The sequence below is a fragment of the Streptomyces sp. NPDC001634 genome, assembly GCF_040298185.1.
Lineage (GTDB): Bacteria > Actinomycetota > Actinomycetes > Streptomycetales > Streptomycetaceae > Streptomyces.
Genome location: NZ_JBEOZU010000024.1, coordinates 57,672 through 113,164, shown reverse-complemented (window position 1 = coordinate 113,164; position 55,493 = coordinate 57,672). Strand labels below are relative to the sequence as shown.

At 69.3% G+C, this 55,493-nt stretch carries 50 protein-coding genes, 1 tRNA gene and 6 pseudogenes (2 of these 57 cut by a window edge); 25 read left to right on the top strand and 32 right to left on the bottom strand.

All coding sequences use genetic code 11. From position 1 onward, the window contains the following. From ABT186_RS18435 to ABT186_RS18415, 5 genes and pseudogenes are all read right to left on the bottom strand, one after another. Positions 1-929: the 5' portion of an STAS domain-containing protein gene (locus tag ABT186_RS18435; RefSeq protein WP_351925828.1), read on the bottom strand. Its footprint begins 46 nt before the window's first position; the window shows 929 of its 975 coding nt (coding positions 1-929); its start codon is at positions 927-929; its stop codon lies beyond the left edge, outside the window. A 260-nt stretch (positions 930-1,189) separates the two neighbouring features. Next, positions 1,190-1,348 (bottom strand): annotated as a pseudogene (locus tag ABT186_RS18430) (carboxyvinyltransferase); the annotation flags it as partial. 241 nt (positions 1,349-1,589) lie between these two features. Continuing rightward, complete coding sequence (locus ABT186_RS18425; RefSeq protein ID WP_451377474.1) at positions 1,590-1,826, bottom strand: DUF7848 domain-containing protein; 237 nt, start codon at positions 1,824-1,826, stop codon at positions 1,590-1,592. Then, positions 1,823-2,239: a hypothetical protein gene (locus ABT186_RS18420; protein WP_225076985.1), complete on the bottom strand. Its 417-nt coding sequence runs from the start codon at positions 2,237-2,239 to the stop codon at positions 1,823-1,825. The genes ABT186_RS18425 and ABT186_RS18420 overlap by 4 nt, the downstream gene beginning before the upstream one ends. Next, entirely contained in the window at positions 2,226-2,654 is a 429-nt protein-coding gene (locus ABT186_RS18415) for a hypothetical protein (protein ID WP_351925826.1), read from the bottom strand. Before ABT186_RS18415 ends, ABT186_RS18420 begins: the two co-directional genes overlap by 14 nt. A gap of 119 nt (positions 2,655-2,773) precedes the next feature. On the opposite strand from ABT186_RS18415, the gene ABT186_RS18410 reads away from it, so the two are divergent. From ABT186_RS18410 to ABT186_RS18400, 3 genes are read left to right on the top strand one after another with little or no spacing between them, the layout of a single operon-like run. Continuing rightward, complete coding sequence (locus ABT186_RS18410) at positions 2,774-3,817, top strand: helix-turn-helix domain-containing protein (RefSeq protein ID WP_351925824.1); 1,044 nt, start codon at positions 2,774-2,776, stop codon at positions 3,815-3,817. Next, the gene (locus ABT186_RS18405) at positions 3,814-4,503 is read left to right on the top strand and encodes a YdcF family protein (RefSeq protein ID WP_351925822.1); all 690 of its coding nucleotides are present in this window, start codon (positions 3,814-3,816) and stop codon (positions 4,501-4,503) included. Before ABT186_RS18410 ends, ABT186_RS18405 begins: the two co-directional genes overlap by 4 nt. A 28-nt stretch (positions 4,504-4,531) precedes the next feature. Further along, complete coding sequence (locus tag ABT186_RS18400) at positions 4,532-5,257, top strand: WbqC family protein (RefSeq protein WP_351925820.1); 726 nt, start codon at positions 4,532-4,534, stop codon at positions 5,255-5,257. A 74-nt stretch (positions 5,258-5,331) separates the two neighbouring features. Here the strand turns inward: ABT186_RS18400 and ABT186_RS18395 are convergent, their stop codons facing one another. The 4 genes from ABT186_RS18395 to ABT186_RS18380 all read right to left on the bottom strand — a co-directional run bounded on the left by ABT186_RS18395 (position 5,332) and on the right by ABT186_RS18380 (position 10,221). Then, entirely contained in the window at positions 5,332-7,041 is a 1,710-nt protein-coding gene (locus ABT186_RS18395; RefSeq protein ID WP_351925818.1) for a relaxase/mobilization nuclease domain-containing protein, read from the bottom strand. Beyond that, entirely contained in the window at positions 7,041-7,682 is a 642-nt protein-coding gene (gene mobC, locus ABT186_RS18390) for a plasmid mobilization relaxosome protein MobC (RefSeq protein ID WP_351925816.1), read from the bottom strand. Before mobC ends, ABT186_RS18395 begins: the two co-directional genes overlap by 1 nt. 141 nt (positions 7,683-7,823) lie before the next feature. Next, positions 7,824-8,732 (bottom strand): DUF2637 domain-containing protein, encoded by a 909-nt coding sequence (locus ABT186_RS18385; protein WP_351925814.1) that lies wholly within the window; start codon positions 8,730-8,732, stop codon positions 7,824-7,826. A 205-nt stretch (positions 8,733-8,937) separates the two neighbouring features. After that, positions 8,938-10,221, bottom strand: a complete 1,284-nt coding sequence (locus tag ABT186_RS18380) for a DUF3631 domain-containing protein (RefSeq protein ID WP_351925812.1) — start codon at positions 10,219-10,221, stop codon at positions 8,938-8,940. 300 nt (positions 10,222-10,521) lie between these two features. On the opposite strand from ABT186_RS18380, the gene ABT186_RS18375 reads away from it, so the two are divergent. The 3 genes from ABT186_RS18375 (at position 10,522) to ABT186_RS18365 (ending at position 13,094) form a co-directional block, all read left to right on the top strand. Continuing rightward, positions 10,522-11,040: a helix-turn-helix domain-containing protein gene (locus ABT186_RS18375; protein WP_351925810.1), complete on the top strand. Its 519-nt coding sequence runs from the start codon at positions 10,522-10,524 to the stop codon at positions 11,038-11,040. Positions 11,041-11,168: 128 nt separating this feature from the next. Then, positions 11,169-11,543: a helix-turn-helix domain-containing protein gene (locus ABT186_RS18370; protein WP_351925809.1), complete on the top strand. Its 375-nt coding sequence runs from the start codon at positions 11,169-11,171 to the stop codon at positions 11,541-11,543. A gap of 27 nt (positions 11,544-11,570) precedes the next feature. After that, a complete protein-coding gene (locus ABT186_RS18365) occupies positions 11,571-13,094 on the top strand; it encodes a LacI family DNA-binding transcriptional regulator (RefSeq protein WP_351925807.1) in 1,524 nt (507 codons plus the stop codon). 131 nt (positions 13,095-13,225) lie between these two features. On the opposite strand, the pseudogene ABT186_RS18360 reads toward ABT186_RS18365, so the two are convergent. The 5 genes and pseudogenes from ABT186_RS18360 to ABT186_RS18340 form a co-directional block, all read right to left on the bottom strand. Continuing rightward, positions 13,226-13,682, bottom strand: a pseudogene (locus ABT186_RS18360) (Asp23/Gls24 family envelope stress response protein). A 600-nt stretch (positions 13,683-14,282) separates the two neighbouring features. After that, positions 14,283-14,555, bottom strand: coding sequence for a hypothetical protein (locus ABT186_RS18355; protein WP_351925805.1), 273 nt, complete (start codon positions 14,553-14,555; stop codon positions 14,283-14,285). Positions 14,556-14,638: 83 nt separating this feature from the next. Beyond that, positions 14,639-14,899 carry a hypothetical protein gene (locus ABT186_RS18350; RefSeq protein WP_351925803.1) on the bottom strand — a complete coding sequence of 87 codons (261 nt, stop codon included), beginning with the start codon at positions 14,897-14,899 and terminating at the stop codon, positions 14,639-14,641. Between the two features lie 105 nt (positions 14,900-15,004). Then, positions 15,005-15,229: a hypothetical protein gene (locus ABT186_RS18345; RefSeq protein WP_351925801.1), complete on the bottom strand. Its 225-nt coding sequence runs from the start codon at positions 15,227-15,229 to the stop codon at positions 15,005-15,007. Positions 15,230-15,233: 4 nt separating this feature from the next. After that, positions 15,234-15,794: a DUF5994 family protein gene (locus tag ABT186_RS18340; RefSeq protein ID WP_351925799.1), complete on the bottom strand. Its 561-nt coding sequence runs from the start codon at positions 15,792-15,794 to the stop codon at positions 15,234-15,236. A gap of 348 nt (positions 15,795-16,142) precedes the next feature. Between ABT186_RS18340 and ABT186_RS18335 the strand changes: the two genes are divergently transcribed. Beyond that, positions 16,143-17,114, top strand: a complete 972-nt coding sequence (locus tag ABT186_RS18335; protein ID WP_351925797.1) for a magnesium transporter CorA family protein — start codon at positions 16,143-16,145, stop codon at positions 17,112-17,114. A 148-nt stretch (positions 17,115-17,262) separates the two neighbouring features. Here ABT186_RS18335 and ABT186_RS18330 read toward each other — a convergent pair. The 3 genes from ABT186_RS18330 to ABT186_RS18320 all read right to left on the bottom strand — a co-directional run bounded on the left by ABT186_RS18330 (position 17,263) and on the right by ABT186_RS18320 (position 19,212). Next, positions 17,263-17,336: transfer RNA gene (locus ABT186_RS18330), tRNA-Pro, on the bottom strand. A gap of 33 nt (positions 17,337-17,369) precedes the next feature. After that, a complete protein-coding gene (locus ABT186_RS18325) occupies positions 17,370-18,155 on the bottom strand; it encodes a Pr6Pr family membrane protein (RefSeq protein ID WP_351225662.1) in 786 nt (261 codons plus the stop codon). A gap of 130 nt (positions 18,156-18,285) precedes the next feature. Beyond that, on the bottom strand, positions 18,286-19,212 hold the full coding sequence (locus tag ABT186_RS18320; protein WP_351225664.1) for a metallophosphoesterase: 927 nt from the start codon (positions 19,210-19,212) through the stop codon (positions 18,286-18,288). Positions 19,213-19,364: 152 nt separating this feature from the next. Here ABT186_RS18320 and ABT186_RS18315 point away from each other — a divergent pair, with 152 nt between their 5' ends. After that, a complete protein-coding gene (locus ABT186_RS18315; RefSeq protein WP_351225666.1) occupies positions 19,365-19,832 on the top strand; it encodes a GatB/YqeY domain-containing protein in 468 nt (155 codons plus the stop codon). A gap of 96 nt (positions 19,833-19,928) precedes the next feature. On the opposite strand, the gene ABT186_RS18310 is transcribed toward ABT186_RS18315, so the two are convergent. Beyond that, positions 19,929-22,202, bottom strand: coding sequence for a transglycosylase domain-containing protein (locus ABT186_RS18310; protein WP_351225668.1), 2,274 nt, complete (start codon positions 22,200-22,202; stop codon positions 19,929-19,931). Positions 22,203-22,611: 409 nt separating this feature from the next. Between ABT186_RS18310 and wblA the strand changes: the two genes are divergently transcribed. Continuing rightward, the gene (wblA, locus tag ABT186_RS18305; RefSeq protein WP_194238732.1) at positions 22,612-22,950 is read left to right on the top strand and encodes a transcriptional regulator WblA; all 339 of its coding nucleotides are present in this window, start codon (positions 22,612-22,614) and stop codon (positions 22,948-22,950) included. A gap of 253 nt (positions 22,951-23,203) precedes the next feature. Here wblA and bagB read toward each other — a convergent pair whose 3' ends face one another. Together bagB and bagA are read right to left on the bottom strand one after the other, a co-directional pair. Next, the gene (gene bagB / locus ABT186_RS18300) at positions 23,204-24,628 is read right to left on the bottom strand and encodes an ATPase BagB (protein WP_502973244.1); all 1,425 of its coding nucleotides are present in this window, start codon (positions 24,626-24,628) and stop codon (positions 23,204-23,206) included. Continuing rightward, a complete protein-coding gene (gene bagA / locus ABT186_RS18295) occupies positions 24,625-25,602 on the bottom strand; it encodes an ATPase BagA (RefSeq protein ID WP_351225670.1) in 978 nt (325 codons plus the stop codon). Before bagA ends, bagB begins: the two co-directional genes overlap by 4 nt. A 173-nt stretch (positions 25,603-25,775) precedes the next feature. Here bagA and sp36 point away from each other — a divergent pair, with 173 nt between their 5' ends. From sp36 to ABT186_RS18275, 4 genes are all read left to right on the top strand, one after another. After that, on the top strand, positions 25,776-25,937 hold the full coding sequence (sp36, locus tag ABT186_RS18290; protein ID WP_003975360.1) for a Sp36 family protein: 162 nt from the start codon (positions 25,776-25,778) through the stop codon (positions 25,935-25,937). Further along, positions 25,934-26,401, top strand: coding sequence for a RidA family protein (locus ABT186_RS18285; RefSeq protein ID WP_351925795.1), 468 nt, complete (start codon positions 25,934-25,936; stop codon positions 26,399-26,401). Before sp36 ends, ABT186_RS18285 begins: the two co-directional genes overlap by 4 nt. A gap of 160 nt (positions 26,402-26,561) precedes the next feature. Further along, positions 26,562-27,431, top strand: a complete 870-nt coding sequence (locus ABT186_RS18280; RefSeq protein ID WP_351225674.1) for an NUDIX hydrolase — start codon at positions 26,562-26,564, stop codon at positions 27,429-27,431. Between the two features lie 40 nt (positions 27,432-27,471). Continuing rightward, entirely contained in the window at positions 27,472-28,302 is an 831-nt protein-coding gene (locus ABT186_RS18275; protein ID WP_351925793.1) for an MBL fold metallo-hydrolase, read from the top strand. 9 nt (positions 28,303-28,311) lie between these two features. Here ABT186_RS18275 and ABT186_RS18270 read toward each other — a convergent pair. After that, a pseudogene (locus ABT186_RS18270) lies at positions 28,312-28,980 on the bottom strand (nucleotidyltransferase domain-containing protein); the annotation flags it as partial. 220 nt (positions 28,981-29,200) lie between these two features. Beyond that, positions 29,201-29,875 (bottom strand): Crp/Fnr family transcriptional regulator, encoded by a 675-nt coding sequence (locus tag ABT186_RS18265; RefSeq protein WP_030573597.1) that lies wholly within the window; start codon positions 29,873-29,875, stop codon positions 29,201-29,203. A 275-nt stretch (positions 29,876-30,150) separates the two neighbouring features. Between ABT186_RS18265 and nth the strand changes: the two genes are divergently transcribed. The 3 genes from nth (at position 30,151) to ABT186_RS18250 (ending at position 33,604) form a co-directional block, all read left to right on the top strand. After that, positions 30,151-31,434 carry an endonuclease III gene (gene nth / locus ABT186_RS18260; RefSeq protein WP_351925791.1) on the top strand — a complete coding sequence of 428 codons (1,284 nt, stop codon included), beginning with the start codon at positions 30,151-30,153 and terminating at the stop codon, positions 31,432-31,434. Between the two features lie 136 nt (positions 31,435-31,570). Next, positions 31,571-32,284 (top strand): NUDIX hydrolase, encoded by a 714-nt coding sequence (locus tag ABT186_RS18255; protein ID WP_351225681.1) that lies wholly within the window; start codon positions 31,571-31,573, stop codon positions 32,282-32,284. 120 nt (positions 32,285-32,404) lie between these two features. Further along, positions 32,405-33,604, top strand: a complete 1,200-nt coding sequence (locus ABT186_RS18250) for a MarP family serine protease (RefSeq protein ID WP_351925789.1) — start codon at positions 32,405-32,407, stop codon at positions 33,602-33,604. A gap of 15 nt (positions 33,605-33,619) precedes the next feature. Here the strand turns inward: ABT186_RS18250 and ABT186_RS18245 are convergent, their stop codons facing one another. The 6 genes from ABT186_RS18245 to ABT186_RS18220 form a co-directional block, all read right to left on the bottom strand. After that, complete coding sequence (locus ABT186_RS18245; RefSeq protein ID WP_351225685.1) at positions 33,620-33,799, bottom strand: hypothetical protein; 180 nt, start codon at positions 33,797-33,799, stop codon at positions 33,620-33,622. 189 nt (positions 33,800-33,988) lie between these two features. Then, the gene (locus ABT186_RS18240) at positions 33,989-34,927 is read right to left on the bottom strand and encodes an alpha/beta fold hydrolase (protein WP_351225687.1); all 939 of its coding nucleotides are present in this window, start codon (positions 34,925-34,927) and stop codon (positions 33,989-33,991) included. Beyond that, entirely contained in the window at positions 34,924-35,403 is a 480-nt protein-coding gene (locus ABT186_RS18235; RefSeq protein WP_351225689.1) for a phage holin family protein, read from the bottom strand. Before ABT186_RS18235 ends, ABT186_RS18240 begins: the two co-directional genes overlap by 4 nt. Positions 35,404-35,526: 123 nt before the next feature. Next, entirely contained in the window at positions 35,527-36,975 is a 1,449-nt protein-coding gene (gene nhaA / locus ABT186_RS18230; protein WP_351925787.1) for a Na+/H+ antiporter NhaA, read from the bottom strand. A gap of 185 nt (positions 36,976-37,160) precedes the next feature. Beyond that, positions 37,161-39,116, bottom strand: a complete 1,956-nt coding sequence (gene acs, locus ABT186_RS18225) for an acetate--CoA ligase (protein WP_351925785.1) — start codon at positions 39,114-39,116, stop codon at positions 37,161-37,163. A 252-nt stretch (positions 39,117-39,368) separates the two neighbouring features. Beyond that, complete coding sequence (locus ABT186_RS18220) at positions 39,369-41,789, bottom strand: bifunctional SulP family inorganic anion transporter/carbonic anhydrase (RefSeq protein WP_351925783.1); 2,421 nt, start codon at positions 41,787-41,789, stop codon at positions 39,369-39,371. Positions 41,790-42,137: 348 nt separating this feature from the next. Between ABT186_RS18220 and ABT186_RS18215 the strand changes: the two genes are divergently transcribed. Next, positions 42,138-43,394 (top strand): polysaccharide deacetylase family protein, encoded by a 1,257-nt coding sequence (locus ABT186_RS18215; protein WP_351925781.1) that lies wholly within the window; start codon positions 42,138-42,140, stop codon positions 43,392-43,394. Positions 43,395-43,412: 18 nt separating this feature from the next. Here the strand turns inward: ABT186_RS18215 and ABT186_RS18210 are convergent, their stop codons facing one another. Continuing rightward, positions 43,413-44,393 carry an ATP-binding protein gene (locus ABT186_RS18210; protein ID WP_351225699.1) on the bottom strand — a complete coding sequence of 327 codons (981 nt, stop codon included), beginning with the start codon at positions 44,391-44,393 and terminating at the stop codon, positions 43,413-43,415. A 100-nt stretch (positions 44,394-44,493) separates the two neighbouring features. Here ABT186_RS18210 and ABT186_RS18205 point away from each other — a divergent pair, with 100 nt between their 5' ends. Continuing rightward, positions 44,494-45,318 carry a Fic family protein gene (locus ABT186_RS18205; protein ID WP_351225701.1) on the top strand — a complete coding sequence of 275 codons (825 nt, stop codon included), beginning with the start codon at positions 44,494-44,496 and terminating at the stop codon, positions 45,316-45,318. A gap of 464 nt (positions 45,319-45,782) precedes the next feature. On the opposite strand, the gene ABT186_RS18200 is transcribed toward ABT186_RS18205, so the two are convergent. Further along, positions 45,783-46,607: an HAD family hydrolase gene (locus tag ABT186_RS18200; RefSeq protein WP_351225703.1), complete on the bottom strand. Its 825-nt coding sequence runs from the start codon at positions 46,605-46,607 to the stop codon at positions 45,783-45,785. A 592-nt stretch (positions 46,608-47,199) separates the two neighbouring features. On the opposite strand from ABT186_RS18200, the gene ssd reads away from it, so the two are divergent. From ssd to ABT186_RS18185, 3 genes and pseudogenes are all read left to right on the top strand, one after another. Then, complete coding sequence (ssd, locus tag ABT186_RS18195; protein WP_351225705.1) at positions 47,200-48,294, top strand: septum site-determining protein Ssd; 1,095 nt, start codon at positions 47,200-47,202, stop codon at positions 48,292-48,294. Next, a pseudogene (locus ABT186_RS18190) lies at positions 48,291-49,241 on the top strand (TadA family conjugal transfer-associated ATPase); the annotation flags it as partial. The gene ssd and the pseudogene ABT186_RS18190, both read left to right, overlap by 4 nt. A gap of 383 nt (positions 49,242-49,624) precedes the next feature. Then, positions 49,625-50,452 (top strand): annotated as a pseudogene (locus tag ABT186_RS18185) (IS5 family transposase). Between the two features lie 270 nt (positions 50,453-50,722). Here ABT186_RS18185 and ABT186_RS18180 read toward each other — a convergent pair. Then, positions 50,723-51,010: pseudogene (locus ABT186_RS18180) on the bottom strand (sulfite exporter TauE/SafE family protein); the annotation flags it as partial. A 625-nt stretch (positions 51,011-51,635) separates the two neighbouring features. Between ABT186_RS18180 and ABT186_RS18175 the strand changes: the two are divergent. From ABT186_RS18175 to ABT186_RS18160, 4 genes are read left to right on the top strand one after another with little or no spacing between them, the layout of a single operon-like run. Continuing rightward, complete coding sequence (locus tag ABT186_RS18175) at positions 51,636-52,610, top strand: zinc-dependent alcohol dehydrogenase family protein (RefSeq protein ID WP_351925779.1); 975 nt, start codon at positions 51,636-51,638, stop codon at positions 52,608-52,610. Positions 52,611-52,642: 32 nt separating this feature from the next. Further along, positions 52,643-53,347 carry an NADPH-dependent F420 reductase gene (locus ABT186_RS18170; protein ID WP_351925862.1) on the top strand — a complete coding sequence of 235 codons (705 nt, stop codon included), beginning with the start codon at positions 52,643-52,645 and terminating at the stop codon, positions 53,345-53,347. A 45-nt stretch (positions 53,348-53,392) separates the two neighbouring features. After that, entirely contained in the window at positions 53,393-54,397 is a 1,005-nt protein-coding gene (locus ABT186_RS18165) for a zinc-binding dehydrogenase (protein WP_351925777.1), read from the top strand. Between the two features lie 57 nt (positions 54,398-54,454). Beyond that, the gene (locus ABT186_RS18160; protein WP_351925775.1) at positions 54,455-54,781 is read left to right on the top strand and encodes an MmcQ/YjbR family DNA-binding protein; all 327 of its coding nucleotides are present in this window, start codon (positions 54,455-54,457) and stop codon (positions 54,779-54,781) included. 387 nt (positions 54,782-55,168) lie between these two features. Here ABT186_RS18160 and ABT186_RS18155 read toward each other — a convergent pair whose 3' ends face one another. Next, positions 55,169-55,493: the 3' portion of a TetR/AcrR family transcriptional regulator gene (locus tag ABT186_RS18155; RefSeq protein ID WP_351925773.1), read on the bottom strand. The gene runs 311 nt beyond the window's last position; the window shows 325 of its 636 coding nt (coding positions 312-636); its start codon lies beyond the right edge, outside the window; the stop codon is at positions 55,169-55,171.

Sequence of the window (55,493 nt, the reverse complement as noted above, 5' to 3'; positions counted from 1 at the left end):
CAGGGGGCGACGGCGCCGGGCAGCCCGACGACCTCACCCATGTTCTGCCAACCCCAGGACGAGAAGGCGGCTTGTCCTGCCTGGTCGGCAGGATGCAGCAGGGTGACCCCGAGGCAGGAGTGCAGGTCTGTGAGCAGACGCTGCTGCAGGCGGCGGGCGATATCGCGGTGCTGAGCGTGCGGATGGGCCACCACCTGGGTGAGGACGACGAACCGTGCGCGGGAGGTGAGCCGATGGATGATCCCCTGGAGCGTTCCGTCGAACCCCCGCCGGCCGGAACCGTCAGCACCCACCGGAAAACCGAAGGCGCAACCGACCAGCACCGTCGTCTCTGCGACCAGCAGGGCGAAGCCGGGGCGGTGGGCAGTGACCGCCAGGCGGTGCAGGAAGTCTCCACGGTCGTGGTACGCCTCGCCGGGGGTGCCCGCGACGGACTCCGCAGCCAGGTCCGCGATGTCCTCGCGCATGTCTTCGGCCTGCCAGCGGGTCAGCCGGCGAAGCCGGATCCCGTCCTTGAGGACCGGCTGATCCAGCCGACGAGCGGGGTCCCCGGGCGCCCGCGGCGCGGTACTCAGAAGGTTGCCGGATGCGGTGGGCGGCACGGGACTCACCTGGCCGGTAAGGAGCAGCGAAGTGGATCCGGTGACATCGAGGAGCCGGGTGATCTGCGCGCACGGGTGCTGCAGCCTCAGGCAGGCGTGGACCCGGCCGGCGCGCCGTGATGCCGACCGGAGGACGTCCAGGCCCCCCGCGTCGCAGGAGCCGACCGTGGTCAGGTCGATGTCGATCACGGTGACACCGTCCAGCAGACACTGCTCCAACGCGGCCCGCAGCAGCGGCGTCGTGGCCGGCCCGATGTCACCAGCAAGCGTGACGAACGTCCGCTCCCCTCGGTTCCGCCTATGAATGTCCAGCCGGGAAAGGGTCATCACGCCTCCCCTTGGTGGGGGCGCGGACCCGCGCGGGTGCTCAGCGCGGCCCCAGCCATGATGAGCTCGCGCGGAGTTGCTTCGACCGCGGCGGACATGATGCCGACCCGTCTCCGCGCCGACGATTGGGGCGGCCCGGACTCGTCTCTCGCCGAGGACGACCCGGCGTGGCGGCCGGAGTGCGTGATGCCCTCGGTACTTCAACCGTACGTCGGCCGCAACCGGAAGCGGCTGCGCCGAGGGCGCGCCAGGACACTCCCGCTGACGCCGCGGGCGGTGAGGCCGGCGATGAGCAGGGCGGACCCTGTGCGGATGTCGGTGGCCTCCACCCCTGCGCCGGCCAGCTGCTGTGGGCCGGTGAAGCGGCACTTGGTGGGGGAGAATTCGTGGAACTCGGCACCCAGGCGAGTCAGGTGGGGGCAAGAGGTTGCTCCCAAAGCGGAGGCATACAGCAGATCAGGCCCGGTGCTGATCTCTCAGCACCGGGCCTGACCTGGTGTTACGGCTGTCGGGGTGGCGGGATTCCGGCAGGGACGGGGGCTCAGGGGCCGTTCGGGGCGGCGGCGACTGCGAAGCCGATCACGAATCCGCATGAGGCGGAGATCAGCATGATCAGAAGCGGCCCCGTGTAGCGGGCCAGTCGGCTCACTGCGCGGCCCATCACTGCTTCCACCAGGCGCGCCACGGCCGGGAGATGATCTCTCGGTACGTGTGGTGCGTGGGGTTGCGGCCGCCGTGCTCGAACACCCAGTCCTGCGGTTCGGCGAAGTCGGAGCTGGTCGGCGAGCTCTCGCCACAGACTGCGCACTGCATCGCATAGGTGGTGGGCTCGGCATCCGGTTCCCTGTCCGGCTGGAGCATCCATTCCTTGTGGCAGACGACCGCTCGGCTGCTCACCGGCCAGCCCCTTCCAGAGCGGTACTGACGTATGGGTGCTGGAGGGCGGCGTGCAGGGCGCCGGCGTCGGTGAGGGTGTCGTCGTCGGGCAGCTCGTACCAGCCACCGAACCAGTCGTCGATCAGCTCCAGGCTGGGGGCGACGAGCCACGAGTTGGTGGAGAGGTGTCGTACCGGCAGGTCGTCCCAGCTTTCGGCGGTGCCGGTCTCGATGGCGTAGTAGAGACGCCCGTTGGGGCTGTCGTACAACACTGGACCGATCGCCGCACCAGTGACGCGCAGGTGGGCCAGGGCCAGGAGACCGATCTCCGCGGTGGTTCGCACAAGGTCCCAGCCTTCGCCGACCCGGAGCAGACGCAGGCCGGGCGCGTCGTTGACCACGGGTGCGCTTCGCAGCGCCTCACGAACGGACATCACGCACTCCTTTGCACTGGTGGTCGGAGCCAGCGTCGGGAGAAGGAACGGGGGCTTGTGCCGGCCCGACGGTGCGCACCACGATCAGACGGGCGCTCGTTGCCGTTATCTGTCGCTTCCGCTCGGCCACAACGCGCTGCGGACCCAGATGGCTGAGGGCGGGAACCACGGCGCCATAGCTGCCGGGCAGTTCGAGCGCGTCCAGGAGACCGACGAAGGCGGGGGAGTGGACGGCCACCGCTGGGTCGCGGTCTGTGAATACGCCGCCCAGGGTCAGCTCATGCTGCCGGCAGTACTCGGTGAGGCAGTCGATGAGCGCTGCGTGGCGGGTCAGGCCACCGGTGACGTGGCGCAGGTAGCCGAAGACCTGGGGGAAGGCCACGGAGCGGCGTTCGGTGATGAGTTCGTCGTCCATGCCCACAGCGTCGGCCTCCGTGAACGGCCTCGAAATGACCTGCTGTTGCACTTACGTTGCACTTCCCGCCCCACCTCGTCACCGAGAGTGCTTACATACGTGACGGAGGGAGGTTACTCGTGGTCAGCGTGCAGCAATGGACCGGCCGGGAAGCGAGCGCCCTGCGCGCAGCGCTGCGCATGAGCACGCGCGCCTTCGCCGAGCACCTCGGTGTCGCGCTGCGCACGGTCGCCAAGTGGGAGAGCCTCGGCACCGAAACCCAGCCCCGGCCGGACACCCAGGCAATCCTCGACACCGCGCTCGCCCGTGCGGACTCCGCTGCTCAGGCCCGCTTCGAGGCGCTGGTGTCTCCCGGACGGAAGAGCACGCGGCCGGCAGACCACGAAACGTGGACCGAGGACATCGACCGCGCTGTCGTCTGTGTCAGCCGCCAGAACTTCCCTTTCGCCTCGTCCCTGTTGAACCGCTGGCTGAGCCGCTACGACCCGCACGACCTCGACGACAAGGGGCTCTACCTCTACGGACGTTCCCTCGTCCTCCTCGGCGACCTCCAGCGCGATCAAGGCGCCATCCTGGGGCCGCTCTCCGCCCGGCACTCTTACCTGACCGCCCGTGGCATGTTCACCGAGCTGAACATCCCGCGTCGCGTCGCGCAGATCGAGCTGTCCCTCGCCGTCGTACAGGAAATGTCCGGCCAGCTCGATGCCTCTGCCCGCCAGTACGAACTCCTCTCGTTAGACGAGCGATTGAGCCCCCGCGACCGAGCCAGAGCTGGACTCTGGGTGGGTACGGCGCTGAGCAAGGAGGGCAACAACGAGTACGCCACCCGCGTGATGACTGCTGCCACCCGCGCCTTCGAGGATCTGGGTGAGCCGGAGGACTGGTCGGTCGCCCACCAGAAGCTGGCCCTGGCCCACCGCGGCGCCGGCGACCTGAAGCAGGCCCTGCACTGCATCGACATCGCACGCAGCACCGGGACGGTCGACTCCCCGATGCAGCGGGTGCGGTTGGACACCGCCCACGGGCACATCCTTCTGTCGGACGCGGCGACCCGGAATGATGGGCTGTCCGTCCTCGACCAAGCGGCACAGGTGGCTCGCCAGTATGGGCTGAGCCACCAGTTCCGCAGCATCGAGGGCATCCGAAAGGGTCAGCAGGGATGAGCCAGGGAGTGCCAGTGCCGGAGCACGAGCAGCGCCAGATCACCGACGAGCAGTTCCACGACGCGACACTGATCTGGAACTACCACCAGATGGGCCACGAGCAGCGGCCCTGCTCGGCGGCGATCGGTCTCGGCAGCCACGACCTCGGTGTGGCCACCGCGGCCGCCGATCTGTACCGTGCTGGTCTCTTCTCCGTCCTGGTTTTCAGCGGCGGCAACAGCCCCACCACCCGTGCCCGCTTCCCTCGCGGCGAGGCCGTCCACTATCGCGAGCACGCCCTGGGCCTGGGCGTGCCGGACGAGGCGATCCTGGTCGAGTCGAAGGCGGCCAACACCGGCCAGAACATCACCTTCTCCCGCGAGCTGCTCGCCGAGGCCGGGGTGGAGATCGAGTCGCTGCTCCTCATCTCCAAGCCGTACATGGAGCGCCGCTCCTATGCGACCTGCCGCAAACTGTGGCCCGAGGCCGAGGTCGTCTGCGCCTCCGAACCGCTGGAGCTGGACGACTACATCAAGTCCATCGGCGACGAGAAGCTCGTCGTCGACATGCTCGTCGGCGACCTGCAACGGGTGATCGAGTACCCAAAGCTTGGTTTTGCCATCGAGCAGGAAGTACCGGGGGATGTCTATGACGCTTACGAGCGACTCCTGGGCGCCGGCTTCGACAGCCGCCTCATCAGCACCTGAGCCACCCCGCGTCAGCCCGCCGAGCGGGATGTGCGCGATCCATCAACCGAACCTGTTCCCACGGCTGTCCACTCTGGCGAAGCTCTTCGCCGCCGACCGCTGGATCGTCCTCGACGACGTGCAGTTCGCCCGGCGCGACTACCAGCACCGAGCACGTCTCGCCGCCTTGGGCGATCCCGGTCGGCAGCAGTGGCTCACACTGCCGACACATCTTCCCCATGGACGTCCGACACTGATCAACCAGGCTCGGCTCGTTGATCCCGGCCACTCGCGCCGCACGGTCGAGCTGCTTGTGCGCCAGTACTACGGGCGCAGCTCCCACTGGGGTGCCGTGTCCGAGGTCCTGGACGCGGTTGTGTACGCGCTTGCCACCACAGACTGTGTGGCCAGCATCGCGAGAGCATCGACGGTTGCCATGCTCGGCGTCCTTGGCTGGGCAGGGGAAGTGTTGGACAGCAGTGGGATCCCGGCTCGCCAAAGCCGGTCCGAGCGTCTTGCCGACCTTGCCATGGCCACCGGCAGTACCCACTATCTGTGCGGCACCGGCGGTCTGCGCTACCTCGACCCCGATCCCTTCAATACCCACGGCATCCCCGTACTGCCCTTCCACACCCCTGCGGATACCGGCGACCCGCTCTGGCAGTGGGCCCGGCGGTCCAGCAGCCTCTGGGTCCTGAGCGAGATCGGCCCCGGGGCACTGGCGAACCACTTGGCTGCCCAGCGAGAAAATCACCGCCTTGGATTCGCGTCGTGACCGTGCCAGATACTTCGGACGCGGCACAAGAAGCGTTGGAACTGGTCACTCCCGAGCTGTCCGCCCCGGCCTGATCAGCGCCGCCGAGCTTGGGTCGGTTGCAGGGTGGCTGGGGAAGCCGCCGTTGTCGCATGCAGTGGTGGCACGCCGGGGCGCCACGCTGCACTGCGGGCCTGCGCTGCACGGGCGCGTGCGCTGGGCGCCGGCCTTGCGCTGAGACGCTGGACACGCCAGGTCAGGACCCGTGCTGGGTGGCGAGCATCGTCCAGAGCTCGCTGATCGGCGGCTTGCTGGAGGAGTTGCTCGGGGTCGTGTCCTGCGGCCTCGGCCTCGGCGAGTGTGGCAGCGAGGGCGTCGAAGGCCCCGTCCTCCATCACCTGCGCCGCGTGTTCGGGCACGGACCGTCGGATGACGTGGATGTGCCGCTCGACCATCTGCTGCGGCGGTCGGCGCTGGGCCAGGGCGGTCAGGGGCGCGGCAGCCACCTGGGCGTAAGCCGCCTGGAGGTAGATCACGGCCTGATGGGCGGCAGCGACTTGCTGGTCGTGGTGGCGGAGCTCGTGCCAGCGAGCGGCGGCGATGATGGCGAGGATCGCGGCGTCGAGGAACATCGCCAGGGCAGCTCCGTCCCTGGGGGCAGTCTCGCGGAGCATGGCCCGCACGGCACCGCGCAGGGCACGGGCATGGTGGTGATCGGCTCGGATGCGGGACCGGGTGGCGCGCTCGAACGTGGTCGCTGCCTCACGGAGTTGGGATCGAACGGGCTGGGGCGCGATGAGAGGTAGGGCGTCGAGGGCTTCGCCGAATGCGGCGAGGTGACCTTGGGCGGCTTCATCGTCGGCATGGTCGAGGCGGTGGGGGATGCGTTCGGCGGCTGCGGTGGCCTGGTGCCAGGGGTTGGGCCTGCGTCGGCCCGGCTGCTCGGCGGGCTGTGGGTCGATGGCTTCGAGTCGCTCGCGGATCTTGGGGAAGGACAGGTCCGGGGCGAGTTCGGAGCCCGAGAACCAGACGGGCTCGTTGCTGGCGGTGGTTGTGTCTTCGCAGGCGACCTTGTAGCCGCGTACGTCTCCGGAGGGGAAGTACACGACTTCGGCGAGTACTCCGTCGACGTGGCTGAGCAGGTGTACGAACTCCTCGGCGCTGGTGGCGGCGGCTACTGCGGTGCGGACGGTGGAGCGCAGGCGTTCGCGAGCGGGCTTGTGCTGGCCTTGGCGGTGGGCCTTTTCCTGCTCGGCGCGGGTCGGGCGCTTCGCGGCGGTGCGGTCACCGCGTACGACTTGCCGCAGGCCGTATTCCTCCTCGATCGCGGCGAGTTCGCGGTCGGCGGTGAGGTAGTCGTTCCAGTGGCGCGCGATGCGCAGGTCGCCGCGGACTTTGGTGGCCGCGATGTGGATGTGGTCGGGGGCGTGGCGGACGGCGACCCAGCGGCAGCCGTCTGGGTCGCCGTCCGGCGCGATGCCGGTGGCGGCGACGACCCGGCGGGCGATGTCGGCCCACTCCTCGTCGCTGAGGATGCGGTCTTCGGGCGCGGCGCGTACCGAGCAGTGCCACACGTGCCGCTCGGGGGCGCGGCCGAGCCGTGTGGCCTGCTTGACGTGCAGGTCCAGGTCCGCCACCAAGAGGTTCCTCGTGGCGTCGACGTCCTCGGAACGGCCTGGGTCGGGTGCGAAGCCATCCCAGGAGGCGACCAGATGTGGGTCTGTGTGGTCCTTGGCCCTCTTCGTGTCGAACAGGTACCGGATGAGGCCGGCGGTTTCCTTGCCGCTACGGATATTCGCGATCATCAGGCTGCCTTCTTGGCGGCTGCCTGGTTTGTGGTTGCCGCGATGTGGCGGACGGTGGTGCCGACCACGTCCAGGGTGCGTTCGGCCTGGCTCAGGAGGGCGGTGTCCCCAGGGTGTGAATGGCCACCGGAGTTGAGCTTCTTGGCGATCTGGTTGATGTTGTGGCCGATCTTGGCGACCTGGCTGCGGAGGGCGGTCAGCTCGTCGATGTAGTCGTCGAGCGGGGTGCGCTGGCCGGGCACGGTGAGGTCGCCGTGGAGGTGGGCCATGACGACGGCGCCGACGTAGTGGGCGCCGGCGATGTTCAGCGACCTGGCCATGCGGAGGATGTCGGCCTTCTCGTCGACGCTGTAGCGCACGTCGACACGCTCCTTGCGCTGGGTGTCTTTGCGCTGGCGGCGTCGGGCGACGCGGTGCAGCGCGGCGGCGTCGGCGGCTCGCGGCAGCGGAACTGTGGCGGTGTCGACGGGCTGTTCCTCCTCGGGCACCTCCTGGTCCCCGAGGGCCTCCGCCACCCCTGGGGCGGAGGCTGCTTCGTTGGACCGGCCCTTGGACGGTCCAGCGGCATACCTTGCTGGCTGGGTGGCGGTGGTCGTCATCGCCTTTTGGGTGGTGGGGAGTCCGTCGTGCGGGTCGTGCATGAGGAGGTTCTCCGTAGAGCGTTCGTGATGCGGGGCGATGTCGGGTGGACTCGTTGCGGGCCGATCACCCGTCCCCGCGCTGACCTGTGCGGGGACGGGTGGTGCGAGTCGAGAGGGGGGCGACGTGAGCGGGCGTAGGACTCAGAAAGCGCCAGCGGCAGCCTGGTCGAGTTCGGTCTGCCTCTGAGTGATGGCCTCGTCGAGTTCGGCCTGCAGGGCGTCCTTGACCGTTTCCGCGTCAGCCCGGCTGATGGAAAGGCCCTCGCCACGGATTGCCTCCTCGATGTGGCGGCGGGAGGCGCGGCCACCGCGTCCTAGTGGCGCGGTGCGGGCTATGGCGAGGAGGTCGCCGGACACAGCGCGAGGCTTCTGGGCTTCCGGCTCGGCAGAAGGCTGTGGGAGCTCCGGCGCGTTGGCGGCACCCTGCGCCGCGTCGGCGGAAACCCGAGCCACGTCGATGTGACCGTCTGCCACTTCAAGAGCGAGTGGGTCCGGGCGATCGGGGTCCTCTTCGGCGGGGGCGGCGAGCTGGGCGCCATCGGTGCCGTTGTGGCTGTGGGTGGCAGGGGTGTGGCGTACGGCGGCGCCCACTTCCTGGGCGCCAGGCGTGGGATGGCGGCGGATCACGATGTAGAGGTGGACGGCGCCGGCCAGAGCGAGCGGGGCGATGGCGGACAGGACGCCGACGGTGATGTCGTCCAGGTGCAGTCCGTCCGGGCGGGTTTGTTGGTTGAGACGGACGGCGTGCAGGGCGTTGGCCCAGATACTCGTGGCGGTGGCCAGTCCGACGAGCGCCCATACGTACAGGCGTGAGCGCAGCGGGGCGGTGCGCAGGATGAGCAGGGTGCCGACGCCGATGGCGATGAACCCGTCGATCACGAGCGGGAAGACATAGGTGAGCATTCCGCGGATGTGGATGGCGACGGCCATCTGACGCAGGGCGTCGTAGGAGAGGGCGAAACCGATGGCACCGAGCAGGACGATGCCGAAGCGGATCGCGGCGCTGCCCGGTAGGGCGGAGGGTGCGGTGACGGTGGTGCGAGGAGTCAAGAGGAAGCACTCCAGTTGGTGTTGGGCGGCGCTCACTGGCGCAGGAGGAAGGGGCCGCTGTGAGGTGCGGTGACTCGTACCACCCGTTGCGTGCCTGGTCAGGGCAGGTACGAGAGACATGACGATGTCGGGTTGACCCGTTGCGGGCCGATCACCCGTCCCTGCGCTGACCTGCGCGGGGACGGGTGTGACGGGTCGAGCCGGGTCAGGCTGCGGTGCCGGTGCCGGTGCCGGTGCCGGTGCCTGCGCCCTCGCCGGGCTCGGCTGGATTCGCCGTTTCGGCCGTTGGTGCGGGGCAGTAGCGAGCCCATGCGTCGAGGAACTGGTTTCGGGCGTAGCCCTTGGCCTGGCCGCCGCCGGGGAAACGGCGATTGCCCGGGCGGATGCCGTAGTCCTCCAGCAGAATCCCGAGTCGGCGCGAGGTCAGCCCGGTAGAGCCGTACTCGGCCCATGGCGCTTCCTCGTCGTTGTTGAGCTCTTCGAGCAGACGGCTCGTGCGCAGCGCGGCGGGGTTGCGCTCGGCGGTGAAGACCCGGCGGATGTCGATCAGGATGCGGGTGCGTAGCCCTGTGTCCGCGTCCTTGCCCGACTCGTGGGCGGTCATCACCCGGCAGGCCGTTCGGGCCAGCGGGGGCCAGTCGCCTCCCGCGAGGTCGGCGACGATCACCAGGGGCTCCCAGGTGTCGGCGGCGCGGTCCTCGACCGGCATGCCCGGCTCGGCGTCCATCGCCTCGGTGCGCCGGGGCTGGAGCCAGGCGGTAAGGCGGTCGCGTACGGCGTGCAGGGCGGGGGTGTCCCGCCCTGTGCGGAACGCCGCGACGGTCTCGCCCGGTGCCCGGCGGCGCATCCGGATGACCACCGACCGGTCCATGATCGTGTCGGGGAGGTCACCGATGCCCGCCAGGGCGGCCATGGCGAAGGTCGGGAAGGCGACCGGTGTGTGTTCAGGGCCGGTGACACGCAAGGTGGGCCGGTTGCGCTGGTGGCCGGCGTTCAGCAGGCCGCGCAGGTCCTCGTTGCGCTCAGCCGACTTGGCGGTGCCGAACAGCGTGTCGGCCTCGTCGACCAGGAGCGTGGGCGGATCCTCGGCGGTGATCGAGCGGAAGATCGCCGCAGGGCTGGCGTTGACCGTGATCAGCGGTGCGTGCACGGTCTCGGTCACCACGTCGAGCAGCCGCGACTTGCCGCACCGCTTGGCCGGACCGACCACTGCCAGGCGCGGCGCGTGCTGCCACGCGGGCTGCAGATGGGTGGCCGCCACCCACAGGGTTACTGCGGTGAGGGCCTCGTCGCTCGGCATCACGACGAACTGCTTGATCCGGGCCCGCAGGTCATCCAGTATCTGAGCCCCCTCGAACGCAGGCACGACTTTGGGTTCGTCGTGGCGGGCTGCGTCTGCGGGTGGCGCGGTGTGAGTCGGCTGGCCGGTTGCGTCGGCCGGTGTGCCGTCGGCCTGGAGGGATGGCGTATTCGGCTGGGGTTCGGTCATACTGGGCATCAGCTCCTCTGCTCGCGGGCCATATGGGACGGCAATCCCGGCCACGCGGGTCGATCGCTAGGGATGGCGGTTGAGAGGTTTGCGCTTGGCCCCCGGTGACAGCCGGGGGCTTTTTGCATGTGGCGCTACATGGGGTGGGGCGCGGGGACTCCTCGGGCTGGAGGGGGCGGGGCTACCAGCATGCCACATGAATTGCCGATTGCAGAAGTGCTCTGCATCTCGCAGAAGGATGTTACTGTGTATGGGTCGCTGCATACGGCAGTGACTTGCTACGAATGGAAGGAGGTGGCCGTGGCGGACGAAGACGCCCCGCAGGGCGTGCTGCTCAGCGGCGAGGCGAACGTCGCGGTGCGCATCAAGCTCGAGCGCGAGGCGCGCGGCTGGAGCACCAACGCTCTGTCCGACCGCCTGAACGACGCCGGCTTCGACATGAACCCGTCGGCGGTCTGGCGCATCGAGAACGGCAAGCGCCGCATCAACCTCGACGAGGCCATCGGCTTCGCCGAGGTCTTCGGCATCGACCTGCGCAACCTCGTCGGCCCCCCGCAGCTCGCCGCTCAGGCCCGCGCGATGGAACTCATCGACGCCGTCGTGGACGCGTACCGCGAGACCCAGCGCGCCAACGCCGCCTTCACCCAGGCACGTGACGCCCTGGACGTGTACCTCGCCGAACACCCCGACATCCGCGAGGAAGCGGACGTGATGGTCTCCAACGCCATGGCCGAGGCAGCTGCCAAGCACCTGCTGGAGTCGTACGGACCGTCGTCCGCCGAGCAGCACGAGGACACCAGCTCCTCAGGCGAGGCGTAGCCACCGGCCTTCATTCACTCCCGTCCTGGGCCCGCAAACCCCCAGCACGGACACCTCACCTCATCCCTAGCGATCGACCGGCGGGCCGGTGTTGCCGCACCCACGCCCGCCAGAAGAGGACTCACCCCTTGCGCCAATCCGCGATACTCCCTGCCCCCGCGCCGACTCCGCACTCGGAGGCCACTCCCCCGCGCCTGTACGTCCCGGAGGAGGTCGCCGCCGTCCTCGGCTGCTCTGCCTGGTGGGTCAAGGACCGCGCCCGGCGACGCCTCATCCCGTTCACCCGCGTCGGCCGCGCCTACCGCTTCACCGGCGAGCACCTCGCGGAGATCATCCGCATGCACGAGGCCCGACCTACCTCCCCGCGGCAGCATCCAGCCCCTGCTCCCGCCCGCAAGCCGCCAACTCTCAAGCCCTCCCAGCCGTCTGCCGTGCCCACGGCCCGCCTGCGCGCCCGGCCACCACGCCGAGCACGCCAGAGCCAGTTCGGTACCGCCGCTTAGGTCGACGACGAGGAAGGGGAGGAACACATGGGTTTCGCGGAGAAGCGCGGAAACTACTGGCGCGGCCGATACAAGACCGCGCCCGGCAAGCACCTCACGGTCGTCGACGAGACCGGCAAGGCGATCAGGTTCGCCACCAAGGGCGAGGCCCAGCGCGCCGCGAGCGAGGCCGAGAACAAGTACCGGCGCGGCGACTGGCGCGACCCGGCGCTCGGCCAGGAGACCTTCGGCGAGTACGCCAACCGCTGGTACGAGGGCCAGGACCTGGCCGCCTCGACCATGCAGAACTACAAGCGCCACATCGAGGAGCACCTGCTCCCCGAGTTCGAGGACAAGGCGCTCGCCGGCATCCTGCGCACGGACGTCGACCTCTGGGAGAAGAAGGAGAAGAGCGCCTACGCGGCCTCCAGCGTCAAGACCTGGCGCTCGACGCTCCACCTGATCTTCGAGGACGCGATTGACGAGGGCCTGATCACGTCAAACCCGGCCGCCAGGCGGCGCGGACGCGGCAAGCGCGCCGGCCGCTCCCGCGACCGTGGTCCGGAGAAGGTCGTCACCGACGCGCTCGGCATCCTGCTGACCGCCGAGAGGGCCGCCCTGCTCTCTGGCCGCGACGACGAGTTCGTCGCCGTGGTGCTGAAGGGGTACACCGGCATGCGCTGGGGCGAAATCGTCGGCCTTGAGACCGAGTTCGCCCGACCCGGGGTCGTCCGTGTCGAATGGCAGCTGTACGAACTCGACACGGGCGAGCTGGTGCGCTGTCCGCCCAAGGACGACAGCTACCGCACCCTCGACGCCCCGAACTGGCTGTCGGCGCTCCTGACCGACCACGTCGCCCGCACGAAGCCGACCCCGTGCCCGTGTCATGGCCGGATCTACGTCTTCCGCGGACAGGGCGCGGCTCGTACCGGTGGCCACCAGGGCGCGAAGCTCATCGACGTCACCCGTCGCGCCGACGTATCGGCGGGCACTGTCTCCAACGTCCTGAACCACCCTGACCGCGTCACCGAATCCACCCGCACCAAGGTGGAGCGGGCCATCGCGGACCTCGGATTCGTGCGAGGCGGCGCGGTGTCGGGCCACGCCGCCCACTGGCGCAGGAACGGCTTCGCCACCTGGCTGTTCACGCCGGCGGTCTCCGGCTGGTACCCGAAGAAGGCGCCGCAGGAGGCCCGGCCGGTGCCCTTGCTCGGCGATCCTTGGCCCGGTGTCCCGGCACGGGGGCGGGGTGCCAGCGTACGGGCCGATGCCTGCTGGCTTCCGATAGCCAAGGGACTCACACCCCACGGCCTTCGCCACACCCACCGGACGATGATGGAGGACCTCGGCACCGAGAAGGTCCTCATGGACGAACGCATGGGCCACATCGACGGCTCGGTCTCGGCGCGCTACGCCCACGTCACCCCCGGCATGCGCAACCGGCTCGTGATCGGGCTGACCGAGCAGTGGGAGACGGCGCTCGAAGCCCGCCTGGCGATGAGTCCCACGTCATCAGTGCGCGTACTCAGCCATCTCCTGCGCGCATTCAGCGAGTCGCGTCTGCCTGTATAGCCCCAGCGATGAGTGCTGGTGTGTCCCTGGCGGTCACCGCCAGGGACACACCCGTCTTTCCTGCCGCCTTGCCGGGCAGCGTCAACCCGGTGCGGTCAGCTCACCCGTGCGGTTACGGCGATTGCCGGCGGTTACTCGAGCTGCCGCTCTGGTTGTTCCTCGTCCTCGTCGGGCAAATGCACATCGCCGACCGCGATGTTGAGATGGCAGCGATCACGTTCTCTCTGACATCGCCCGCGACATCGATGATGGAGACGCCGTACTCGACGACGATCTCCAGATCGACCGCGGTCTGCACCTCGCCGACCTCGACCTTCACCCCGCTGGTGACGGACTTCCCACTGGCACCGGGCATACGTTCACGCATCGCCCCCATGCCACGGGCGAACCCACCGCCCATCGAATGGACTCCGGCACGTCCCGGGCGGCCATCCCGGCAATCTTCGCCACCACACCGTCGGCGATCGTGGTACGGCCACGCCACCCTGGATCGCTTCCGTGCGGCGCCCCCACCCTCTTCCCGCTGCGCTCGCCCAATGACACCGCGCGAGGGGTCTCACGCCGGTTCGGCAGTCCGATATCCGCCATCTTCGGGCACCTCTTTTCCGAGGCGCAGGTGGTCTGTTGGGTCCCTTCCCCCACGCTAACGGCGAGCGCCCGACGTCGCTCAGGCGAGGGCATGTGAGCGCTGTCGGGCACTGCGCCAGGAGCCGGTGGTACCCCATGCAGAGGGTAGGTCGGGTGGCCGGTCGGACCGCCCTACCGGACGCGGGGCCCGCGGCTGCGCTCCATCCGCGTTCTCAGGAGGACAAGGTCGACGCCGAGCACAACCGCCACGATGAGCAGCAGAAGATAGAGCACCACGTCAGCCCCCGGCATCAGCGGCGGGTCAGTCGCTGTCCGTTGTCCACGTAGACGGCGCGCTGATCTCCCGGCCCTTCGGGTCAACGACGTCGCAGTTGCGTCACTCGCGGGGATCGGCCCAGCGGATCACGCCTTCTCCCCCGTGGCATGTGCCAGTGACGCAACGGCCCCGGCGTATACACACCGGGGCCGCCCTTCCGGGTCGTTGCACGTGAGAGTGCACCGGCCCACTCATCAGGGTATGCCCGGGAGGCCGTTTCAGTCATATGGGAGGATATGGCCGTCATGTGACCGGCTGGCGCCCTGAGGGCGGCCTGGGCCGTGTCAGTCACTGTCCTTCTCCTCGGTCTCCATGAGCTGGATCCCCTTGTGCAGCAGTGTGACCATCGCGGGTGTGTTTCCTCGCGCCCAGTCGACCTGGATCAGTCCCTCGGCCGCCAGGTACGTGCAGGCGGCGGCCAGGTCTTCCTCGGGCATGACGAGGCCCTCGCGCAGCTGCGCCCCAGTGAGGCCGAGAAGACGATTGCCTTCGATGGCCTCGTACAGGGTCTTCATGATCGCCTCGCGGTAGTGCTGCCGCTCGTGCAACGTCGCCATGGTCGCCTGCCTCTCGTGCCGGCGCTGACGGAAACCCGTACGTCTGGGGCGGTGTCCTCCTTCCCCGCTGAGGGGCATCCTCCTCAGATTTCGTCCGGCTGTGTGTGATCGTCCCGGGAGGACTGGCTGGTCAACAGCCAGGAGCGCACCGGCTCCGCCATGCACGTGGTGTCCACGGTGAGGTGGAGTCGTGTTCCGCCGTCGGTGCCTGCGGGGTAGCTGCGCGCTTCGGTGGCGGCGAAACAACGGCGGAGAGTCTCCGCGACATGGCGAGCCGTCTCCGGGTCCGCGGCGACGATACGAACCTCCGCGTGCCCGGCCGACGGCAGTTCCGGTGACTTCATGGTGACCCCTTACTCACTAAGGACGACGTGCATCAGGGGCGGCGCGCCGGTGGGTGTGACGGCCGTCGCCCCACCCCCACCCTGGCTGGAAGCAGGTCGGCGTCATCAGCGGCTCCCCTCTCGATGCTCACGGCGTGTGGCGTCGGCGGGAGGACCCTTCGGCACGGTGGCACGTGGGCTCTTACGGGGCCGCCGGCCGATTCCCGGGAGGGCGTCGCTGTAGCGGAACGCCCCGATTCCTCCGTCATGCTGCGCGTTGAGCCGGTGGATCAGGAACATTCCCGCGATGATCGCGAAGATGATCACGGCGACGGTGACGGCGGTCTCCACGTCCTCACCTCCTCGGGGCGGAACTCGAGATCCCGATCGCGGCTCCGGCCGCCGAAGCGGCTCCGCCGTCGGTCTCCCATTCCTCTTCCAGGATCCGAGCCTCTGTCGCGTCGTGGCTGATGGCCTCGTCGGCCATCAGACCGCTGGCGGTGCGGATACGTCCCGGATCGGTTGCTGCTGCCATCAGCCGGGCGGCGGCGGCCGGCTCCGTCTCCGGAGGGATCACCAGCAGGTCCAGGCGGCCCACCGTGTAGGAGAAGAGCATCACTTTGTTCGGGTCCTGCTCGTCGGCGAACCAGCCGACATGCACCGTGTGCCCCGTGACGGGGACCTTGCGCGGGATGACGGGCCAGTGGGCCGGGTTCACGGTGACGTGGGTGATCCGGCCCCAGCACGCGTCCAGCGCGTCCGTCAGAGTGGGGATCTCCCGGAAGAGATCATGGGAGCGGGGCCACCAGGCACCGTCCAGAAGACCTGGAACCGAGCCGGTCGGGGTCAGGGACAGCCGGGCCGGCGCCGAAGGCAGGCGCTCTTTGATGATCGTAGGTTCGATGGTCGCGGTCATGACGCGGACCTGTCCCCGAGCCTCCTCTCGGAGGCCGGTGTTGCTGCTCGCCGGGAACGACACCGACATGGCGGCCGTTGTGCGAAATACTCCCGGTGCTTTCACTCTACGCCGCTCCGAGGCTCCGGAGCGTGCGCATGAGCAGGCATTTCACCGAGAGACAACGAGTCCGGAACCGTCGGCGAGCGCAGCCGGTGCGGCGGCGCACGACTTACGGTGAGAGGACGAGGTTCCGTGTTCGGCGGCGACTCCGAATCCCGCAGACAGGCGATCAAGGCGGTGCCGCCCGTCGGGGTGGATGTCCGGTAGTGGTGTCCGCTGATGTTCCGCTGGTGCGGGGTGCGCGACATGGCCCGTACTCGGCTGTACCGCGACGGCTCCCTGGTCGAGGAGGACTTCCCGGTCCGGGACATCTCCCGGCATCTGGTGGACCGGTCTTCGACCGTTTGGTTGGACCTGTACCGCCCGGACCGCGCCGAGTTCACGGCGGTCGGCAAGGAACTCGGTCTCCACGAGCTAGCTCTCGAGAACGCGCTGCACGAGAGACAGCGGGCGAAACTCGACAACTACCGCACCCATCACTTCCTCAGTGTCTACGCGGTCGCCGTCGATCCGGACGGCGCAGGACTGACGATGAGCGAGCTCGCGGTCATCCTCACGCCGCGGGCGCTGCTCACCGTCTGCAAGGACCCCACGTTCGCCGTCGACGATCTGGTCGCCCGCTGGGACTGTACCCCGGCTCTGGCAGCACACGGGGTCGCCTTTCTGCTCCACGGCCTGCTCGACCATGTCGTCGACGGGCACTTCGCCGCGGTGCAGCAACTCGACGAACGTATCGAGGAACTGGACGCTCTGCTCTTCGTCGAAGGCGGCCGACAGATCCAGACCGTACAGCGCCAGTCCTACGCCCTGGGGAAATCACTGGTCCGGCTCCGTCGCGTGGTACTGCCCATGCGAGAGGTCGTCAACGCCCTCATGCGCCCCGACCTCGACGTCGTCGACGGCCCCTTGCTGCCGTACTACCGAGATGTGTACGACCACGTGCTGCGTGCCGGCGAGTGGACGGAATCGCTGCGCGACCTGGTGGCCTCGGTGATGGAGACCAACTTGTCGGTGCAGGCGAACCGGATGAACCTGATCATGAAGAAGGTGACGAGCTGGGCTGCGATCATCGCCGTGCCCACGGCGATCACTGGCTTCTACGGACAGAACCTTCCCTACCCCGGCTTCGGACACCAGTCGGGATTCATCGTTTCCAGCGCCGTCATCGTCGTCTCTCTGACGCTGTACTTCGCCTTCAAGCATGGGGACTGGATCTGACCACACGCTCCCGCGTGCTCGTCGACAGACGGGCCCTGGGAGCCGGTTTCTTGAAGGCGGCTCCCAAATGGCTCCCAAAACGGGGCCGTACAGCAAATCAGGCCCGGCGCTGATCTCTCAGCACCGGGCCTGACCTGGTGTTTCTCTGTCGGGGTGGCGGGATTTGAACCCACGACCTCTTCGTCCCGAACGAAGCGCGCTGCCAAGCTGCGCTACACCCCGATGTCGCTGCTTGTCGCGGCGACGTCGTTTACTTTAGCCCACTGGTGGCTGGAGACGAAATCCGGTTTTCGTGCGGCGTCGGATCGGGGCCGGGCGGATGTGGTCGAGGGCGACCAGGAGGACGGCCAGGGCGAAGAACCCCAGGCCCAGCAGGAGTGCGTTGCCGAGAACGCTCTTGTAGCCGAGCGCGCCCGCGTCCAGGAACGGGTAGAGGTAGCGCCCGTGCGTGCCCGGCGGGATCAGCTCGCCCCGTATGAGGGAGAGGGCCAGGTAGGCCATGGGGTACAGCAGCCACCTCCGCGCGTGTCGCAGGCGCAGCATGGCCGGGCTTGTCAGCAGCAGCCAGTCCAGCAGTGCCGCGACGGGCGTCACCGTGTGCAGCACCTGGTTGGCGAGCGCGGGCCAGCCCGTGAGCGCGCCGGTCTGGCCTGTCATCGAGAGGGTGCCCGGCTCGTACACCAGGATCAGGTGGTAGACCAGGCCCGCGATCAAGGCGTAGAACAGCGTGCCGCCCGTCACCAGCGGCGGCAGCGGGCGGCGGGCCGTCCATGCCCGCCAGGACGACAGGGTGAAGACCAGCGCGATGAGCACGTTGCTCTGGATCGCGAAGTAGCTCAGCACCCGGACCGGGCTGCCGAGGACCAGGTCGACGGCCACCGCCGCCCCGGCCGCCAGGGCCACCAGCAGGCGGTAGACCGCTGCCGCAGGGCGGTGCGTGGGAGCCACCACGGCCGAGGCGGGGACGGCGCCCGGCAACAGCATCGGCACGCTCGGCACCGCCGGGAGGCCCGGGATGTCCTTGGGTATCGGCGGGATCATGCCCTCACGCTAAGCGGGTCGGGCAAAAGGGGCGATACGGGTGATCCGGGTGGGTTATCGTGCCGGTGATCAGGGTGGGTTATGGGCCCGGATTCCTCCGGGGGCGGTGCGCCGTGCCTCGCCCCGGTCGTTACTCCCTCTCCACCAGCGTCAGCAGGGTCGCCTCCGGCGGGCACGCGAACCGTACCGGCGTATAGCGGTTCGTCCCGCAGCCCGCCGATACGTGCAGGTACGACATCCGGCCCTCCGCCGTGTGCCGCGACAGGCCCTTGACCCGGTCCGTGTCCAGGTCGCAGTTGGTGACCAGGGCGCCGTAGAAGGGGATGCACAGCTGGCCGCCGTGGGTGTGGCCCGCAAGGATCAGCGGGTAGCCGTCCGCCGTGAACGCGTCCAGGGTGCGCAGGTACGGCGCGTGGACCACGCCCATCGAGAAGTCCGCCGACGCGGAGGGGCCGCCGGCCACGCGCGCGTACCGGTCGCGCTTGATGTGCGGGTCGTCCAGGCCCGTGAGCTCGATGTCCATGCCATCGATCTTCAGGGTCCCCCGCGTGTTCGTCAGGTTGAGCCAGCCCGCTGCGTCGAAGCCGTCGCGCAGGTCCTCCCAGGGGTTGTGGATGGCACCGACCACGGGCGGGTTGCCGTTCAGGCCGTGGCGGCCCCTGGCCTTCTCCATCAAATAACGGGCGGGGTTGCGGGGTTTGGGGCCGTAGTAGTCGTTCGAACCGAAGACGTACGCCCCCGGGAACTCCATCAGCGGGCCCAGCGCGTCCAGCACCTCCGGCACGCCCTCGGGGTCGGAGAGGTTGTCCCCGGTGTTGATCACGAAGTCCGGGCGGAGGCCCGCCAGAGAGCGCAGCCAGCGCTGCTTCTTGCGCTGCCCGCTCACCATGTGGATGTCGGAGACCTGGAGCACACGCAGCGGGCGCGCCCCCGGGGGCAGCACCGGGACCGTCACCCGGCGCAGCCGGAAGGAACGGGTCTCGAACCCGGCCGAGTACAGCAGTCCGGCGGTGGCCACCGCGGTGATCCCCAGGGGTACTCCGTATCGCGCGCGCATACGACCATCGTGTCAGAAGCGGAGAACGCCCCACGCACACCTGTGGACAACCCCGGCCGTCGTCGCGGTCCATCGGTGAACCGCCGCGGTTTCCCCTGTCCACGTGGAAATCAGCGGGCGCCCGCGCCGTCACACCTGCGACAATCTGAGCCATGACCACGCTCAAGTCGAAGCTGCAGGAAGACCTCAACGCCGCGATCAAGGAGCGTGACGAGCTCCGCTCCTCGACGCTCCGGCTGACGCTCGCCGCGATCACGAAGGAAGAGGTCGCGGGCAAGGAGAAGCGGGAGCTCTCCGACGAAGAGATCACCAAGGTGATCATCCGCGAGGCGAAGAAGCGCCGCGAGGCCGCGGAGGCCTTCGCGCAGGGCGGGCGCCCCGAGCAGGCCGAGCGGGAGACGGCGGAGGGCGAGGTGCTCGCCGCGTACCTGCCCAAGCAGCTGTCCGACGACGAGCTGCGGCAGATCGTCGCCCAGGCCGTGGAGGAGGCGAAGGCGGCCGGCGCCGAGGGCCCGCGCGCCATGGGCCAGGTCATGAAGATCGTGAACCCGAAGGTGGCCGGGCAGGCGGAGGGCGGCCGCGTCGCCGCCGTGGTCAAGCAGCTCCTTGCGGGCGGCTGACCGATCCGTCCTCGCACCAGCGCGTACGACGACGGGGGCGCCCCTCAGCCCGAGGGGCGCCCCCGTCGTCGTAAAGGAAGCGGAATCCTTGCGGGGTTACCCTCTCACCCCGCCGTTTCCGTTCCCCCTCCCTCCGTTTGCGTTCCCCTGGATCCATCCCTGCGGGATGGAGAAGGTGGGCGTCGGGAACCCGCCGCCGTTGGTCCCGTTGGTCAGTCCGCCGTTGATCAGCCCGCCGTTGGTCTGGCCGGCCGTGTCCTGCCCGCCGTTGCCGTTCCCGTTGCCGTTCCCCTTGTCGTGGTTGCTGTCGGGGATGTCGACGAGGTTGAAGTCCTGGACCGGTTTGCCCGACAGCGCGCCCGTCATCATGTCGCGCCAGATCGGGCCGGGGACCTTGCCGCCGTAGACCTTGTCCCAGGTGGTGCCGCCGATGGTGATGTTGACCATGCGCCGCTTGTGCGCCGGGTCTCCGACCCAGACCGCGCCCGCCATGTTCGGCGTGTAGCCGACGAACCAGGCCGCGTAGCGGAAGTCCGTCGTACCGGTCTTGCCCGCGCTGGGACGGCTGCCGAGGCCGGCCTCCGTACCCGTACCGTCCTCGACCACGCCCTTCAGGATGGTGTTGATCGTGTCGGCGGTGGTCTGCGACATCGCGCGCGTGCATGTCGACTTCGGGACGTCGAGGTTCTTCTTCTGGTTTCCGATGGTCTGCGTGATCGACTCGATGGCGACCGGCGTGCAGTAGGTGCCACGGTCGGCGAAGGTCGCATATGCGTTCGCCATCGTCAGCGGCGACATCTCCTGGGTGCCGAGCGCGATCGACGGGGCCTGGGTGATCTTCGCGCCGTCCGCGCGGTTCACGCCCATCTTCTTGGCCATGTCCACCACGGGGCAGATGCCGATGTCGCTGATCAGCTGCACGTAGTAGGTGTTGACCGACTTGGCGGTCGCTTCCTTCATGCCGTACGGACCGTGCTCCGACTCGTTCTCGTTGCTGAGCTTGGAGCCGTCCGTGTTCACCCAGTTGCGGCCGTCGCAGGCCGGGATCGGGCTCGGGTACGGCATCTCGTACGGCGACGGGTACTCCTGGGTCGCCGGCTTGCCGCCCTCGATCGCGGCCGCGGCCACGATCGGCTTGAACGTCGAACCGGGCTGGTAGCCCGCGCCGCCGCCCATGTCCTTGTCCACGGAGAGGTTGATCTGCGTCTCGTTCTTGCCGAAGCCGTACGGACGGGACTGGCCCATCGCGAGGATCCTGCCGGTGCCAGGCTCGACGATGGTCGCGGCCGTGGCCACCTCGTCGCTCTTGTTGACGTGGTCCTTGATCGACTGCTGCACCGACTCCTGGGCCTGCGGGTCGAGCGTCGTGTGGATCGTCAGACCGCCGCGGTTCCAGATCTGCGCCCGGTCCGTCTTGGTCTTGCCGAACATCGGGTCGTTCAGGAACACCTCGCGGACGTAGTCGCAGAAGAAGCCCGCGCCCTTGACCGCCGTGATGCAGCCGTTCTTCGGCTGGCTCACGTGCAGCCCGAGGGGGGTCTTCTTGGCCTTGTCGGCCTCGGCCTGCGAGATGTCATGGACCTCGGCCATGCGCTGCAGCACCACGTTGCGCCGCTTCCTGGCCTCCGCCTCGTCGTTGACCGGGTCGTACCGCGTGGGCGACTGGACGAGGCCGGCGAGCAGCGCCGCCTCCTGGAGGTTCAGGTCCTTGGCGTGCTTGGAGAAGTAGCGCTGGGAGGCGGCCTCGACGCCGTAGGCCTGCTGGCCGAAGAACGTGATGTTCAGGTAGTTCTCGAGGATCTTCTTCTTGCCGAGTTTTTCCTCGATCTGGATCGCGTACTTCAGCTCACGGACCTTGCGGCCGAGGGTCTGCTGAGTGGCCTGGGCGACCTTGGTCGGGTCGTCACCGGCCTCCTCCACGAAGTAGTTCTTCACCAGCTGCTGCGTGAGCGTGGAGGCGCCCTGGGCGACTCCGCCGTTCTGTGCGTTCTGGTTCAGCGCGCGCAGGACGCCCTTCAGGTCGATCGCGCCGTGCTGGTAGAACCGCGAGTCCTCGATCGCGACGATCGCCTTCTGCATGTACGGCGAGATGTCCTTGAGGTCCACCACCGTGCGGTCGCGCGAGTAGACCGTGGCGATCTCGCCGCCGTTGCTGTCCAGGATGGTGGTGCGCTGGCTCAACTGCGGGCTCTTCAGATTGGCCGGGATGTCGTCGAATCCCTGGACCGATCCCTTGGCCGCAAGCCCGAGCGCACCGGCGGCGGGCAGCGCGATGCCGGCCATCACCGCCCCCGCGAGCACACTCACTCCGAGGAACTTGGCGGCCTGCTGCACGGGGGACAGCCCCCCGCCCGAGCGCTTCTTTGGCATGAGGGCAGCCTACGTTCTCATTCGCCGGACACGCGTATAGGCCTTGGCCTAAGCTGCTCCCAACTGTCACAGCAGTAGGGCCACGTATCAAGTACGTCCGGCGACCCCGAATCGTTCCGGTGTTCCCCCGACTTTTTTGTTGGGTGCGTGTCCGAATCCGCCTTGTGTGTCACCAGGCGTCCGTTGTGACACCGCTGAACTGCCCCGGTTTGTCCGGAAAGTCACGTACGTCACCAGCTCACTCCCCCGGGTGATCTGCCGCTTACCCATAGTCCGTTCGGGCCATTCAAGATTGGGCCCGAAGGGGGTGTTGCGCTGTGCCCACCTTCCGTAACGTCCTCAACTGGCGGCGGTGAATATGCCGCTGCCGCCGTGGGGGAGCCTCGATTCGGGAGAGGACGGCGCCGGTATGGGCTGGGTAACCGACTGGAGTGCGCAGGCGGCCTGCCGCACTACCGATCCGGATGAACTGTTCGTTCAAGGAGCAGCGCAGAACAGGGCCAAGGCGGTGTGCACCGGTTGCCCGGTACGCACGGAGTGCCTGGCCGACGCGCTGGACAACCGCGTCGAATTCGGCGTGTGGGGTGGCATGACGGAGCGGGAACGCCGCGCACTGCTGCGCAGGCGGCCGACCGTCACTTCGTGGCGTCGCCTGCTCGAGACCGCGCGTACGGAGTACGAGCGGGGAGCGGGCCTGCTGCCCCTCGACGAGGAAGAGGTGTACGAGAACTACGCGGCGGTGAGCTGAGGGTCCGCCCGGGGCGACGGTCCGCCGTCACCGGCCATGGACGTCCGCGCCCAGGGAGCGGGTGTGCCGTTGTTGGCGCGCCCGCCATGGTCGGCTCAGGCTGCTCTCTCGCGTGGGCGTTCGGGTGCCCGTGGCCGGGACTGCTGGACATCCCGCAGCTCCGTGCTGCGCCCACGGGCTCGCGGACGGCCTTGTACCGTGCCCCATGGGCTCGCTTCCCCACGGGCGACGCCAGGGGCAGAATCCCGGGGCCCTACGCGTACGCCTCGCGCTCCTCGGGACGTTCCGGGCGGTTGGCCGCGAGCCGGTCCCCGATGTCCCGCAGACCCGCGAGGTCATGGACATCGCCGGGCAGCGCGGCCACTTCGGCCACGGCCACCTCGGGGTGGAGTGCGGTGAAACGGTCACGCGTGCGCTGCTCGCGGAAGAGCAGCTGCATACGTTCCGCATGCAGCCTCAACAGGCCGGCGGTGAGTTGCTCGACGCTCCGGTCCAGGTCCGTGGCGGCGGGGGAGCCTTCGGCGGGGACGGGTGCTTCGGATGAGGGAGATTCTGAACTTCCGTACGTGTCGGGAGAGTTACGAAGTCCAGCTTTCCCTTCCTCCTGATCCACAATGCGGGGCTCTTCAAGATTTTCCGCCGCGGGCGGATCGGCGGCGAGGTCGAGGTTCTCCACCGCGGCGAGTGCCCGTTCCGCCGACAGCTGGGCGGCACCGCTGCCGTGGACCCGGTTGAGTACCAGACCGGCCAGCGGCATGTCCTCCGCGGCCAGGCGTTCCACGAAGTACGCGGCTTCGCGCAGGGCGTCCCGCTCCGGGGCAGCCACCACCAGGAACGCCGTACCGGGTGCCTGCAGCAGCTTGTACGTGGCATCCGCGCGCGTGCGGAACCCGCCGAACATGGTGTCCATGGCGGCCACGAACGTCTGAACGTCCTTCAGGAGCTGGCCTCCGAGCAGTTTCCCCAGGGCGCCCGTCATCATCGACATCCCGACGTTCAGGAACTTCATGCCCGCGCGGCCGCCCACCTTCGCCGGGGCCATCAGGACCCGGATCAGCTTGCCGTCCAGGAAGGACCCGAGGCGCTTGGGGGCGTCCAGGAAGTCCAGCGCCGAGCGCGAGGGCGGTGTGTCGACGACGATGAGGTCCCACTCGTCCCGGGCGCGCAGCTGCCCCAGCTTCTCCATCGCCATGTACTCCTGCGTGCCCGCGAAGCCCGCCGAGAGTGACTGGTAGAAGGGGTTGCCCAGAATCGCGGCCGCCCGCTCGGGATCCGCGTGTGCCTCGACGATCTCGTCGAAGGTGCGCTTCATGTCGAGCATCATGGCGTGCAGTTCGCCGCCCGCCGCGTCCTCGATGCCCTTGACCCGCCGCGGGGTGTTGTCGAGCGCGTCGATGCCCATCGACTGAGCGAGCCGGCGGGCCGGGTCGATGGTGAGCACGACCACCTTGCGGCCGCGTTCGGCGGCGCGCAGCCCCAGGGCCGCCGCGGTGGTCGTCTTACCGACGCCTCCGGAACCGCAACACACGACGATGCGGGTTCTCGGGTCGTCGAGGAGGGGGTCGACCTCCAGGACGGGGACGTGCTTCAACGCGCGCATGGAGCCCGTGTCGTGGAGGTGTGCCGCATCCGGTGCGGAGGCCGTGTCGTCGTGCGTGGGGGCCGGGTCCGAGCTCATGAGATCCCTTGCTGACGCAGTTCCGTGGCCAGTTCGTACAGGCCCGCCAGGTCCATGCCCTCGGCGAGCAGCGGCAGTTCGTGCAGCGGCAGGCCCAGCTCCGTGAGCACCGCGCGCTGCTCGCGCTCCAGGGCGAACCGCTCCGCGTACTCGTCGGCCTGCTGGAGCAGCGGGTCCACCAGCCGCTCCGCGAGCCCGCCGCGACGCGCACCACCGAGCCCGGCGCCCGACAGGGACTTGGCGATGGCCGTCCGCGGCACGGCGCGTGCGAGCTCCAGTGCCGACTGGTCCAGGACCGAGGGTCGCACCATGTTCACGATGATGCGCCCCACCGGCAGCTTCGCGGCGCGCAGCTCGGCGATCCCGTCCGCGGTCTCCTGGACGGGCATCTCCTCAAGGAGGGTCACCAGGTGCACGGCCGTCTCGGGGGACTTCAGCACCCGCATCACGGCCTGGGCCTGATTGTGTATCGGGCCGATCTTGGCGAGGCCCGCCACCTCGTCGTTCACATTCAGGAAGCGGGTGATGCGCCCTGTGGGCGGCGCGTCCATCACCACGTAGTCGTAGGTGAAACGGCCGCTTCTGTCCTTTCTGCGAACCGCCTCGCACGCCTTGCCCGTGAGGAGCACGTCCCTGAGGCCGGGCGCGATGGTGGTGGCGAAGTCGATGGCGCCGAGCTTCTTCAGGGCCCGCCCCGCGCCGCCCAGTTTGTAGAACATCTGGAGGTAGTCCAGCAGGGCCAGTTCGGGGTCGATCGCCAGCGCGTACACCTCGCCGCCGCCCGGGGCGACGGCGATCTTCCGTTCCTCGTACGGCAGCGCCTCCGTCTCGAAGAGCTGTGCGATGCCCTGTCTGCCTTCGACCTCGACCAGAAGGGTCCGCTTGCCCTCGGTCGCGAGGGCGAGCGCGAGTGCCGCGGCGACCGTCGTCTTTCCGGTCCCGCCCTTGCCGCTGACGACCTGGAGCCTGCTCACGTCTTCGAGCCTAACCAGTCCGCGCGCGGCGTACGCGGGAGGCTGTGGACAACTCCGGTCACAGTCGAACAACTGTCCTGTCGTATGGGGGCCGTGATCGGCCCCGTACCCGGCCGCACCAGCGGCGGTGGTCGGCCGCATGCCCCGGCCGCCACAGCGGCTACAGTCGCCCCATGACCAAGTGGGAATACGCAACCGTGCCGCTGCTCGTCCACGCCACGAAGCAGATTCTGGACACCTGGGGCGAGGACGGCTGGGAGCTCGTCCAGGTCGTGCCCGGGCCGAACAACCCCGAGCAGCTGGTGGCCTACCTGAAGCGGGAGAAGCAGGCATGAGCGCGGTCGAGTCCCGGCTGACCGAACTCGGGCTGACCCTGCCGGAGGTCGTGCCGCCGCTGGCCGCCTACCAGCCCGCCGTGCAGTCCGGGGTGTATGTGTACACCGCCGGCCAGCTCCCGATGGTGGAGGGGAAGCTTCCGGTCACCGGCAAGGTGGGCGCCGAGGTCACCGCGGAGGAGGCCAAGGACCTGGCCCGTACCTGCGCGCTGAACGCGCTCGCCGCGGTCAAGTCCGTCGCGGGCGACCTGGACCGCATCGCGCGCGTGGTGAAGGTCGTGGGTTTCGTGGCGTCCGCCTCGGACTTCACGGGCCAGCCGGGCGTCGTCAACGGCGCGAGCGAACTGCTGGCCGAGGTCCTCGGCGACAAGGGCGTACACGCCCGCAGCGCGGTCGGTGTGGCGGTGCTCCCGCTGGACGCGCCGGTCGAGGTGGAGATCCAGGTGGAGCTGACGGAGGCGTAGTCGCGCCTCCGGAGAGGCTTGACGGCGTCTCTTGCGAGTGACTGTTTCGGCTGTTTCGTCGGCGGCTCCCCGACGAGGCAGGCGGCGCCCTGGAGGGCTCCCCCGGACAGGGCGATCGTCGCCTCTCGAACATCCGCTCACTACGGGATAGCCTCCGCCCATGGCGAATGGGCAGTGGTTTCCACCGGAGTGGCCAGAGCGGATCCGTGCGCTCGCGGAGGGCACGCTCACTCCGGTCGTCCCGAAGCGCGCGGCCACTGTCATGCTCCTCAAGGACACCGACGGCGCCCCGGCCGTCCACATGCTGCGCAGACGCGCCTCCATGGCCTTCGCCGGAGGCGCGTACGCCTACCCGGGCGGCGGTGTGGACCCCCGTGACCACGACCGCAGGATCGGCTGGGCGGGCCCCACGCGCGCGTGGTGGGCCGACCGCCTCGGTGCCGACGAGACGTCGGCCCAGGCCATCGTCTGCGCCGCCGTACGGGAGACGTACGAGGAGGCGGGCGTCCTGCTCGCCGGCCCCACCCCGGCGTCGGTCGTCGGCGACACCACGGGCCCGGACTGGGAGGCGGACCGCGCCTCCCTGGTCGCCCGGGACCTGTCGTTCGCCGAGTTCCTCGACCGCCGGGGGCTGGTTCTGCGCTCCGACCTGCTCGGCGCGTGGACCCGCTGGATCACTCCGGAGTTCGAGACCCGCCGCTACGACACGTGGTTCTTCGTGGCCGCGCTCCCCGAAGGGCAGCGCACCCGGAACGCCTCCACGGAGGCCGACCGCACGGTGTGGATCCGCCCGTCGGAAGCGGCTGCCTCGTACGACAAGGGCGACCTGCTGATGATGCCGCCCACCATCGCGACCCTGCGCCAGCTGACCCCGTACGCGACCGCCGCCGAGGCGCTGCGGGCCGCGCCCGGCCGCGATCTGACCCCGGTCCTGGCCCGGGCCCGTCTGGAGGACGGCGAGGTCGTGCTGACCTGGCCCGGCCACGACGAGTTCACCAAGCGCGTCCCGACGGGTGGAGCGCCCGCATGAACCACGCGCGCATGACCCACGCGACGGAAGGTGCCCCCGCATGACGGACGCCGCATCCCTCCCCGGCCAGCCGCGCGGCGGGGTTCTCTCGGGTCCCGCCACCGAGCGTGCCGTGAACGTCCTCGCCCCCAACGCGTCGGCGATGACCCTCGACGGCACCAACACCTGGATCGTCTCCGAGCCCGGCTCCGAGCTGGCGGTGGTGATCGACCCCGGCCCGCTCGACGACGGGCACCTGAACAACGTGATCGACACGGCGGAGAAGTCGGGCAAGCGGATCGCGCTCACCCTGCTCACGCACGGCCACCCGGACCACGCGGAGGGCGCCGTGCGGTTCGCCGAGCTGACGGGCACGAAGGTGCGTGCCCTCGACCCGGCGCTCCGGCACGGCGACGAGGGCTTGGGCCAGGGGGACGTCGTCACGGTGGGCGGCCTGGAACTGCGTGTCGTACCGACGCCAGGCCACACCGCGGACTCCCTGTGCTTCCACCTCCCGGCCGATCAGGCCGTACTGACGGGGGACACCATCCTGGGTCGCGGTACGACGGTCGTGGCGCACCCCGACGGCCGCCTGGGGGACTATCTGGACTCCCTGCGCCGCCTCAGGTCGCTCACCGTCGACGACGGCGTCCACACCGTGCTCCCCGGCCACGGGCCCGTCCTGGAGGACGCCCAGGGCGCCGTCGAGTACTACCTGGCCCACCGGGCCCATCGCCTCGCCCAGGTCGAGACGGCGGTCGAGGACGGTCACCGGACGCCAAGCGACGTCGTGGCCCATGTGTATGCGGACGTGGACCGCTCCCTGTGGCCGGCGGCTGAGCTGTCGGTGCGGGCTCAGCTGGACTACCTGAGGGAGCACGGGCTGATCTGATCCCTGGGCCCGCGGGGTTTTGACGGAGTGCACGCGCGCGTCCTCCTCGGCGAGCCAGGACCCGAGATCGTCGACGTACGAGCGCAGGACGGCGGGATCGCCGCTCGGCTCGTACCAGGGACGGCCGCCGTGCGCATCTGCTCGGCTCGCTCCGGGTAGTACGCGGCGAACGCCTCGGCCATCTCCTTCAGGTCGCTGGTACAGCCGTTCCAGCGAGGCATGACCAGGGTGAAGCCCGTGCGGACGAGATGTCGGGAGACGCCGCGTACGAGGGCGCGGCGAGCCTGGTCCGTGGCGGCGTCGGCGACACGCCACCGCCACTCGCTCCAGGAGCAGCGCGAGGTCGCCGTTGGTCTCGCGGGCCAGGAGGGAGTCGGGCTGGTAGCGGGGCAGGCGCTCGGCAAGGTCCTCGCCCGGCAGGGGCGTGCAGAGGCAGGCGACGAACCACCCGAGGTCGTAGGTCTCCAGGTCGCTCCGCAGCCGCGCACGGCTGAAGAAGAGCGTTCCGACGCCGTCGATCTCAGGGAAGTCCGCGTCGAGTGCCTCCCCGAAGGCACGGGCGTCATCGCGGTCCGCTTCGGTGGGCTCCTCGCCCGCGGCGACCAGCAGATCGAGATCGCTGTGCCCCACGCGCGCGGTGCCGCGCGGAATCGAACCGTAGAGGTAAGCGCTGGTCATCCGCGCGCCGAAGACGCCGGGAAGCCGGTCACGGACGGCGGCGACTGTGCCCCTGCATGTGCCCTGGCTGCGCCCGATTTTTTCAGCGACAACCCTTGGGCACGGCAACGACGACGGGTCCTTGGGCACGGCACTGACTACGAGGCCTTGGGCACGGAATGACTACGGGTCCCGCCTCAACAGGAAACGGGACCCGGGGTCGTACGGCCGGGGCCAAGCGTCAGCGCGACCGCTTCGCCAGCCGCTCCACGTCCAGCAGGATCACCGCGCGCGCCTCCAGCCGGAGCCAGCCGCGCCCGGCGAAGTCCGCCAGCGCCTTGTTGACCGTCTCACGCGAGGCGCCGACCAGCTGGGCCAACTCCTCCTGCGTGAGGTCGTGCACGACATGGATGCCTTCTTCGGACTGCACGCCGAACCGCCGCGAGAGGTCCAGCAGTGCGCGGGCCACACGGCCGGGCACGTCCGAGAAGACCAGGTCGGACATCTGGTCGTTGGTCTTGCGCAGTCGCCGTGCGACGGCGCGCAGCAGCGCAGCGGCCACTTCGGGCCGTGCGTTCAGCCACGGCTGGAGGTCGCCGTGGCCCAGGCCCAGCAGCTTGACCTCGGTCAGCGCGGTCGCCGTCGCCGTACGCGGACCAGGGTCGAACAGCGACAGCTCGCCGATCAGCTCACCCGGGCCAAGGACGGCCAGCATGTTCTCGCGGCCGTCGGGGGAGGTGCGGTGAAGCTTGACCTTGCCCTCCATCACCACGTAGAGGCGATCACCAGGGTCGCCCTCGTGGAACAGCGAGTCGCCGCGGGCGAGGGTCACCTCACTCATGGAGGCGCGGAGCTCCGCGGCCTGCTCGTCATCGAGCGCCGCGAAGAGCGGGGCGCGCCGCAGAACGTCGTCCACGAGTTCTCTCCTTGTCGACCTGCTCAGGGGATCTTGCTCCCCCGTGTACCAGGGGACCGTGTTCCCCATTTTGCCGGACGATCCAAACAGTGTGATCTGTCACAAGGATGCCGCACTGGTGTAGTGGGGTACGCGGCAGGGGGCCAATTGGGGGCTGATCCCTCGGGTCCGGGGCGGATGTCGGTGCCGGGCTTTAGGCTGGCCGGGTGTCCAAATCGCCGGTGAGAGCACAGGCCAAGGGGGCTGGGCGGGTGGTTGTACGTCGCGATTCTGCTGTGGGCGAACAGAACCCTGCCGGTGGAAGAAAAACGACAAAAGAGGCAAAACCGGCGCCTGAGGGGGCGCTGGCGAAGCGGCCTGCCAAGAAAGCCGCCGCCAAGAAGACCTCGGCCACCGCCAAGAAGGCCGCCCCTGCGAAGACCGCGGCCAAGAAGACCTCGGCCGCCGCCAAGAAGGCTGCTCCGGCGAAGACAGCCGCCAAGAAGACCGCGGTCGGCAAAGCGCCTCCGGCAGAGACCGCCGCCAAGAAGACCGCGGCCAGAAAGACGGCCCCTGCGAAGACCGCCGCCGAGAAGACCGTGACCAAGAAGACCGCCGCTAAGAAAGCCGCCGCTTCGAAAGCCGCCGCCACGAAGACCACCGCCACGAAGACCACCGCCACGAAGGCGGCAGTCAAGAAGGCCGCGGTCAGGAAGACCGCTCCCCCGAAGGCCGTAGCCGAGAACGGCACGGTCGCCGTCAGGAAGGCCGCCCCCGCGAAGACCGTCGCGAAGAAGCCCCCGGGCAACGAGTCCCGCGCCGCCCTCGTGCGTCGCGCCCGCCGTATCAACCGCGAGCTCGCCGAGGTGTACCCGTACGCCCACCCGGAGCTGGACTTCGAGAACCCCTTCCAGCTGATCGTCGCGACGGTCCTGTCCGCGCAGACCACCGACCTGCGGGTGAACCAGACCACCCCGGCGCTCTTCGCCAGGTACCCGACCCCCGAGGACCTCGCGGCGGCCAACCCGGAGGAGGTCGAGGAGATCCTGCGCCCGACCGGATTCTTCCGGGCCAAGACCAAGTCGGTGATAGGGCTCTCCAAGGCCCTGGTGGAGCAGTTCGGAGGCGAGGTCCCCGGCCGTCTGGAGGATCTCGTCAAACTGCCCGGCGTCGGCCGCAAGACCGCCTTCGTCGTGCTGGGCAACGCCTTCGGCCGCCCCGGCATCACCGTCGACACGCACTTCCAGAGGCTCGTCCGCCGCTGGCAGTGGACCGACGAGACCGAGCCCGACAAGATCGAGGCGGCCGTCGGCGCGCTCTTCCCCAAGAGCGAGTGGACGATGCTGTCGCACCACGTGATCTTCCACGGCCGCCGTATCTGCCACGCCCGTAAGCCGGCCTGCGGTGCCTGCCCGATCGCCCCGCTCTGCCCCGCCTACGGCGAGGGAGAGACCGACCCCGAGAAGGCGAAGAAGCTCCTGAAGTACGAGAAGGGCGGCTTCCCGGGCCAGCGCCTCAAGCCCCCGCAGGCGTACCTGGACGCGGGCGGAATCCCGGCCCCGCCGCTGGGCGCCGGATGACGGGCGTGTGCGGCGCGGCGCGCCACCCGGGAGAGGGCTGTCTTCCGGCGACCCGCGCGACGGGACACCCACACGGGGGACTCGCGGAACGATCCGCGGGTCCGCGGGCGTTGGGATCGGCAGAACGGGGGTGGCGATGACGCACGCGAGCAATACGGATCACGTGAACGACACGGACAGCGGCCGGCTGCGGCTGAGCACGGAGGGCCTGCCCGACTGGCTCGCCCCGGTCGTGCGGGTGGTGGAGACCGTCGAGCCGCTCCAGCTCAGCCGCTTCCTGCCGCCGGAGAACGGCGCGGGGCGCCAGTCGGCCGTGCTGATCCTGTTCGGCGAGGGCGACCGCGGCCCCGAGCTGCTGCTGATGGAGCGTGCCGGTTCGCTGCGCTCGCATGCCGGGCAGCCCTCGTTCCCCGGTGGTGCCCTCGACCCCGAGGACGGCGACCCGAAGGCCGAGGGGCCGCTGCGGGCCGCGCTCCGCGAGGCCGAGGAGGAGACCGGGCTGGACCCGCGTGGCGTCCAGCTCTTCGGTGCGCTCCCCAAGCTCTACATCCCGGTCAGCGGCTTCGTCGTGACGCCCGTCCTCGGCTGGTGGCGTGAGCGGAGCCCGGTGGGCGTCGTCGATCCGAACGAGACGGCGCGGGTCTTCTCCGTCCCCGTGGCGGATCTCACGGATCCGGCCAACAGAGCCACCACTGTCCACCCCAGCGGGCACCGGGGTCCGGCATTCCTGGTCGAATCGGCCCTCGTGTGGGGCTTCACGGCGGGGGTCATCGACCGCCTGCTGCATTACGCGGGTTGGGAGCGTCCGTGGGACCGGGACAAGCAGGTCCCGCTCGACTGGCGCGCATGACAAGGTGGCCCCCGTGCTGTGTTTTCCCGGGGGACGCCGTGCCCCATTGCCGCTGCGTGACGGGCCGGTTCCCCGGCCGGACGAGGGCGACCGGAACATGATGAGGCGAGGCTTGAAGCAGTGAACGTGCTGGACATCCTGTTGCTGGTCGCCGCGGTGTGGTTCGCGATCGTCGGCTATCGCCAGGGCTTCGTCGTCGGCATCCTGTCGGTGATCGGTTTCCTGGGCGGTGGTCTCGTAGCGGTCTATCTGCTCCCGTTCTTCTGGGACAAGGTGACGGGCGACCACAAGGTGAGCACGACCGTCGCTGTCGTCGCCGTCGTCGTCGTGATCGTCTGCGCCTCCGTCGGCCAGGCCCTGACCACCCATCTCGGCAACAAGCTGCGCCGGTACATCACCTGGTCCCCGGCCCGAGCCCTGGACGCCACGGGCGGTGCCCTCGTCAACGTGGTGGCGATGCTCCTGGTCGCGTGGCTGATCGGCTCGGCCCTGGCCGGTACGACACTGCCGACGCTCGGCAAGGAGGTCCGCGGCTCCAAGGTCCTCCTCGGCGTCTCCCGCGCCCTGCCCGCGCAGGCGGACACCTGGTTCGCGGACTTCTCCTCGGTCCTCGCGCAGAACGGCTTCCCGCAGGTCTTCAGCCCGTTCGCGAACGAGCCCATCACCGAGGTCCAGCCCCCCGACCCGGCCCTGGCCAGGAGTGCGGTCGCCACGCGCGCACAGCGGTCCATCGTCAAGGTCATGGGCACCGCGCAGAGCTGCGGCAAGGTCCTCGAAGGCAGCGGCTTCGTCTTCGGCAACCGGCGCGTGATGACCAACGCGCACGTGGTCGGCGGGGTCGACGAGCCCACCGTCCAGATAGGCGGTGAGGGCAGGAAGTACGACGCGAAGGTCGTCCTCTACGACTGGCGGCGCGACATCGCCGTACTGGACGTGCCCGACCTGGACGCGCCGGCGTTGCGGTTCGTGTCCTCGGACGCGGCCGGCGGCAGCAGCGCGATCGTCGCCGGCTTCCCGGAGAACGGGTCGTACAACGTCCAGCCCGCCCGCGTCCGCGGCCGCATCACGGCCAACGGCCCGGACATCTACCGCCGCGGCACGGTCCGCCGTGACGTGTACTCGCTGTACGCGACCGTCCGCCAGGGCAACTCCGGCGGCCCGCTGCTCACGCCTCAGGGCAGGGTCTACGGAGTGGTCTTCGCGAAGTCCCTCGACGACGCCAACACGGGGTACGCGCTCACCGCGGACGAGGTCCAGGAGGACATCGCCAAGGGTCGTACGGCGAACCAGCAGGTGGACAGCGACAGCTGCGCGCTCTGACTGCTCAGAGCGGGGTCAGCCGCGCGGGTGACGCAGGCGTACCGAGACCCAGCGGGCCCGGCGGCGCAGAATGTGCGGGATGCCCACCCGAGGGTCCGTGCCCGGCAGCTGCGGGGCACCCCTCTGGTGGGAGCTCGGCACCGTGGCCGAGCGGCGGTTGCGTGCTGCGTCACTGTAGTCGTGCGTCCAGCCCATACCCCGACGTCTGCCCCCGCCCCAAGGTCGATAACCGCCCCCGGGCCCTTCAATCGGCCTATGCGCCGGGCATGTGGCCGTTCGTAGAACAGCCGTTCCCGTCCGGATACCGGGCGCGTCCGGGTGGTCACGGACCGGGTTCGAAGCCTTCCGGACGACTGGCCGATTCCCGCGGGCCCCGGCGCAGGGTCAGCGGTCGGGCTCGGGGTCCTTGAGCCAGTTGATCAGCTCGGCGGAGAACGCCACCGGGTCCTCCTCGTGCGGGAAGTGCCCCAGCCCGTCGAACAGCCGCCAGCGGTACGGCGCCTCGACGTACTCACCCGATCCGGCCGCGCTCCTCGTCCGCATCACGGGATCCAGCGAGCCGTGCAGATGCAGCGTCGGGACCCGTACGGGCCGCTTCATGCGCCGGTTGAACTGGATGCCGTCGGGCCGGGCCAGGGAACGCACCATCCAGCGGTACGGCTCGATCGAACAGTGCGCCGTCGATGGGATGCACATGGCGCGCCGGTACATCTCCACGGTCTCGTCGTCCGGCAGCCGCGGCCCCGACCAGTCCCGGATCAGACGGCCGACCAGGGCGGCGTCGTCGGCGGTGAGCCGGCGCTCGGGGATCCAGGGACGCTGGAACCCCCAGATGTAGGAGCCCGCGGATGTCTGCTTGACGTCGCCGAGCATCGCCGAGCGCCAGCGCCGCGGATGAGGCATCGAGGTGACCACGAGCCGCCGCACGAGCTTGGGGCGCATGGCGGCCGCCGTCCAGGCGAGGTATCCCCCCAGGTCGTGGCCGACGAGCGCGGCGTCGGGCTCCCCCAGGGACCGTACGACCCCGGTGATGTCGAGGGCGAGGTTCGCGGGGTCGTAACCGCGCGGCGTACGGTCACTGCCGCCGACCCCGCGCAGATCCATCGCCACGGCCCGGAAGCCCGCGTCGGCGAGCGCCACCAATTGGTGCCGCCAGGCCCACCAGAACTGCGGGAAGCCGTGCAGCAGCAGCACAAGCGGACCGTCGCCCAGTTCCGCGATGTGGAACCGCGCGCCGTTGGCGGCGACGTCCCGGTGCGTCCAGGGACCGTCGAGCCGTACGACCGAGGTGGGTTGCGCCGAAGGAGTGGCGGGGTCCGTCATGAGGACGAGCGTGCCACAGCCTCGACCGCCGTGTCGGTCCGACTCGGCTGACGGGGATGCGGTTTGGCGTGCTGCAGGACGCCCGCGGTCTCCTTCATCGACGCGGCGACCTTCTGCGGGCCCTTGCTCTTCTTGGCCTTCTTCGCGAAGGCCACGCCGATCAGCGCGAGCAGTCCGGCGACCAGCACGTTGGCGGCGAAGGACAGCAGGAAGCAGACGGCCATGTTCCAGCCGCTCCAGGTCCGGATCCCGTACGCCAGCGCGAAGTTCAACATGGGCAGGGAGAACAGCAGCACGGCCCCCGCGGCCGAGAACGCGCCTCCGCTCGACGCGCCGCGCTTGACGTCCTGCTTGAGCTGGGCCTTGGCCAGCGCGATCTCGTCGTGCACCAGTGCGGACAATTCGGTCGTCGCCGAGGCGAACAGCTGGCCGATGCTGCGTTCGGCGCCGACCGGGCTGCCGTCGGGTGCGCTCATCGCGGTCTCCCTGCTCTCTGCGTACGTGCTCCGCGGACGCTGCGGAGTTTTGTGGATGTGTCAGATCATGCCGGACGGTCGTTCTCCTCGCTTGCCCCGCCCGCCACTTCGGCAGGCAAGCCGTTACGGTCTCCGGCGCGTGTGGCCGTTCCATTCTCCGGCGGTGGTGCCCTCCCCGGCTTCGGCCGGCGTCCCGCTGTCGGCGGACTTCCATGCGGCGAGCCTGCGGTGTTCGGCGGCCTTCCGTTCGAGGATCTCGGCCATGCGCAGATGGTAGGCCGGCTCCTCCTGCTCGTAGATGTCCGGAATGCCGTCGAGGTCCTCGTCGCGCTCCTCCTCCGCGCACAGGGCGCGGTACTTGGCGTTGCGTATCTTCAGCAGCGTGGTCGCGCACGCGGCCGCGATCAGCGATCCGGTGAGGACGGCGGCCTTGACCTCGTCGGTGAGCACGGCGTTGCCCTTGAACGCGAGGTCGCCGATGAGCAGCGAGACCGTGAAGCCGATGCCGGCCAGGGTGGCGACGGCGAACACGTCGGGCCAGGTGAGGTCGTCGCTGAGCGAGGCCCGGGTGAAGCGGGCCGTCAGCCAGGTACCGCCGAAGATGCCGACCGCTTTGCCGACGACGAGGCCGAGTACGACGCCGAGTGTCTCCGGCTTGGTGAACACGTCCCCGAGCGCCCCGCCCGAGACCGCGACACCCGCGCTGAACAGGGCGAACAGCGGCACAACGAGACCGGCGGACAGGGGCCGTACGAGATGTTCGATGCGCTCGCCGGGGGAGTGCTCCTCGTCCTCGTGGCGGTGGCAGCGCAGCATGAGCCCCATGGCCACGCCGGCGATGGTGGCGTGGATGCCGCTGTTGTACATCAGCCCCCAGATGACCAGGGCGAGCGGGACGTACACGTACCAGCCGCTCACGCCCTTCCGCAGCAGCACCCAGAACACCGCGAGGCCGACCACGGCGCCGCCGAGGGCCACGAAGTCGATATCGGTCGTGAAGAAGATCGCGATGATCAGAATCGCGAACAGATCGTCGACGACGGCGAGGGTGAGCAGGAAGGCGCGCAGGGAGGAGGGCAGGGAGGTGCCGATGACGGCCAGGACGGCGAGCGCGAAGGCGATGTCGGTGGCCGTGGGGACCGCCCAGCCGGCGAAGGAGCCACCGCCGGTGGCGTTGGTGAGGGCGTAGACGACTGCGGGGACGGCCATACCGCAGAGTGCGGCGACGACAGGGAGCGCGGCGGCGCGTGGATCCCGCAGGTCACCCGCGACCAGCTCGCGCTTGAGCTCGATCCCGGCGACGAAGAAGAAGATCGCGAGGAGGCCTTCGGCCGCCCAGTGCTGGACGGACAGATCGAGGCCGAGGGCGGCGGGGCCGAGGTGGTGGTGACTGATGCTCTCGTAGCTGCTGTGCAGCGCGGGTATGTTCGCCCAGACCAGCGCGGCGATCGCGGCGAGGAGGAGCAGCACACCGCCGACGGTCTCGGTCCGCAGCGCATCCGCGACGAAGTTCCGCTCGGGCAGGGAGAGACGCCCGAGGAACGTGCGGTCATGGGTGCGGGGCGCGGCCACGGCGGAAACCTCCGGGTCGGTACGACATGCTGACGGCCGTCGCGAGAACTCACGGACGGCTTGCCGACCAGACTTCCCGGCACACCTTGAGCTGACAATTTTACCCGATCATTGCGATCGGGGCTCCGGCAGCACAAGAAGGGGGCGCCCGGCATGTGCCGGGCGCCCCCTTCCGACAGGGACCCTCAGTCCTCGCTCGGCGCCGCCGGCAGCTTCGCCTGGATCAGGTCCATCACCGTCGAGTCCGTCAGCGTCGTGACATCCCCGAGCTGACGGTTCTCCGCGATGTCCCGCAGGAGTCGCCGCATGATCTTCCCGGACCGCGTCTTCGGCAGCTCCGCCACCGGCAGGATCCGCTTGGGCTTGGCGATCGGCCCGAGCGTTGCGCCGACGTGGTTGCGCAGCTCGGCGACCAGGTTCTCGTCCTCGGACGCCGTACCCCGCAGGATCACGAAGGCCACGATCGCCTGCCCCGTCGTCTCGTCCGCGGCACCCACGACCGCCGCCTCGGCCACCGTCGGGTGCGAGACCAGCGCCGACTCGACCTCCGTCGTCGAGATGTTGTGCCCGGACACGAGCATCACGTCGTCGACGCGCCCAAGGAGCCAGATGTCCCCGTCGTCGTCCTTCTTCGCGCCGTCGCCGGCGAAGTACTTGCCCTCGAAGCGCGACCAGTACGTGTCGATGAACCGCTGGTCGTCGCCCCAGATGGTGCGCAGCATCGACGGCCACGGCTCGGTGAGGACGAGGTAGCCGCCACCGCCGTTCGGGACCTCGTTCGCCTCGTCGTCGATGACGGTCGCGGAGATGCCGGGCAGCGGCCGCTGCGCGGAGCCGGGCTTGGTCTCGGTCACACCCGGCAGCGGGGAGATCATCATCGCGCCGGTCTCGGTCTGCCACCACGTGTCGACGATCGGCGCACTGTCGGCGCCGATGTTCTTGCGGTACCAGATCCAGGCCTCGGGGTTGATCGGCTCACCCACGGACCCCAGAACCCGCAGGCTGCTCAGGTCGAACTTGGCGGGGATGTCGTCGCCCCACTTCATGAACGTACGGATCGCGGTGGGCGCGGTGTAGAGGATCGTCACGCCGTACTTCTGCACGATCTCCCAGAAGCGGCCCTGGTGCGGCGTGTCGGGCGTGCCCTCGTACATGACCTGGGTCGCGCCGTTGGCCAGCGGTCCGTACACGATGTACGAGTGCCCGGTGACCCAGCCGACGTCCGCGGTGCACCAGTACACGTCGGTCTCCGGCTTGAGGTCGAAGACGGCCCAGTGGGTGTACGAAGCCTGCGTGAGGTAGCCGCCGGAGGTGTGCAGGATGCCCTTCGGCTTCCCCGTCGTACCCGATGTGTAGAGGATGAACAGCGGGTGCTCCGCGTCGAACGCCTCCGGGGTGTGCTCGGCGGACTGCCGCTCGACGATCTCGTGCCACCAGACGTCCCGGCCTTCGGTCCAGGCGACCTCCTGGCCCGTACGGCGCACGACGAGCACGTGCTCGACGTTGTCCACGCGGTCGATCGCGTCGTCGACGGCGGGCTTGAGCGCGGACGGCTTGCCGCGCCGGTAGCCGCCGTCGGAGGTGATGACGACCTTCGCGTCGGCGTCCTGGATACGGGTGGCGAGCGCGTCCGCCGAGAAGCCGCCGAAGACGACGGAGTGCGCGGCTCCGATGCGGGCGCAGGCCAGCATCGCGATCGCGGTCTCGGGGATCATCGGCATGTAGACGGCGACCCGGTCACCCTTCTGAACTCCCAGCTCCAGCAGGGCGTTGGCGGTCTTGGAGACCTCGTCCTTGAGCTCGGCGTAGGTGATGGCACGGCTGTCACCGGGCTCGCCCTCGAAGTGGATGGCCACCCGGTCGCCGTGCCCGGCTTCCACATGGCGGTCGACGCAGTTGTACGCGACGTTGAGCTCGCCGTCCTTGAACCACTTGGCGAAGGGCGGGTTCGACCAGTCGAGGGTCTCGGTCGGTTCCACGGCCCAGGTCAGCCGCCGGGCCTGCTCGGCCCAGAAACCGAGCCTGTCAGCCTTGGCCTGTTCGTACGCCTCTGCCGTGACGTTGGCGTTCGCGGCCAGGTCGGCAGGGGGCGCGAACCTCCGCTCTTCCTTGAGCAGGTTGGCCAGGCTTTCGTTGCTCACGACATCTCCCTTTCTCAGGGTGTCCGTTGTGTCCCAGGCCACAGCTCATCAGACCGGGGGGCTCGGTGACAAGAGTCGTCCGAAAATTGGTTTAGACCTGTAGGGGCCGTCATGGCTGAACAGGTCTCCCCCAGGTCACGTACGCCTCGGCACCCCGGTTCATTCGGCGATATATCTCACAGCCGACCGCGTATGTCCCGGGGCGTGGCGCACGGCCCGGCCGACCGGGCCGCGTCGCGCGCCACCACGATGTCACGCGGGGCTGCGCAGATCCCCGTCGGCCGCCCCCACCCGGCCGAAGACGTCGCCCTTCTCGGACGTGGTGAGCAGATACGCCTGCGCCTCGCCGACGTGGAAGTACATCCCCTGCAGTTCGAGCGAGCCCTCGCCGAGCGCCCGGGCCACGGATTCGTGCGCCCGCAGATGCTCCAGTTGCTGCACCACATTGGTCAGGCACAGCTGTTCGACCACGTCGGTCGGCTCCCGCCCGGTGATACGGGCCCAGGGCCGCTCCTCGTCGGCCATCCGCTCCAGGCTGGGCAGCCCGTGCCGCAACCAGCGCCTGAGCGGCGTCTGCACACCGCCCTGCTCCGCTGTGAGCAGGGCCTGCATCGCCCCGCACCCGGAATGCCCGCACACGGTGATGGACCGCACCTTCAGTACGTCCACCGCGTACTCGATCGCCGCGGCCACCGAGTCGTCCCCGCTCTCCGCGCCGGGCAGAGGCACCAGGTTTCCGACATTGCGCACGACGAAGAGGTCGCCGGGACCGCTGGAGGTGATCATCGACGTGATGAGCCGTGAGTCGGCACAGGTCAGAAAGAGCTGTGACGGCCGCTGCCCCTCGCGTGCGAGGCGGGCCAGCTCACCGCGCACCAGCGGTGCGGTGTTCCGCTGGAACGCACTGATCCCGCGTGCGAGTTGCTGCCCGCTCGGTCCGGACCGGTCGGCCGGACCGGCCGGATGGCCGCCGGGCGCGGTCGGCGGCCGCTCGCACTGGTGGTTGCGCCACGGCGTCCACGGCCGGCACCGGCACGCGGACGCCTCCGCGGAGTCCCGGTCCCTGTCGAGTGCGGGGGAGCCCAGCGGGGGCACCGCGACACGCGTACCGGCCCGGCCGGTGAGCTCGACCGTGCCGCCCTGCGCCAGGTGCGTCCGCTGCCAGTCCTGCAGGGATTCGTACGCCGCGTGGTCCATGAACGACCCGTCCAGCTCCACGACGGCGTCCGCCCCCGCGGGCACCAGGTGCAGCGCCCGGCTCAGCCGGGGCACGGCGAGGAACGTCAACTGCCCTCTTACACGGACGAAATGGGCTCCCTCCTTCTCGTCGTGTGTGATGCGGGTGCGGGCGAGGCGGTGCAGGGCGACGGTGACGGCTACGGCGACTCCCAGCGTGACGCCCTCCAGGACGCCCAGGAGGACGACGCCGAGCGTGGTGACGGCGTACACCAGCACTTCTCGGTGTCGGGTGACCGTGCGGATGTGGTGCAGGGACACCATCTGGATGCCGACGGCCATCACCAGGGCGGCGAGCGAGGCGAGGGGGATCAGCTCGAGCACCGGGACCATCAGCAGCGCGGCTACTACTACCCAAACGCCGTGCAGCATTGTGGAGTTCCGGCTGACGGCACCGGACTGGACGTTCGCCGAACTTCTGACGGCGACGCCCGCGAGCGGCAGCCCGCCGAGCGCCCCCGAGACGATGTTCGCGGCGCCCTGCCCGAGCAGTTCACGGTCCAGGTCGGAACGGCCGGGATGCGGATGGCGCCCGGCCACCAACTTGTCCACGGCGACGGCGCCGAGCAGCGACTGCACGCTGCACACCAGCGTGATGGTGAGGACGGCGGCGGCGGTGCCGAGCAGCGGGCCCTCGGGTAGCCCGGCCAGTGCGTGGCTGCGCCAGGACGGCAGGTCGGCCTTCGGCAGGGTGAGTCCGGCGAGCGAGGCCGTCGTGGTGGCCCCGGCGACGGCGACGAGCGCGGCGGGGATTCTGCGCAGGACGTGTCCGGTCCGCCCCGGAATCCGGGGCCAGACCAAGAGCAGGGCCAGTGTCAGTGCGCTCATCGACACGGCGGCCGGGTGCAGCTGCGCCAACTGGGCGGGCAGGGCTCGGAGGTTGTCGAGGACGGCGCTCTGCGGGGTGCCGCCGAGCACGATGTGCAGCTGGGCGACGGCGATGGTGACGCCGATTCCCGCGAGCATGCCGTGCACGATCGCCGGGCTGACGGCGAGCGCCGTACGTGCCACGCGCAGGCAGCCGAGGCCCAGTTGGGTGAGACCGGCGAGCACGGTGACGGCGCAGGTCGTACGCCAGCCGTAATGGTGGATGAGGTCGGCGGTGGCCACGGTGAGTCCGGCTGCGGGTCCGCTGACCTGGAGCGGGGAGCCACCGAGCCGGCCGGCGACGATTCCGCCGACGGCCGCGGCGACGAGGCCGGACTGGAGAGGGGCCCCGGTGGCGAGGGCGAAGCCGAGGGACAGGGGGAGGGCGATCAGGAAGACCGCGATGGAGGCCGACAGATCGGCGCCCACGACGCGGAAGCGGCGGGGCTGAGCCGGCGGCGGGCTGTGGGGTTGGTGTACGTGCTTCGTCCGAGTCGAGTCGGCGATGGCGGTTCCCCCTGCTCGAGCGAAGTCGAGAGCTTGGGGGAGGGTGGGGACGCAGGCGGACATGGTTCCCGTCTCCTCCGGTGCGGCGCGGTCGCGGAACTGGTGGTCCCCGGCCGGTGGGCCGAGGTCGGGGCGCGGCCGTGGGTCACGGCGTACAGCGGCGGGATATCTCAACGCTCAGTAAACAGATCGTAATGCAGAGTAAAGGAAGGGTATCGAATATCGGAGCAAACAGGGCAATAAATCACTCAGTGGGGTGAATCGACAGCTTCATCGGCTTGTCATACAAATTCCTTCGGTGTCTCGTGCGACTTTGGCGGGGCCGCGCGTGGTTGCGGGCCTCCACCCGGACGGCACCGCAGAACAACCTGATCGGCGTGGCCCGGACCGAAGGAAGAAGGTGGGCGGAAGATGGCCGCCAACCAGAGGATGGCCGCGGGCGTCGCAGTGGCCGCGGCCTGTGCCACCGCACTCGCCGGTTGTTCGACCGGCGCGACCGGTGAGGGTGAGAGGAAGGCCTCCGGTGTTCCTGCGCCGGGAAGTGCGGTCCGACTGATCGGCGACGGCTCCACCGCGTACACCGGCGCCCAGCCGCATCTGCCCAGACCGGAGCGGCTCAAGCCCGGTCAGAAGCCTCCGCAGTTCGTGGTCTTCTCGTGGGACGGGGCCGGCGAGGACAGCCAGAAGCTGTTCTCGCACTTCCGCAAGGTGGCCAAGGCCAACAACGCGACGATGACGTACTTCCTCAGCGGCCTGTACCTGCTGCCCGAGGACAAGCGCGAGCTGTACAAACCGCCGCAGCACTCGCCGGGACGCTCGGACATCGGCTTCAACGACGAGAAGGGCATCAAGAACACCGTCAGGCAGCTGCGTCTGGCGTGGCTGGAGGGCAACGAGATCGGCACCCACTTCAACGGTCACTTCTGCGGCAATGAAGGCGGGGTCGGCAAGTGGTCGGTGGACGAGTGGAAGGACGAGATCGCCCAGGCGAAGGCGTTCGTGCAGTCCTGGAAGACCAACGCCGACCTCAAGAACGAGCCGCCCCTGCCCTTCGACTACGACAAGGAGCTCATCGGCGCCCGCACGCCCTGTCTGGAGGGGCAGAAGAACTTTATGAAAGCGGCCCGTGACCTGGGCTTCCGCTATGACACCTCCGGCATCGACGCGCAGGTCTGGCCGAAGAAGAAGGACGGGCTGTGGGACCTGTCGATGCAGCTCGTGCCCTTCCCCGGTCGCTCCTACGAGCAGTTGACCATGGACTACAACTTCATGGTCGATCAGTCGGGCACCAAGACCCAGGGCGACCCCGACAAGTTCGAGGAGTGGGGCGACCAGATGCGTGACGGTCTGCTCCAGGGCTTCCAGCGGGCGTACGACGGAAACCGTGCGCCCCTGATCATCGGCAACCACTTCGAGTCCTGGAACGGCGGTACCTATATGCGTGCCGTCCAGGAGGTCGTCGAGCGCGTCTGCACCCGGCCCGAGGTGCGCTGCGTCTCCTTCCACCAGCTCGCCGACTGGCTGGACGCGCAGGACCCGCAGGTCCTGGAGAAGCTGCGCACCCTCAAGGTCGGCCGGGCCCCGGCTCAGGGCTGGGGGTCCTTTCTGGAGGCTGCGCCCGCGCCGGCGCCGAAGGGGGTGCCGGGGGCGCCGCCGGCCAAGCCGTAGGCGCCGGGCGGCGGTTGCTCAGACGGCGGCCGTCAGGCTTTCGCTGAGCACGAATCCGGGGTCGACCTGTGCCGCCAGATCGGCTCCGGTGCGCTCGTTGCCCCAACTGGCCGCGTTCTTCAGGTGGAAGTGCACCATCTGGCGCGTGTAGCGCTCCCAGTCGCGCAGTTCGTAGGTGGCGTCGGCGGCGACCTGAAGAGCACGCAGTGAGCGCTGGTTGGCGCTCTCCAGGAGCTCGAACCGGGGAGGGCGGCCCTTCTCCATGGAGCGGACCCAGTCCGAGTGCCCGACCGTCACAAGCAGGTCGTCACCGACCTCGGCGCGCAGGAAGTCGATGTCGTCCTTGCCCTGCACCTTGTTGCCGACGACCTTCAGGACGACCCCGAAGTCGCGGGCGTACTCCCTGTACTGGCGATAGACGGATACCCCCTTCCGGGTCGGCTCGGCGACGAGGAACGTGATGTCGAAGCGGGTGAACATGCCGGAGGCGAAGGAGTCCGAGCCGGCCGTCATGTCGACCACCACGTACTCGTCGCGGCCGTCCACCAGGTGGTTCAGATACAGCTCCACCGCTCCCGTTTTGGAGTGGTAGCAGGCGACCCCCAGGTCGGCGTCCGTGAAGGGGCCGGTGACCATCAAACGGACGGTGCCGCCGTCGAGTTCCACCGGGCGCGCGCAGGCGTCGTACACGGGGTTCTCGTCCTGCACCCGCAACAGCCGGGAACCCTCGCCGGGCGGAGTCGTCTTGATCATCGTTTTGGCGGAGGCGATCCGCGGGTTGCTGCCGCGCAGACAGTCCTTGATCAGCTGCAGCCGCTCGCCCATGGCGGGCAGCGCCGCGGCCTCTTTGTCGTCGAGCCCGAGCGCGGTTCCGAGGTGCTGGTTGATATCGGCGTCGACGGCGACGACGGGCGCTCCGGCGGCGGCGAGGTGGCGGATGAACAGGGAGGACAGGGTCGTCTTGCCGCTGCCGCCCTTCCCGACGAAAGCAATTTTCATATTCACTAAGGGTAGCCGCGGTGTAGCTGTAAGTCGCATACGGGCGTGAAGAAGACCACTCCTTCGAATGAGCGGCGCGAAGGTGCGTAGGGTCGTACTCATGAGTACGACAGGTGCGACCGCCGATCCGCTCGCGGCCCTCGGGACGCTGCCCGGCGTGGCCGAGTCCGTGGAGTCCGTGCGCAAGGCCGTGGACCGGGTCTACGGGCACCGGATCATGCGGCGCCGCAGCAACGAGATCACCTCCGAGGCGGCGCTGCGTGCCGCCCGCGGTTCTGCGGCGCTGTCCGGTGCCGACTGGGCCCTCGAGGAGGTGCGCCGCCGTAGCGACTTCAGCGGTGACGACGGGGCCCGTACGGTCGGCGCGGCCCTCAGGCTGACCGCCGAGGCGGGGCAACTGCTGTCCATCTGGCGGCAGTCGCCGCTGCGGGTGCTGGCCCGGCTGCACCTGGTGGCCGCCGCGGACTCCGGTTCCCGCGTGGGGCGTCCTCGGCAGGACGGCGAGCCGGTCGAGGAGCCTCTCCTGGAGCTGCCGCTTCCGGGCGCGGCCGAGGTCTCCGGCCGCCTCGAGGGACTCTCCGAGCTGATCATCGCGGGTGGTTCGGCCCCCGCCCTGGTGACCGCGGCCGTCGTGCACGGCGAACTGCTCGCCCTGCGTCCCTTCGGCTCCCACAACGGCCTGGTCGCACGTACGGCCCAGCGCATCGTCCTCGTGGGCAGCGGTCTCGACCCGAAGGCGGTCTGTCCGGCGGAGGTCGGCCACGCGGAACTGGGCCGTGCGGCCTATGTCGCGGCCCTCGACGGCTATGTGTCGGGCACTCCGGAGGGCATGGCGGCATGGATCGCCCACTGCGGAAAGGCGGTCGAACTGGGGGTTCGCGAGTCGACCGCCGTCTGCGAGGCGCTGCAGCGCGGGGCGGCGTAGCTCCCCGGCGGGGGAGGGCGTAGCCCGGGCGTAGCTCCCCGGCGGGGGTAGGCGTAGCCCGGGCATGAGAAAGGCCCTCTCCGGGAGGGCCCTTCGCTTGCCCGCGGCGGCTGACATGGTTGCGGCGGCACGAGGGCTCGTACCGCCGCTGGCATGCCCACCGGGTTACCAAGCGTCCTCGATATGTCGCCCATCAGGTCGGGAACTTCTGCCCGTCACCTGGTGCGGCTGGCCCGTAATCGACGGGTCGACGTCGCGTGGGTGCCCAGTGTCCATGCTCGGTCCGTGGGCCAATTGCGTTATTAAAGGTGATCCTTTCGGATGTTTTCCTTTGGTCTCGCGGGCCGTTAACCTCTTTGTACTCCTGGGCCCGAGTAAGCGGAACCCCTGGATGCGCTTCTTTACTTTTAGGTTCAAAGAGGTGTGAATCGGGCTGGAATGTCCGCCCTGTGTGCGCGGGGAGTTCACACGGCCTGTGCGCGGCGCCGGTTGGCGTACCAGACGAGCCCCGCCGTGGCCGCTGCCGCTCCTATCGCGGCCGCGGCGAGGAGCGCCGGCCGTGGCGGTACGGACAGCCGCTGCTTCAGCCGGACCGGGCGGTGGAAGTCCAGAATCGGCCACCCGCGGGCGAGCGCCTCGCGACGCAGGGTCCGGTCCGGGTTCACGGCGTGCGGATGGCCGACGGACTCCAGCATCGGCAGGTCGGTCGCGGAGTCGCTGTAGGCGTAGCAGCCCGAGAGGTCGTAGCCCTCGGACTCGGCGAGTTCCTTGATCGCCTCCGCTTTCGTCGGCCCGTAGGCGTAGTACTCCACCTCGCCCGTGAAGCAGCCGTCGTCGCCCACGACCATCCGTGTGGCCACCACCCGGTCCGCGCCGAGCAGTTCGCCGATCGGCTCGACCACCTCGGCGCCCGAGGTGGAGACGATCACCACATCTCGTCCGGCTGTGTGGTGCTCCTCGATGAGGGAAGCCGCCTCGTCGTAGATGATCGGGTCGATCAGGTCATGGAGCGTCTCGGCGACGATCTCCTTGACCTGTCGGACGTTCCAGCCGCGGCACATCGCGGACAGGTGCTCGCGCAGCCGCTCCATCTGGTCGTGATCGGCGCCGCCCGCCAGGAACACGAACTGGGCATATGCGGTACGCAGTGCAGCCCTGCGGCTGATCAGTCCGCCTTGGTAGAAGGACTTGCTGAAGGTGAGCGTGCTCGACTTCGCAATGACCGTCTTGTCCAGGTCAAAGAAGGCCGCTGTGCGGGGCAAGGAGTGGTTTTCCACGGGCCTGAGCATAGGCGCCCACCATTCGGCGTAAGGTGGGGCGTGTGGGTTTGCCTGAGAGGGCTCTCGGGTACACCATGGAAGTCACGGATCGTTCGCGACCGTGCTAACCCGGTCCGACTCCTCCCCCCCCCGAGTCGGCCGTGGGGACGACCCCCGCTCTCCCCCCCGGCGGGGGTCGTCGCATGTCCGGGCGGGTTTTTCCCTTTTCTGTGCAGTCGACAGGTTCTCCGGTGACTCGTGTCGGCGCTGACCCGTCATGCTCATGATCTTCCCATGATCCGTCACGGTGTGTAGTCGCAGCGCTGCTCTGTGGAAGTCGCCGTGCCCTCACCGGTATGGGTGACGGCGATATTCACAACCACTGAGTTGTCCACAGTTTTCGACCAAGATCCACACGATTTCCGGGATCGCCGCACCGTGATTCCAGCGCGCCCACCGGCATCGAGTTCATGACCGGTTCCGTTTGTCGGGCGCGTATGGCCGGTTCGTATCGGCCGTTCATATGGAGACCGGTTGCCGGTTCTTCATACGGCTGGGAAGCGCGGGGCCACAGAGGGCTCCGCGGACCGGGCGGAAGAAACAGCGAAGGGGGCTGGAGATCGTGGCGGGAGCCATCACACACGACGGGTCGGCCGTCGCCGAGGGACGGCGGAGCGGACCGCTGATCGTCACCGAGGACCCCGAACTCCTCGACGACCTGCTGCGTCTGTGCGCGGCCGCGGGCGCCAGACCGGAGGTCCATCCCGGGGTGCCGAAGCACCGGGGCGGCTGGGAGGCGGCGCCGCTCGTCCTCGTCGGTGACGACGCGGCCCGCCGCGTGCGCGGGGCCGCCCGCAGGCGCGGCGTGGTGCTGGTCGGTCGGGATCAGGACGATTCCGGAGTCTGGCGGCGGGCCGTGGAGATCGGCGCCGACCATGTCCTGCTGCTGCCGGACGGAGAGCAGTGGCTGGTCGACCGGATCGCCGACGTGGCCGAGGGGGTCGGCCGGCCCGCGCTCACCGTGGGCGTCATCGGGGGCCGCGGCGGGGCCGGCGCGTCCACGCTTGCCTGCGCCCTCGCCGTCACCTCCGCGCGCGAGGGCAGGCGCACCCTGCTCGTGGACGCGGATCCGCTGGGCGGCGGACTCGACGTACTCCTCGGGGGAGAGACCGCCGAAGGACTGCGCTGGCCGGCGTTCGCCGCCTCCCGAGGCCGGGTCGGCGGCGGCGCTCTGGAGGAGTCACTGCCCCAGCTGCACGCGCTGCGTGTGCTGAGCTGGGACCGTGGCGACACCGTCGCGGTCCCGCCCCAGGCCGTCCGGGCGGTCCTCGCCGCGGCCCGGCGGCGCGGCGGCACGGTCGTCGTCGACCTTCCGCGCCGAGTCGACGAGGGCATCGCCGAAGTCCTCGCCCAGGTGGACGTCGGCGTGCTGGTGATCACCGCCGAGCTGCGTGCCATCGCGGCGGCGCGGCGGGTGGCGTCGGCCGTCGGCATGGTCCTCGGTGATCTGCGGATCGCGGTACGGGGGCCGTACGCGCCCGGACTCGACGACCGCGGGGTGGCACGGCTGCTGGGGCTGCCACTGGTCGGCGAAGTGCCGTCCGAGACACCGCCGCCGGACGGCTCCGTGCCGCCCGGGGGAGCGGCGCGGGGGCCGCTCGCCCGGTTCTGCTCGGCCTTCTGGGAGCGGGCGCTGGCCGAGGCGGGTGACACATGAGCACGGGCTGGGATGAGGCGGCGAGGCCGGATCGCGGAACGGGACTCGGTGCGCGGGCAAGTGGGGAACCCGAGCACGCGGCCGGCCTCGGCGAACGTACGCGGCTGCTGGACGGCGTGCGGCAGTGGCTGGCCGAGAGCGGGGCCGAGCCCACCCCCGCGCGCGTGGCGCAGGCCCTGCGGGAGCAGGGGCGGGTGCTCGGGGACGCGGAAGTACTGGGCGCGGCACGGCAGTTGCGTTCCGAACTGGTCGGAAGCGGGCCGCTGGAACCATTGCTGGCCGACCCGTCCGTGACCGACGTCCTGGTGTCGGCGCCCGACCGGGTGTGGGTGGACCGGGGCCGCGGGCTGCAGCTGACGGCGGTGTCCTTTCCGGACGCCGCGGCCGTGCGACGACTCGCGCAGCGGCTGGCCGCCGTGGCCGGGCGTCGGCTCGACGACGCCAGACCATGGGTCGACGCCCGCCTGCCGGACGGCACACGGTTGCATGCGGTGCTGCCGCCGGTCGCGGTCGGTTCCACGTGTCTGTCCCTGCGGGTCGTACGGCCGCGGGCGTTCACCCTGGACGAGCTGGTGGCGGCGGGAACGGTGCCGCCGGGCGGGGACCGGGTACTGCGGGCGCTGATCGCCTCCCGGCTCTCCTATGTGATCAGCGGCGGCACCGGTACGGGCAAGACCACGCTCCTGAGCGCGCTGCTGGGCGTAGTGGGGCCGACGGAGCGGATTGTGCTGGCCGAGGACTCGGCGGAGCTGCGACCCGACCACCCCCATGTGGTGCGCCTGGAGGGACGGCCCGCGAACCAGGAGGGTGTGGGCCTCGTCGAGCTCCAGGACCTGGTGCGGCAGGCCCTGCGGATGAGACCCGACCGGCTCGTCGTCGGCGAGGTGCGCGGCCCCGAGGTGGTGTCTCTGCTGGCCGCGCTGAACACGGGCCATGAGGGCGGCTGCTGTCGGACAGCTCTGAAGATTTCAGTAGCGCACGATTCATTTCAGTGAAGATTTCAGTAGCGCACGAAAGACTTCAGTGTGCTCACCCAGCGTGATTGTGGCCCATCGGGCGTGGAGACCTTTTGCTCGAGGTCTGATGGTGGCCCATGTTGTGGCCAGGTTGCAGTGGGGGAAGAGCTGTCTCCTCGTGCGTCCAGCCCGCCGAGGGTGGAAGGTTAGTACCGTCGGCGAGATGCTGCGCGGCGCTGTGGTCATGGTGAGGAACTGGTTGATTTGCGAGGCGACAGCGTTCGGGGAGAAGGCGACCGTGGTCCGCCTTACAGGGCAGCTCCGGGGGCCTAGGCAGTGTCGTCAAATGATCTTGAGTGGTGGATCATGGTCGGGTGATACGTCGCCATGAACTGTCCGATGTCGAATGGGAGTTCGTCCGGTCATTGCTGCCCGTGTCGTCGCGTGGGCGCAAGCGGCTGGACGACCGCAGGGTCCTCAACGGGATCGTGTGGAAGTTCCGAGCAGGCACGGCCTGGCGGGACGTGCTCGAGCGGTACGGGCCGTGGACCACGCTGCACACCCGTTTTCGCCGGTGGGCGGCGGACGGCATGTTCGAGCGGATGCTCCGCGCCGCCCAGGTCCGGGCGGACGCCGCCGGGGAGATCGACTGGCTGGTGTCGGTCGACTCCACGATCGTCCGCGCCCACCAGCATGCCGCCGGCGCCCGAAAGGGGGCTCCGCAACCCGGCGCTCGGACGCTCCTGAGGCGGCCTGACCAGCAAGATTCACCTGGCCTGCGACGGCGCCGGCCGCCCGCTCGCCTTCACCGTCACGGGCGGCAACACCAACGACTGCACCCAGTTCATCGCCGTCATGGAGGCGATCCGGGTGCCCAGGACGGGTCCGGGACGGCCCCGGGTGCGGCCCTCACACGTCCTGGGCGACAAGGGCTACAGCTCCAGGGCGATCCGCAGCTGGCTGCGTCGGCGCGGGATCAGCCACACCATTCCCGAACGAGCCGACCAGGTCCGCAACCGGTCGAACCGCGGCAGCCGTGGCGGACGACCCCCGGCCTTCGACCGCGACGCCTACAAGCGGCGCAACGTGAACGGTGCTTCAACAAGCTGAAGCAGTGGCGCGGCATCGCTACCCGGTACGACAAGACCACCGAGTCCTACCAAGCAGCAGTCACCCTCGCAGCCCTGCTGATGTGGGCGTGACATTTGACGACAGAACCTAGGCGGCTTCGGGCGTGAGTAGTTGAGGTACAGGAAATCCCGGTGAGATTGGTCTTGTTGGGCTTCCCCTACTGGTCGTCTCCGCTCCGTGCCTGCGCGAGCAGGTGGGCCACGACGTCGTCGGAGCCGCCCTTGGCTTGGCGGGCCAGGTCGTCCAGCACGGTGTCGCCGTCTAGGACCTGCGCGGTGAGCCGTTCTATCAGTGCCGGGTCGGTTCTGCTGCCGGGTCGGGCGCGGTCCGGGCGGCGGGGCCTATACCAGTGCCTGAATGGCGTACAGCGTGCCGATGCTGGTGGCGAGGGTGCCAAGGAGGAGGCGCAGGGGGGTCTCGGGCAGGCGGCGCTGGAAGCGGGCGCCGAGGAGGGAGGTGGCGAAGGTGGCGGCGAGCGCGGCCGGGGCGAGGCGGGCCATGGGCAGGCCGCAGGCGGCGAGGATCGGGCCGAGCAGGGAGCCGCCGCCGATGCCGTAGATCCCGCCGACGATGCCGACCGCGAGGGCGAGGGTGGTGAGCGTGGCCGGTGACGGTTCCGCCGCGGCGGCCAGCCGATGGCGGGTGTCCCGTGCCACTGGATCTTGACCGTTTGCCATCGGACTTTGACGGACGCGAGTTTGTGTCATCGAAGTTTGATCACCGCAGGCACTTATGTGCAGAGCCTCGTAAACGTGCAGGTCAGAGCGTTGCGATCGTCGTGCAGGCTGCTCGATATGTGGGGACGGTGGGGTCAGGAAGGCTTGACCGCCGAAGGATCTTTTCAGCCAGTTGCAAGACTGGGCAAGGTCGAGTGCCTCTCCGGTTGCAGTGTCCCTGTTCGGGTTCTTTACTAGTAGGTACAAATCTATCTAAACCGTGCGGTCCGTGAGGTGGCGTGAAGGCGGACGGGCATGGATTGCCGCGTGTCGGTGCGCTGGGCTCTCTGCAGGTCTCCGGGTGAGCTACATCGAGGAAGAAGCGGGCATCCTGGGACAACTTGATGGCACGGTCAGCTTGGTGTCTGCTCGACCGGGACCGGTCTGGCTATAGCCCGTCGGTTCGCCGCCGTGCATCTCACGGGCAGGAGCAGAATCGAGCTGGATACAGCCGTGGAATTCCTCGGAGACGGGGCCGTCGGCATCCGAAGCGATGCCTCAAATTTCGGCGAAGCGACGGAGCAAGGAGTCGTGTCCCATGCTCGCCATTCACCTCACCCAGTTCGGGGAGCCGGAGAAGAGCCTGAAGGTGGTGGACGTGCCCGAGCCCCCGGCTCCCGCCGCCGGACAGGCGCTGGTCCAGGTCGAGTATGCCCCGCTCGACCACCACGACCTTCTCCTGGCGCAAGGTATCTACCCCGTACGTCCTGAGCTGCCGACGGCTATCGGAAACGAGGGCGTCGGGACGGTCGTGTCCGCAGGGCCCGGCGTCATGGAGGTCAGCCCCGGCGATAGGGTCCTGCTTCCCTTCGGCGTCTTTTCCTGGTCCGAGCGGGTCGTGGCCGCGGCAGCAGACCTGACCGTTGTGGACAAGTCCATCAGTCTTGAACAGGCAGCGATGCTCACCATCAATCCCGTCACCGCGGGGCTCCTGGTCGGCCTGCGGGACCTTCCGGCCGGTTCCTGGGTGGTGCAGAACGCGGCCAACAGCGGAGTAGGCCGGTCCGTCATCGTCTTCGCCAAGGAACGAGGGCTGCGCACGATCAACATCGTGCGCCGCGCGGAACCCGTGAGCGAACTCCGTGACCTCGGCGCCGACATCGTGGTTGTCGACTCCGCGGACGCCGGCGCGCGCGTGCGGGAAGCCATCGGCTCCGACCCGGTGCTCCTCGGTCTCGACGGTGTCAGCGGAACGGCGACCGCACTGTTGCTGGACGTACTGACCGACGGCGCCCTGCTGGCGATCTACGGGTATCTGAGCGGCCAGCCGTTCACGCCCGATCCTGACGTGCTGAGGACGAAAAACATCACCACGACGGAATTCTGGATGTACCAGGACGAGTTCCTTCCCCGGCTTCCGGCTCTGAACGCGGAGTCCGCGCGGCTGGTCTCCGAGGGAAGACTCGTCCTGCCCTCCGCACCCGTCTACAAGGCGGCGGACTTTCCCGAGGCGCTCGCGTACTTCCGGGAGAAGGGCAAGGTCCTGCTGGACTTCAACCCGCATCGCGCGTAAGCGCCGCCGCACCCGCCGCTGAGGCCCGGACCATCCCGACAGGAAGCGGCCGGAGCCGATCACACAGCCGCTGCCGGGGCGCCGGCACGACCCCCGACACACGATCAAGGAGGGGCAGCATGGCCGCACAGAGCACTATCGGCATTCTCGGCGCGGGAGAGATCGGCCGGGCCGTCGCCGACAAGGCGGTCCGCCACGGACACGAGGTCCTCATCGGCAACAGCCGGGGTCCGGAGACACTCAAGTCGGTCGTGGAGCAGTTGGGGCCGAAGGCCCACGCGGTGACAGCCGAGGAGGCGGCGCAGCCGGACCTCGTCTTCCTCGCGGTGCCGTTCTCCGCAGTGCCGGACCTGACCGGCCTTACCGACTGGTCCGGGAAGGTCGTCGTCGACACGACGAATCAGTTCGCGGCGGCCAACCCTTGGAGGGGCCGGTACGACGTAGGCGACCTCACGGGCAGCGAGTGGGTCGCCGAGCGCCTTCCCGGCGTGCGGATCGTGAAGGCTTTCAACAGCCTGTTCGCCGCGTTCATCGCCGCGGACCCCCAGCACGCCGAGGGCCGTCAGGTGGTCTTCTACGCGGGCGACGACGCCGACGCGAAGGCGGCCGTGGCCGGCTTGCTCGACGAATTCGGATTCGCCGCCCTGGACCTCGGCGGTCTACGGGAGGGAGGTCGGCTGATGCAGCTCGACGGCCCGCTCAGCGCGAAGCACCTGCTGCTCATGGACGTCGGCTGACGCCCCGGCCAAGCCCCATACGCACCAGCGCGCAGGAGGAGAATCATGAACCGTCGTGTCGTCTGGACCCGTAGCGGGACGCCCGCCGACGTCCTGACCGTCATCGAGGAGCCCGAACCGGAAGCACCCGTGCAGGGTCAGGTCCTCATCCGCGCCACGGCCTTCCCGGTCCACCCTGGTGATCTTCTAGGCCTCGATGCCTTCCCCGCGACGGCTGCAGGGCCGGTACCGGTCGGTGTGGAAGGGACCGGCTTGGTGGAGGCCATCGGCCCGGATACGCGCGTGGCTCCGGGCGTCGAGGTCGGCGGCCGTGTATCAGTCTTTCCCCTGCCGGGGGGATGGTCACAGTGGATCCTGGCGGACGCCGAGATGGTCGTCCCCGTGCCTGATGAGCTGTCGGACGAGGTCGCCGCGCAGATGCTGACGAACCCGCTCACGGCGGTGATGCTGCGCCGTGAGGCGGAGCAGCACTTGGCCTTGGGATACGACGGTTATCTGGTGCAGGCCGCCGCTGGCTCGTCGGTCGGACGGCTGGTGACGGGCGTGATGCAGTACCACAACGTGGGCCTGGTCAACGTCGTCCGCAGTGACCGCGGTGCCGCCGAGCTGCGCAAGCGGTTCCCGGACGTCCCGGTCGTGGCGACAGAGAATCCGGGCTGGGCCGATGAGGTCCGCAAGGCAGCCGGCGGCCGCCCGCTCAGTGTGGCCTTCGACCCTGTCGGCGGAAGGCTGACGGAAAGCCTTCTAGACCTGTTGGCGCCGGGCGGCAGGCTGGTCATTTACGGGGAACTCGCCGAGGAGCCGATCTCGGTGCATGCGTCGACGCTGCTTCACCGCGCGCTGACGGTGCGGGGCGCGACCCTCGGCCGGTGGCTGTTGGAGGCATCCGCCGAGAGGCGGGCATCGGACGTGGTCGCCGCGACGCTGATCGCGCTGGCGTTCCAGGACCAGTTCGACGTGGCCGCTACGTACGACCTCGGCGAGCTGGCCACCGCCGTGAAGCACGCGGTGCAGCCCGGCAAGGTCGGCACCGTCCTCATCCGCCCCTAGTAGCCGCTGCTACCAAGGGCGGAGTCCTGCAACTTCAGTTATGGAAGCGAGGTAGCCATGAACGTGGACGACGTCCGGGAACTGGCGCTCTCTTTCGCCGGAGTCAGCGAGTCGCGTCCGTTCGCCCCGGACCGCGTGGTGTTCAAGACAGCGGCGAACAACAAGGTGTTTGCCATCCTCAGTGGCCATGAGTTCCCGGACGACCAGGTGACAGTCAAGGCCGATCCGGAGCGGGTCGCCGAGTTGCGGCACCGCTTCGAGGCAGTGCACCCGGCCTACAAGCTGAACAAGCGGTACTGGGTCAACATTTCGTTGGCCGGCGATGTCCCGGACGAACTGATTCGGGAGCTGATAGGGGACAGTCACGACCTGGTCGCACCATGAACCCCGCGCTTCCAGGCGCACAAATCGCCGACGCTGCGCGGCAGGAGCATCGGCCACTGGATGTCAGACACCTCCCTAGACAGGCAGACATCCGACGTCGCCGCCGCGCAGATGATCGCGATGGCGGCCAAGGACCAGTTTGCCGAGCCGCCACCTACGGTCTCGGCGACCTGGCAGAGGCCGTGCAACACACGCAACGGCTCGGCAAGGTCGGCACCGTCCTCATCCGCCCCTGGTGGGCGCCCCTGTGCTGCTGCTGATCGTCCTGTTCGTGGGCGGCTTGCGCGCAATGGCCAGGCGGCGCCCGTGACGCCTGGCTGGGCAAGACCTCCACGGCGTGCGGCCCATGGCACTGAAAACCCAAGGGCCGTCCAGAACCGGACCGGGTCACGCCGGCGAACGGTCCTCCAGCCGATCCGGCGCCGGCTCGTTCGTGGACACGCGGGGAAGAAGGGCCAAGGCCTGCTCGGCAGCCCCGATGACAACCTCCGCTGCGGCCCCCGCCCTGCCCAGGGCCTCCAGTCCCCGCAGCACAGCAAGGAGAAGGCTTGCGAGCCCGTCCGGGTCCGCTTCGGCATCCAGCGAGCCCTCCTCCTGGGCCCGGGCAAGGCAGTCCGACAGCTCGCTGTGCATTCCGCGGACAGTCGCAGCAATCCGCTCGGCGACGGTCTTGTCGACTGCGGCGAGTTCCGTGGCGCTCCGGGCCATCATG

What these genes read in the sequence shown, in the direction of transcription:
- ABT186_RS18420 (WP_225076985.1), bottom strand. Translation starts at nt 2,239, where the DNA reads ATGTCCGTTCGTGAGGCGCTGCGAAGCGCACCCGTGGTCAACGACGCG.
- ABT186_RS18415 (WP_351925826.1), bottom strand. Translation starts at nt 2,654, where the DNA reads ATGGACGACGAACTCATCACCGAACGCCGCTCCGTGGCCTTCCCCCAG.
- ABT186_RS18405 (WP_351925822.1), top strand. Translation starts at nt 3,814, where the DNA reads ATGAGCCAGGGAGTGCCAGTGCCGGAGCACGAGCAGCGCCAGATCACC.
- ABT186_RS18400 (WP_351925820.1), top strand. Translation starts at nt 4,532, where the DNA reads ATGTGCGCGATCCATCAACCGAACCTGTTCCCACGGCTGTCCACTCTG.
- ABT186_RS18395 (WP_351925818.1), bottom strand. Translation starts at nt 7,041, where the DNA reads ATGATCGCGAATATCCGTAGCGGCAAGGAAACCGCCGGCCTCATCCGG.
- mobC (WP_351925816.1), bottom strand. Translation starts at nt 7,682, where the DNA reads ATGCACGACCCGCACGACGGACTCCCCACCACCCAAAAGGCGATGACG.
- ABT186_RS18380 (WP_351925812.1), bottom strand. Translation starts at nt 10,221, where the DNA reads ATGACCGAACCCCAGCCGAATACGCCATCCCTCCAGGCCGACGGCACA.
- ABT186_RS18365 (WP_351925807.1), top strand. Translation starts at nt 11,571, where the DNA reads ATGGGTTTCGCGGAGAAGCGCGGAAACTACTGGCGCGGCCGATACAAG.
- ABT186_RS18355 (WP_351925805.1), bottom strand. Translation starts at nt 14,555, where the DNA reads ATGGCGACGTTGCACGAGCGGCAGCACTACCGCGAGGCGATCATGAAG.
- ABT186_RS18350 (WP_351925803.1), bottom strand. Translation starts at nt 14,899, where the DNA reads ATGAAGTCACCGGAACTGCCGTCGGCCGGGCACGCGGAGGTTCGTATC.
- ABT186_RS18340 (WP_351925799.1), bottom strand. Translation starts at nt 15,794, where the DNA reads ATGACCGCGACCATCGAACCTACGATCATCAAAGAGCGCCTGCCTTCG.
- ABT186_RS18335 (WP_351925797.1), top strand. Translation starts at nt 16,143, where the DNA reads ATGGCCCGTACTCGGCTGTACCGCGACGGCTCCCTGGTCGAGGAGGAC.
- ABT186_RS18325 (WP_351225662.1), bottom strand. Translation starts at nt 18,155, where the DNA reads ATGATCCCGCCGATACCCAAGGACATCCCGGGCCTCCCGGCGGTGCCG.
- ABT186_RS18320 (WP_351225664.1), bottom strand. Translation starts at nt 19,212, where the DNA reads ATGCGCGCGCGATACGGAGTACCCCTGGGGATCACCGCGGTGGCCACC.
- ABT186_RS18315 (WP_351225666.1), top strand. Translation starts at nt 19,365, where the DNA reads ATGACCACGCTCAAGTCGAAGCTGCAGGAAGACCTCAACGCCGCGATC.
- ABT186_RS18310 (WP_351225668.1), bottom strand. Translation starts at nt 22,202, where the DNA reads ATGCCAAAGAAGCGCTCGGGCGGGGGGCTGTCCCCCGTGCAGCAGGCC.
- wblA (WP_194238732.1), top strand. Translation starts at nt 22,612, where the DNA reads ATGGGCTGGGTAACCGACTGGAGTGCGCAGGCGGCCTGCCGCACTACC.
- bagB (WP_502973244.1), bottom strand. Translation starts at nt 24,628, where the DNA reads ATGAGCTCGGACCCGGCCCCCACGCACGACGACACGGCCTCCGCACCG.
- sp36 (WP_003975360.1), top strand. Translation starts at nt 25,776, where the DNA reads ATGACCAAGTGGGAATACGCAACCGTGCCGCTGCTCGTCCACGCCACG.
- ABT186_RS18285 (WP_351925795.1), top strand. Translation starts at nt 25,934, where the DNA reads ATGAGCGCGGTCGAGTCCCGGCTGACCGAACTCGGGCTGACCCTGCCG.
- ABT186_RS18280 (WP_351225674.1), top strand. Translation starts at nt 26,562, where the DNA reads ATGGCGAATGGGCAGTGGTTTCCACCGGAGTGGCCAGAGCGGATCCGT.
- ABT186_RS18275 (WP_351925793.1), top strand. Translation starts at nt 27,472, where the DNA reads ATGACGGACGCCGCATCCCTCCCCGGCCAGCCGCGCGGCGGGGTTCTC.
- ABT186_RS18255 (WP_351225681.1), top strand. Translation starts at nt 31,571, where the DNA reads ATGACGCACGCGAGCAATACGGATCACGTGAACGACACGGACAGCGGC.
- ABT186_RS18245 (WP_351225685.1), bottom strand. Translation starts at nt 33,799, where the DNA reads ATGGGCTGGACGCACGACTACAGTGACGCAGCACGCAACCGCCGCTCG.
- ABT186_RS18240 (WP_351225687.1), bottom strand. Translation starts at nt 34,927, where the DNA reads ATGACGGACCCCGCCACTCCTTCGGCGCAACCCACCTCGGTCGTACGG.
- ABT186_RS18235 (WP_351225689.1), bottom strand. Translation starts at nt 35,403, where the DNA reads ATGAGCGCACCCGACGGCAGCCCGGTCGGCGCCGAACGCAGCATCGGC.
- ABT186_RS18220 (WP_351925783.1), bottom strand. Translation starts at nt 41,789, where the DNA reads ATGTCCGCCTGCGTCCCCACCCTCCCCCAAGCTCTCGACTTCGCTCGA.
- ABT186_RS18215 (WP_351925781.1), top strand. Translation starts at nt 42,138, where the DNA reads ATGGCCGCCAACCAGAGGATGGCCGCGGGCGTCGCAGTGGCCGCGGCC.
- ABT186_RS18210 (WP_351225699.1), bottom strand. Translation starts at nt 44,393, where the DNA reads ATGAAAATTGCTTTCGTCGGGAAGGGCGGCAGCGGCAAGACGACCCTG.
- ABT186_RS18205 (WP_351225701.1), top strand. Translation starts at nt 44,494, where the DNA reads ATGAGTACGACAGGTGCGACCGCCGATCCGCTCGCGGCCCTCGGGACG.
- ABT186_RS18200 (WP_351225703.1), bottom strand. Translation starts at nt 46,607, where the DNA reads ATGCTCAGGCCCGTGGAAAACCACTCCTTGCCCCGCACAGCGGCCTTC.
- ABT186_RS18175 (WP_351925779.1), top strand. Translation starts at nt 51,636, where the DNA reads ATGCTCGCCATTCACCTCACCCAGTTCGGGGAGCCGGAGAAGAGCCTG.
- ABT186_RS18165 (WP_351925777.1), top strand. Translation starts at nt 53,393, where the DNA reads ATGAACCGTCGTGTCGTCTGGACCCGTAGCGGGACGCCCGCCGACGTC.
- ABT186_RS18160 (WP_351925775.1), top strand. Translation starts at nt 54,455, where the DNA reads ATGAACGTGGACGACGTCCGGGAACTGGCGCTCTCTTTCGCCGGAGTC.